General features: G+C 70.6%; 56 protein-coding genes, 1 tRNA gene and 2 pseudogenes (1 of these 59 cut by a window edge). 19 read left to right on the top strand and 40 right to left on the bottom strand.

All coding sequences use genetic code 11. The features are described 5' to 3' along the window. Positions 1-2: 2 nt before the first annotated feature. The 6 genes from folE to dacB form a co-directional block, all read right to left on the bottom strand. The gene (gene folE, locus QMK30_RS08430) at positions 3-608 is read right to left on the bottom strand and encodes a GTP cyclohydrolase I FolE (RefSeq protein ID WP_283516581.1); all 606 of its coding nucleotides are present in this window, start codon (positions 606-608) and stop codon (positions 3-5) included. 121 nt (positions 609-729) lie between these two features. Further along, positions 730-2,769 carry an ATP-dependent zinc metalloprotease FtsH gene (gene ftsH, locus QMK30_RS08425; protein WP_283516553.1) on the bottom strand — a complete coding sequence of 680 codons (2,040 nt, stop codon included), beginning with the start codon at positions 2,767-2,769 and terminating at the stop codon, positions 730-732. A 203-nt stretch (positions 2,770-2,972) separates the two neighbouring features. Then, positions 2,973-3,533, bottom strand: coding sequence for a hypoxanthine phosphoribosyltransferase (hpt, locus tag QMK30_RS08420; protein ID WP_283516552.1), 561 nt, complete (start codon positions 3,531-3,533; stop codon positions 2,973-2,975). Between the two features lie 20 nt (positions 3,534-3,553). Beyond that, positions 3,554-4,591, bottom strand: a complete 1,038-nt coding sequence (gene tilS / locus QMK30_RS08415; RefSeq protein ID WP_283516551.1) for a tRNA lysidine(34) synthetase TilS — start codon at positions 4,589-4,591, stop codon at positions 3,554-3,556. A gap of 176 nt (positions 4,592-4,767) precedes the next feature. Further along, positions 4,768-5,901 (bottom strand): Rv3626c family coenzyme F420 biosynthesis-associated protein, encoded by a 1,134-nt coding sequence (locus QMK30_RS08410; protein ID WP_283516550.1) that lies wholly within the window; start codon positions 5,899-5,901, stop codon positions 4,768-4,770. 76 nt (positions 5,902-5,977) lie between these two features. Continuing rightward, positions 5,978-7,375: a D-alanyl-D-alanine carboxypeptidase/D-alanyl-D-alanine endopeptidase gene (gene dacB, locus QMK30_RS08405; RefSeq protein WP_283516580.1), complete on the bottom strand. Its 1,398-nt coding sequence runs from the start codon at positions 7,373-7,375 to the stop codon at positions 5,978-5,980. A gap of 101 nt (positions 7,376-7,476) precedes the next feature. Here dacB and QMK30_RS08400 point away from each other — a divergent pair, with 101 nt between their 5' ends. Together QMK30_RS08400 and QMK30_RS08395 are read left to right on the top strand one after the other, a co-directional pair. Further along, entirely contained in the window at positions 7,477-7,971 is a 495-nt protein-coding gene (locus tag QMK30_RS08400; protein ID WP_283516579.1) for an inorganic diphosphatase, read from the top strand. Between the two features lie 230 nt (positions 7,972-8,201). Beyond that, positions 8,202-9,890 (top strand): threonine/serine exporter family protein, encoded by a 1,689-nt coding sequence (locus QMK30_RS08395; RefSeq protein ID WP_502963091.1) that lies wholly within the window; start codon positions 8,202-8,204, stop codon positions 9,888-9,890. Between the two features lie 12 nt (positions 9,891-9,902). Here QMK30_RS08395 and QMK30_RS08390 read toward each other — a convergent pair whose 3' ends face one another. Both QMK30_RS08390 and QMK30_RS08385 read right to left on the bottom strand, forming a co-directional pair. Then, the gene (locus QMK30_RS08390) at positions 9,903-10,598 is read right to left on the bottom strand and encodes a DedA family protein (RefSeq protein ID WP_283516548.1); all 696 of its coding nucleotides are present in this window, start codon (positions 10,596-10,598) and stop codon (positions 9,903-9,905) included. 183 nt (positions 10,599-10,781) lie between these two features. Then, positions 10,782-11,543, bottom strand: coding sequence for a MerR family transcriptional regulator (locus tag QMK30_RS08385; RefSeq protein ID WP_283516547.1), 762 nt, complete (start codon positions 11,541-11,543; stop codon positions 10,782-10,784). A 161-nt stretch (positions 11,544-11,704) separates the two neighbouring features. Here QMK30_RS08385 and gad point away from each other — a divergent pair, with 161 nt between their 5' ends. Next, positions 11,705-13,153 carry a glutamate decarboxylase gene (gene gad, locus QMK30_RS08380; RefSeq protein ID WP_283516546.1) on the top strand — a complete coding sequence of 483 codons (1,449 nt, stop codon included), beginning with the start codon at positions 11,705-11,707 and terminating at the stop codon, positions 13,151-13,153. Between the two features lie 416 nt (positions 13,154-13,569). Here the strand turns inward: gad and QMK30_RS08375 are convergent, their stop codons facing one another. The 6 genes from QMK30_RS08375 to QMK30_RS08350 all read right to left on the bottom strand — a co-directional run bounded on the left by QMK30_RS08375 (position 13,570) and on the right by QMK30_RS08350 (position 19,316). After that, entirely contained in the window at positions 13,570-14,352 is a 783-nt protein-coding gene (locus QMK30_RS08375) for an ABC transporter permease (protein ID WP_283516545.1), read from the bottom strand. After that, positions 14,349-15,332: an ATP-binding cassette domain-containing protein gene (locus QMK30_RS08370; RefSeq protein ID WP_283516544.1), complete on the bottom strand. Its 984-nt coding sequence runs from the start codon at positions 15,330-15,332 to the stop codon at positions 14,349-14,351. The genes QMK30_RS08375 and QMK30_RS08370 overlap by 4 nt, the downstream gene beginning before the upstream one ends. Positions 15,333-15,405: 73 nt before the next feature. Next, positions 15,406-16,047: a PadR family transcriptional regulator gene (locus QMK30_RS08365; protein ID WP_283516543.1), complete on the bottom strand. Its 642-nt coding sequence runs from the start codon at positions 16,045-16,047 to the stop codon at positions 15,406-15,408. A gap of 241 nt (positions 16,048-16,288) precedes the next feature. Beyond that, positions 16,289-16,843 carry a DinB family protein gene (locus QMK30_RS08360; RefSeq protein ID WP_283516578.1) on the bottom strand — a complete coding sequence of 185 codons (555 nt, stop codon included), beginning with the start codon at positions 16,841-16,843 and terminating at the stop codon, positions 16,289-16,291. A 97-nt stretch (positions 16,844-16,940) separates the two neighbouring features. After that, complete coding sequence (locus QMK30_RS08355) at positions 16,941-18,398, bottom strand: aldehyde dehydrogenase family protein (protein ID WP_283516542.1); 1,458 nt, start codon at positions 18,396-18,398, stop codon at positions 16,941-16,943. Between the two features lie 54 nt (positions 18,399-18,452). Next, complete coding sequence (locus QMK30_RS08350) at positions 18,453-19,316, bottom strand: Sco1979 family transcriptional regulator (RefSeq protein WP_283516541.1); 864 nt, start codon at positions 19,314-19,316, stop codon at positions 18,453-18,455. A gap of 296 nt (positions 19,317-19,612) precedes the next feature. Between QMK30_RS08350 and QMK30_RS08345 the strand changes: the two genes are divergently transcribed. Beyond that, on the top strand, positions 19,613-20,113 hold the full coding sequence (locus tag QMK30_RS08345) for an ATP-binding protein (RefSeq protein WP_283516540.1): 501 nt from the start codon (positions 19,613-19,615) through the stop codon (positions 20,111-20,113). Positions 20,114-20,237: 124 nt separating this feature from the next. Here QMK30_RS08345 and QMK30_RS08340 read toward each other — a convergent pair whose 3' ends face one another. The 4 genes from QMK30_RS08340 to rpmG all read right to left on the bottom strand — a co-directional run bounded on the left by QMK30_RS08340 (position 20,238) and on the right by rpmG (position 22,399). Continuing rightward, positions 20,238-20,480: a DUF397 domain-containing protein gene (locus tag QMK30_RS08340; protein ID WP_283516539.1), complete on the bottom strand. Its 243-nt coding sequence runs from the start codon at positions 20,478-20,480 to the stop codon at positions 20,238-20,240. A 255-nt stretch (positions 20,481-20,735) separates the two neighbouring features. After that, a complete protein-coding gene (locus QMK30_RS08335; RefSeq protein WP_283516538.1) occupies positions 20,736-21,887 on the bottom strand; it encodes a CobW family GTP-binding protein in 1,152 nt (383 codons plus the stop codon). After that, positions 21,887-22,135, bottom strand: a complete 249-nt coding sequence (locus tag QMK30_RS08330) for a type B 50S ribosomal protein L31 (protein ID WP_283516537.1) — start codon at positions 22,133-22,135, stop codon at positions 21,887-21,889. Before QMK30_RS08330 ends, QMK30_RS08335 begins: the two co-directional genes overlap by 1 nt. Before the next feature lie 99 nt (positions 22,136-22,234). Then, positions 22,235-22,399, bottom strand: coding sequence for a 50S ribosomal protein L33 (gene rpmG / locus QMK30_RS08325; protein WP_283516536.1), 165 nt, complete (start codon positions 22,397-22,399; stop codon positions 22,235-22,237). A gap of 49 nt (positions 22,400-22,448) precedes the next feature. On the opposite strand from rpmG, the gene rpmB reads away from it, so the two are divergent. The 5 genes from rpmB to QMK30_RS08300 all read left to right on the top strand — a co-directional run bounded on the left by rpmB (position 22,449) and on the right by QMK30_RS08300 (position 25,292). Further along, positions 22,449-22,685, top strand: a complete 237-nt coding sequence (gene rpmB, locus QMK30_RS08320) for a 50S ribosomal protein L28 (RefSeq protein ID WP_283516535.1) — start codon at positions 22,449-22,451, stop codon at positions 22,683-22,685. Continuing rightward, positions 22,685-22,990, top strand: coding sequence for a 30S ribosomal protein S14 (gene rpsN / locus QMK30_RS08315; protein ID WP_283516534.1), 306 nt, complete (start codon positions 22,685-22,687; stop codon positions 22,988-22,990). The genes rpmB and rpsN overlap by 1 nt, the downstream gene beginning before the upstream one ends. A gap of 39 nt (positions 22,991-23,029) precedes the next feature. Next, a complete protein-coding gene (locus tag QMK30_RS08310) occupies positions 23,030-23,530 on the top strand; it encodes a hypothetical protein (protein ID WP_283516533.1) in 501 nt (166 codons plus the stop codon). Positions 23,531-24,192: 662 nt separating this feature from the next. Beyond that, positions 24,193-24,266, top strand: a tRNA-Met gene (locus tag QMK30_RS08305). A gap of 123 nt (positions 24,267-24,389) precedes the next feature. Continuing rightward, positions 24,390-25,292, top strand: a complete 903-nt coding sequence (locus QMK30_RS08300; protein ID WP_283516532.1) for an NAD(P)-dependent oxidoreductase — start codon at positions 24,390-24,392, stop codon at positions 25,290-25,292. Positions 25,293-25,376: 84 nt separating this feature from the next. Here QMK30_RS08300 and QMK30_RS08295 read toward each other — a convergent pair whose 3' ends face one another. After that, a complete protein-coding gene (locus tag QMK30_RS08295) occupies positions 25,377-26,537 on the bottom strand; it encodes a DUF2786 domain-containing protein (RefSeq protein WP_283516531.1) in 1,161 nt (386 codons plus the stop codon). A gap of 267 nt (positions 26,538-26,804) precedes the next feature. Here QMK30_RS08295 and QMK30_RS08290 point away from each other — a divergent pair, with 267 nt between their 5' ends. The 3 genes and pseudogenes from QMK30_RS08290 to QMK30_RS08280 all read left to right on the top strand — a co-directional run bounded on the left by QMK30_RS08290 (position 26,805) and on the right by QMK30_RS08280 (position 30,310). Beyond that, positions 26,805-27,530 carry an ABC transporter ATP-binding protein gene (locus QMK30_RS08290; RefSeq protein WP_283516530.1) on the top strand — a complete coding sequence of 242 codons (726 nt, stop codon included), beginning with the start codon at positions 26,805-26,807 and terminating at the stop codon, positions 27,528-27,530. Then, a pseudogene (locus QMK30_RS08285) lies at positions 27,524-28,228 on the top strand (FtsX-like permease family protein); the annotation flags it as partial. The gene QMK30_RS08290 and the pseudogene QMK30_RS08285, both read left to right, overlap by 7 nt. A gap of 375 nt (positions 28,229-28,603) precedes the next feature. Then, the gene (locus QMK30_RS08280; protein ID WP_283516529.1) at positions 28,604-30,310 is read left to right on the top strand and encodes a bifunctional 3'-5' exonuclease/DNA polymerase; all 1,707 of its coding nucleotides are present in this window, start codon (positions 28,604-28,606) and stop codon (positions 30,308-30,310) included. Between the two features lie 88 nt (positions 30,311-30,398). Here the strand turns inward: QMK30_RS08280 and QMK30_RS08275 are convergent, their stop codons facing one another. The 4 genes and pseudogenes from QMK30_RS08275 to QMK30_RS08255 all read right to left on the bottom strand — a co-directional run bounded on the left by QMK30_RS08275 (position 30,399) and on the right by QMK30_RS08255 (position 32,217). Continuing rightward, positions 30,399-30,674: a DUF397 domain-containing protein gene (locus QMK30_RS08275; protein WP_283516528.1), complete on the bottom strand. Its 276-nt coding sequence runs from the start codon at positions 30,672-30,674 to the stop codon at positions 30,399-30,401. Then, positions 30,667-30,855 (bottom strand): DUF397 domain-containing protein, encoded by a 189-nt coding sequence (locus QMK30_RS08270; protein ID WP_283516577.1) that lies wholly within the window; start codon positions 30,853-30,855, stop codon positions 30,667-30,669. The genes QMK30_RS08275 and QMK30_RS08270 overlap by 8 nt, the downstream gene beginning before the upstream one ends. A 300-nt stretch (positions 30,856-31,155) precedes the next feature. Continuing rightward, a pseudogene (locus QMK30_RS08260) lies at positions 31,156-31,275 on the bottom strand (SigE family RNA polymerase sigma factor); the annotation flags it as partial. Positions 31,276-31,401: 126 nt separating this feature from the next. Then, entirely contained in the window at positions 31,402-32,217 is an 816-nt protein-coding gene (locus tag QMK30_RS08255; protein ID WP_283516527.1) for an alpha/beta fold hydrolase, read from the bottom strand. 201 nt (positions 32,218-32,418) lie between these two features. Between QMK30_RS08255 and QMK30_RS08250 the strand changes: the two genes are divergently transcribed. After that, a complete protein-coding gene (locus QMK30_RS08250) occupies positions 32,419-33,105 on the top strand; it encodes a DsbA family protein (RefSeq protein ID WP_283516526.1) in 687 nt (228 codons plus the stop codon). Positions 33,106-33,174: 69 nt separating this feature from the next. After that, positions 33,175-33,744, top strand: a complete 570-nt coding sequence (locus QMK30_RS08245; protein WP_283516525.1) for a GNAT family N-acetyltransferase — start codon at positions 33,175-33,177, stop codon at positions 33,742-33,744. Positions 33,745-33,851: 107 nt separating this feature from the next. Here the strand turns inward: QMK30_RS08245 and QMK30_RS08240 are convergent, their stop codons facing one another. Continuing rightward, positions 33,852-34,016 (bottom strand): hypothetical protein, encoded by a 165-nt coding sequence (locus QMK30_RS08240; RefSeq protein WP_502963090.1) that lies wholly within the window; start codon positions 34,014-34,016, stop codon positions 33,852-33,854. A gap of 45 nt (positions 34,017-34,061) precedes the next feature. Here QMK30_RS08240 and QMK30_RS08235 point away from each other — a divergent pair, with 45 nt between their 5' ends. Next, positions 34,062-34,265, top strand: a complete 204-nt coding sequence (locus QMK30_RS08235) for an L-rhamnose mutarotase (RefSeq protein WP_502963089.1) — start codon at positions 34,062-34,064, stop codon at positions 34,263-34,265. Between the two features lie 99 nt (positions 34,266-34,364). On the opposite strand, the gene QMK30_RS08230 is transcribed toward QMK30_RS08235, so the two are convergent. Beyond that, on the bottom strand, positions 34,365-34,682 hold the full coding sequence (locus tag QMK30_RS08230; protein WP_283516524.1) for a 4a-hydroxytetrahydrobiopterin dehydratase: 318 nt from the start codon (positions 34,680-34,682) through the stop codon (positions 34,365-34,367). A 231-nt stretch (positions 34,683-34,913) separates the two neighbouring features. Between QMK30_RS08230 and pdxR (QMK30_RS08225) the strand changes: the two genes are divergently transcribed. Beyond that, on the top strand, positions 34,914-36,431 hold the full coding sequence (gene pdxR / locus QMK30_RS08225) for a MocR-like pyridoxine biosynthesis transcription factor PdxR (protein WP_283516523.1): 1,518 nt from the start codon (positions 34,914-34,916) through the stop codon (positions 36,429-36,431). A 15-nt stretch (positions 36,432-36,446) separates the two neighbouring features. Here the strand turns inward: pdxR (QMK30_RS08225) and QMK30_RS08220 are convergent, their stop codons facing one another. The 15 genes from QMK30_RS08220 to QMK30_RS08150 all read right to left on the bottom strand — a co-directional run bounded on the left by QMK30_RS08220 (position 36,447) and on the right by QMK30_RS08150 (position 52,481). After that, positions 36,447-37,895 carry a UbiD family decarboxylase gene (locus tag QMK30_RS08220; RefSeq protein WP_283516522.1) on the bottom strand — a complete coding sequence of 483 codons (1,449 nt, stop codon included), beginning with the start codon at positions 37,893-37,895 and terminating at the stop codon, positions 36,447-36,449. Next, complete coding sequence (locus tag QMK30_RS08215; protein ID WP_283516521.1) at positions 37,892-38,365, bottom strand: chorismate mutase; 474 nt, start codon at positions 38,363-38,365, stop codon at positions 37,892-37,894. The genes QMK30_RS08220 and QMK30_RS08215 overlap by 4 nt, the downstream gene beginning before the upstream one ends. After that, on the bottom strand, positions 38,362-38,709 hold the full coding sequence (locus tag QMK30_RS08210; RefSeq protein WP_283516520.1) for a cupin domain-containing protein: 348 nt from the start codon (positions 38,707-38,709) through the stop codon (positions 38,362-38,364). The genes QMK30_RS08215 and QMK30_RS08210 overlap by 4 nt, the downstream gene beginning before the upstream one ends. Positions 38,710-38,823: 114 nt before the next feature. After that, complete coding sequence (locus tag QMK30_RS08205) at positions 38,824-39,495, bottom strand: flavodoxin family protein (RefSeq protein WP_283516519.1); 672 nt, start codon at positions 39,493-39,495, stop codon at positions 38,824-38,826. Positions 39,496-39,562: 67 nt separating this feature from the next. Next, on the bottom strand, positions 39,563-40,867 hold the full coding sequence (locus QMK30_RS08200; RefSeq protein ID WP_283516518.1) for a TrpB-like pyridoxal phosphate-dependent enzyme: 1,305 nt from the start codon (positions 40,865-40,867) through the stop codon (positions 39,563-39,565). A 76-nt stretch (positions 40,868-40,943) separates the two neighbouring features. Further along, the gene (locus tag QMK30_RS08195; RefSeq protein WP_283516517.1) at positions 40,944-42,182 is read right to left on the bottom strand and encodes an MFS transporter; all 1,239 of its coding nucleotides are present in this window, start codon (positions 42,180-42,182) and stop codon (positions 40,944-40,946) included. Positions 42,183-42,208: 26 nt separating this feature from the next. Beyond that, positions 42,209-43,429, bottom strand: coding sequence for an ATP-grasp domain-containing protein (locus QMK30_RS08190; RefSeq protein ID WP_283516516.1), 1,221 nt, complete (start codon positions 43,427-43,429; stop codon positions 42,209-42,211). Between the two features lie 32 nt (positions 43,430-43,461). Then, positions 43,462-44,232: a B3/B4 domain-containing protein gene (locus QMK30_RS08185; RefSeq protein WP_283516515.1), complete on the bottom strand. Its 771-nt coding sequence runs from the start codon at positions 44,230-44,232 to the stop codon at positions 43,462-43,464. A 361-nt stretch (positions 44,233-44,593) separates the two neighbouring features. Further along, the gene (locus QMK30_RS08180; protein ID WP_283516514.1) at positions 44,594-45,853 is read right to left on the bottom strand and encodes an MFS transporter; all 1,260 of its coding nucleotides are present in this window, start codon (positions 45,851-45,853) and stop codon (positions 44,594-44,596) included. Then, the gene (locus QMK30_RS08175; protein WP_283516513.1) at positions 45,853-47,142 is read right to left on the bottom strand and encodes an amidohydrolase family protein; all 1,290 of its coding nucleotides are present in this window, start codon (positions 47,140-47,142) and stop codon (positions 45,853-45,855) included. The genes QMK30_RS08180 and QMK30_RS08175 overlap by 1 nt, the downstream gene beginning before the upstream one ends. Before the next feature lie 66 nt (positions 47,143-47,208). Further along, positions 47,209-47,883, bottom strand: a complete 675-nt coding sequence (locus QMK30_RS08170) for a hypothetical protein (protein ID WP_283516512.1) — start codon at positions 47,881-47,883, stop codon at positions 47,209-47,211. Then, positions 47,873-49,294, bottom strand: coding sequence for a phenylacetate--CoA ligase family protein (locus tag QMK30_RS08165; protein WP_283516511.1), 1,422 nt, complete (start codon positions 49,292-49,294; stop codon positions 47,873-47,875). Before QMK30_RS08165 ends, QMK30_RS08170 begins: the two co-directional genes overlap by 11 nt. A gap of 252 nt (positions 49,295-49,546) precedes the next feature. Continuing rightward, positions 49,547-50,257 (bottom strand): SDR family NAD(P)-dependent oxidoreductase, encoded by a 711-nt coding sequence (locus tag QMK30_RS08160; RefSeq protein WP_283516510.1) that lies wholly within the window; start codon positions 50,255-50,257, stop codon positions 49,547-49,549. Positions 50,258-50,325: 68 nt separating this feature from the next. Further along, positions 50,326-50,931, bottom strand: coding sequence for an anthranilate synthase component II (locus tag QMK30_RS08155; protein WP_283516509.1), 606 nt, complete (start codon positions 50,929-50,931; stop codon positions 50,326-50,328). Next, the gene (locus QMK30_RS08150) at positions 50,928-52,481 is read right to left on the bottom strand and encodes an anthranilate synthase component I family protein (protein WP_283516508.1); all 1,554 of its coding nucleotides are present in this window, start codon (positions 52,479-52,481) and stop codon (positions 50,928-50,930) included. The genes QMK30_RS08155 and QMK30_RS08150 overlap by 4 nt, the downstream gene beginning before the upstream one ends. Before the next feature lie 264 nt (positions 52,482-52,745). Here QMK30_RS08150 and pdxR (QMK30_RS08145) point away from each other — a divergent pair, with 264 nt between their 5' ends. From pdxR (QMK30_RS08145) to QMK30_RS08135, 3 genes are all read left to right on the top strand, one after another. Continuing rightward, positions 52,746-54,146, top strand: a complete 1,401-nt coding sequence (gene pdxR / locus QMK30_RS08145; RefSeq protein WP_283516507.1) for a MocR-like pyridoxine biosynthesis transcription factor PdxR — start codon at positions 52,746-52,748, stop codon at positions 54,144-54,146. Between the two features lie 219 nt (positions 54,147-54,365). Continuing rightward, positions 54,366-54,533, top strand: coding sequence for a hypothetical protein (locus QMK30_RS38745; protein ID WP_502963088.1), 168 nt, complete (start codon positions 54,366-54,368; stop codon positions 54,531-54,533). Beyond that, positions 54,530-54,588, top strand: partial view of a PIN domain-containing protein gene (locus tag QMK30_RS08135; protein ID WP_283516506.1) — the start only. It continues 334 nt past the right edge of the window; 59 of the gene's 393 nt are visible here — the first part of the coding sequence; its start codon is at positions 54,530-54,532; the stop codon falls past the right edge of the window. Before QMK30_RS38745 ends, QMK30_RS08135 begins: the two co-directional genes overlap by 4 nt.

Here is a 54,588-nt window from a genome sequence, read left to right as displayed (position 1 = left end):
CACTAGCGCGCCATGATCAGGCTCATGGCCTCGTTGCGGGTCGCCGCGTCCCGCAGCTGACCCCGGACCGCCGACGTGATCGTCTTGGCCCCCGGCTTGCGGATACCGCGCATCGACATGCACATGTGCTCGCACTGGATGACGACGATCACGCCGCGCGGCTCCAGGATTTCCATCAGCGAGTCGGCTATCTGGGTGGTGAGTCGTTCCTGCACCTGCGGGCGGCGGGCATAGACGTCGACGAGCCGGGCCAGCTTGGAAAGCCCCGTGATCTTGCCGCTGGTCGCCGGGATGTATCCGACGTGCGCCACCCCGCGGAAGGGGACCAGGTGGTGTTCGCAGGTCGAGAAGACCTCGATGTCCTTCACCAGGACCATCTCGTCGTGGCCCAGGTCGAACGTGGTCGTCAGGACCTCCTCGGGGGTCTGCCGCAGACCGCCGAAGATCTCCTTGTACGCCCTCGCCACGCGCCCCGGTGTCTCCCGCAGGCCCTCCCGGTCCGGGTCCTCCCCGACGGCGATGAGCAGCTCACGTACGGCGTTCTCGGCCCGCTTCTCGTCGAACTCGCCTATGGAGCCCTCGCCGTCCAGCGTCACCGGGTCGGTCATCTGTGCCTCGTTCCTGTGCTTTCGCATGCCCACACGAGCGGGCACAAAAGAATGCCGCGCCCCCCAAGGCTAAAACCTGGGGGACGCGGCATCCATTCCGGGCCCGGTGGGACCCGAGGGGTCAGCTCTCGGGACGCTCCTCGGGGACCGCCTCGGTCGCCGGAGCGGCCGTGGTGTCCGGGCCTGCCGTCACTGCGGGAACCGCACCGTTGGTGAGGGCTCCGTTGGTGAGGGACAGTTCCTTCGGGGAGAGCACCGGCGGCCGGGTGGACGGCGTACGGCGGGAGGATCCGGTCCACGCGGGGCGGGCCGGGCGCTTCACGATCGGAGTGAAGATCTCGGCGATCTGCTCCTTGTTCAGCGTTTCCTTCTCCAGCAGCGCGAGGACCAGGTTGTCGAGAACGTCGCGGTTCTCGACGAGAATCTCCCATGCCTCGTTGTGCGCGGTCTCGATGAGCTTCTTGACCTCTTCGTCGACCAGCGCCGCAACTTCTTCCGAGTAGTCCCGCTGGTGACCCATGTCGCGGCCGAGGAACGGCTCGGAGCCGTCCTGACCGAACTTGATCGCGCCGAGACGCTCGGTCATGCCGTACTGCGTCACCATCGCGCGGGCCGTGGTGGTGGCCTTCTCGATGTCGTTCGAAGCGCCCGTGGTCGGGTCGTGGAACACCAGTTCCTCGGCCGCACGGCCGCCCATCATGTAGGCGAGCTGGTCCAGCATCTCGTTGCGCGTGGTCGAGTACTTGTCCTCGTCCGGGAGCACCATCGTGTAACCGAGGGCACGCCCGCGGGCCAGGATGGTGACCTTGTGCACCGGGTCGCTGTTCGGAGAGGCCGCCGCGACCAGGGCGTGGCCGCCCTCGTGGTACGCGGTGATCTTCTTTTCCTTCTCGCTCATGATCCGGGTCCGCTTCTGCGGTCCGGCCACGACACGGTCGATCGCCTCGTCCAAGGAGTGGTTGTCCACCAGCTTCTTGTCCATACGGGCGGTCAGCAGCGCGGCTTCGTTCAGCACGTTCGCCAGGTCGGCGCCGGTGAAGCCGGGCGTACGACGGGCGACGGCCCGAAGGTCGACCTCCGGCGTGACCGGCTTGCCCTTGGCGTGCACCTTGAGGATCTCGAGACGGCCCAGCAGGTCCGGACGGTCGACCGCGATCTGCCGGTCGAAACGGCCGGGACGCAGCAGCGCCGGGTCGAGGATGTCCGGCCGGTTCGTGGCGGCGATGAGGATGACGCCACCCTTCACGTCGAAGCCGTCCATCTCGACGAGCAGCTGGTTGAGCGTCTGCTCGCGCTCGTCGTGACCGCCGCCCATGCCGGCACCGCGGTGCCGGCCCACGGCGTCGATCTCGTCGACGAAGACGATCGCCGGAGCGTTCGCCTTGGCCTGCTCGAAGAGGTCGCGGACACGCGAGGCACCGACACCGACGAACATCTCGACGAAGTCGGAACCGGAGATGGAGTAGAACGGCACGCCGGCCTCGCCTGCGACGGCGCGCGCGAGCAGCGTCTTTCCCGTACCGGGCGGGCCGTACAGCAGCACACCCTTGGGGATCTTGGCGCCGACGGCCTGGAACTTCGCCGGCTCCTGCAGGAACTCCTTGATCTCGTGGAGCTCCTCCACCGCCTCGTCGGCGCCCGCCACGTCGGCGAACGTCGTCTTGGGGGTGTCCTTGGTGATCAGCTTGGCCTTGGACTTCCCGAACTGCATGACACGGGAGCCACCGCCCTGCATCTGGTTCATCAGGAACAGGAAGACGACCACGATGAGAACGAAGGGGAGCAGGGAAAGCAGGATCCCGACGAACGGGTTCTGCTTGGAGGGGGAGACCGTGTAGCCCTTTTCGATGTCCCCGTTGTCGAACTTCGACTGCAGCTTGTTGGCAAGCGCGACGCCCTGGTCGCCGATGTAGCTCGCCTGAATCTTGCTGCTGTCCTTGACCTTCTGGCCAGACTTGAGCTCGACCTTGATGACTGCTTCGTCACCGGTCGTCAGTTTGGCCTGCTTGACCTGGTTCTTGTCGATCGACTGGACGACCTCGGCAGTGTCCACCGTCTTATAGCCGCCGGACGAGCCGACAACCTGCATCAGCACGACCACGGCGAGGACGGCCAGTACGATCCACATGACCGGCCCACGGAAGTATCGCTTCACGTCCATCCATACGGGGCGGTACTCGCCCCGTCCCTCCTGCCTAGGTAAATGCTGCTGTTTAAAAGACTGTTCTTCGGACGGTACCCCAGCATTGTCACCCGCGACCGCAGGGGACGGCTGACGAATCCGTCTTCCCATGCTTCAACGGCGGGAAGCGGATAAGGGTTCCCGCCGGATCATCATCGGATCCTCGTCCGATACGGGACGACTCAGCCGCCGTACACGTGCGGGGCGAGCGTGCCGACAAACGGGAGATTCCGGTACTTCTCGGCGTAATCCAGCCCATAGCCGATGACAAACTCATTGGGAATGTCGAAGCCGACCCATTTGACGTCGAGAGTGACCTTGGCCGCTTCGGGCTTGCGCAGGAGCGTGCATACATTCAGGGACGCCGGCTCACGCGAACCGAGGTTCGACAGCAGCCACGAGAGCGTCAGGCCCGAGTCGATGATGTCCTCGACGATCAGGACGTGCTTGCCCTTGATGTCGGTGTCGAGGTCCTTGAGGATCCGGACCACGCCGGAGGACTGGGTGCCCGCGCCGTACGACGACACCGCCATCCAGTCCATCGTGACGGGGGTGGACAGAGCGCGTGCCAGGTCCGCCATCACCATCACAGCGCCCTTGAGGACGCCGACGATGAGCAGGTCCTTGCCCTCGTACTCCGCATCGATCTTGGCTGCCAGCTCGGCCAGCTTCGCGTCGATTTCTTCCTTGGTGATGAGCACCGACTTGAGGTCGGTGCCCATGTCGTTCGAGTCCACCCGCATCACTTTCGTAGTACTTCGGCTCAGCCCTGCCGAATGACCAGTCTGCCACCCTGGCGTCGCGCCTCCACCCGGCCGGGCAGGTTGATGCCTCCCTGCCCGCGCCAGCCGGTGATCAGCCGGTCGACCTCTTCGACGTGCCGCGCGAAGAGGGACCCGGCCGGAGCGCCCGCCGCGAGGACCGCGCGGCGCAGCACCCGGCGGCGCACGGCCGACGGCAGGACATGGAGCTTGGCGCACTCCAGCTGGCCGATCTCGTCCCGTACGGAGGCGTCCGCCTGGGCGGCCCAGGCGTCCAGGGCGTCGGCGTCGTCCCGGGACAGCTGCGCCGTGCGGGCCAGCGCCTCCACGACGCCCTTGCCGAGCGCCTTCTCCAGCGCCGGCAGCCCGTCGTGGCGCAGCCGCGAGCGGGTGTACGCGGGATCGGTGTTGTGCGGGTCGTCCCAGACGGGGAGCGACTGGACCAGGCAGGCCTTGCGGGCGGTCTGCCGGTCGATCTGGAGGAAGGGCCTCCGGTAACGGCCGGCCGCCCCCGAGACGGCCGCCATTCCGGAGAGCGAGCGGATGCCGGAGCCGCGGGCGAGGCCGAGCAGGACCGTCTCGGCCTGATCGTCGCGGGTATGGCCGAGGAGGACCGCGGCGGCGCCGTGTCGCTCGGCGGCGGCGTCCAGCGCGGTGTAGCGCGCGTCGCGGGCCGCGGCTTCGGGTCCGCCGTTGTGGCCGACGGTCACGGCGACGGCTTCGACGGGGTCGAGCCCCAGCGCGTCGAGCCGGCCGACGACCTCGGCGGCCCGTAGGTCCGAGCCGCCCTGCAGGCCATGGTCGACGGTGATGCCGCCGGCCCGGACATCGAGCTTGGGCGCCTCGAAGGCGAGGGCGGAGGCGAGCGCCATGGAGTCGGCGCCGCCGGAGCAGGCGACCAGCACGAGCGGCGTCGGCGGCGGCTCGTGCGCGCCGCCGGGCGAGGCGGCCAACGCGTGTGCGGGGATGTCTTTCAGTACGTCGTGAAGTACGCGGCGGACCGCCAGGCGTATCGCTGCGACCGCAGGATGGGGACCCATATCCGGTGCCCTTCGGTGAAGTGGGAGGGTGCCTCGGGAGGAGAAGCCAGTCACTCAGAGTGCGTTGATGGTGACAGAGCCGAGCCAATACCCGAGCATTGCACGCCTACCAGGCCCTCACGGTCCCTCGGATGGGTGATTCAAGGGGCGTTCTCCTGCCGTCGGCCGCATCGGATTTACGACTCTGCCTTACGGTGCACCCGCGCGACCCAGTCCGCCGGTTTGGCGATCTCCGACTTGATGGGAAGGGTGTTCGGCGAGGTCCAGATCCGGTTGAAACCATCCATTCCGACCTCTTCGACCACGGCTCGAACAAAGCGCTCGCCGTCGCGGTACTGGCGCAGCTTGGCGTCCAGGCCGAGCAGCTTGCGCAGCGCCTGGTCGAGGCGGCCCGCACCCTTGGCCCTGCGCTGCTGGAACTTCTCGCGGATCTCGGCGACGGACGGCACCACATCGGGGCCGACGCCGTCCATCACGAAGTCGGCGTGACCTTCGAGCAGCGACATGACGGCGGTCAGCCGGCCCAGGATCTCGCGCTGCGCCGGGGTCTGGACGATCTCGACGAGGCTGCGGCCCTCGTCCTCGCCCTCCTCGCCCTCGGGACGGCCGCCGGCCAGCGACTGGGCCGCTTCGCGCAGCCGCTCCAGAACGGTCATCGGGTCGACCTCGGTCTCGGCGAGGAACGCCTGGATCTCGCCCTCCAGGTGGTCGCGCAGCCAGGGCACGGCCGTGAACTGGGTGCGGTGGGTCTCCTCGTGCAGGCAGACCCAGAGCCTGAAGTCGTGCGGGTCCACCTCGAGCTCGCGCTCGACGTGCACGATGTTGGGGGCGACGAGCAGCAGTCGGCCGCCGCCGTTGGCCCCGGCCGGGAACTCACGGCTGGCGGGGGCGAAGGTCTCGTACTGGCCGAGGACGCGCGAGGCGAGGAACGACAGCAGCATGCCGACCTCGACGCCGGCCACCTTGCCGCCGACCGCGCCGAGCACGGCTCCGCCGGGGCCGCCGCTCCTGCGTTCCTGCATCTTGTCGAGGAGGGGCTTCAGGAGCTCCCTGAACCCGGCGACGTTCGCCTTGATCCAGCCGGCCCGGTCGACGACCAGGACCGGGGTGTCCTCCGGTTCGTGTCCCTCGGGGATCATGCGCGTGAAGGCGCGCACATGCTCCTCCGCGGCCTTGGCATGCCGACGCAGCTCCGCGACGACGGCCCGTGCCTCGTCACGACTCACGTCGGGGCCGGGCCTAACCAGCCGGGTCGCGGTCGCCACCGCGAGATTCCAGTCGACCATCTCCGCACCACCGATGCTCGTCATGCGTCAACCGTACGTGGTCGAACGCACCGGCGGTGAGGGGTTGCCCACCACCCGCGACCCTGAACTTCCTCGGGGTTCACTTGCGGCCCGGCCGTCCCTCGGAGGGGGCGCAGCCGCAGTTGGCGACGGTGGAGGCCAGTCGGTCCAGGGCGGACTGGGCCGCGTCGGGCGTTGTGGCGCCCGAGGAGAGGAAGGCGAAGGAGAGGAGCCGGCCGTCCGCGTCGACGACGGTGCCGGCCAGGGTGTTGACGCCGGTGAGGGTGCCGGTCTTGGCGCGGACCATGCCCGTACCCGGCGATTCCTTGCGGTAGCGGCCCTTGAGGGTGCCGCTGAATCCGGCCACCGGAAGGCCCGTCAGGACGGGTCGCAGGCCCGGGCGGGCCGGGTCGGCCGCGCGGGTGAGCAGCTGGGCCAGGAGCGCCGCGGAGACGCGGCCGGCCCGGTCGAGGCCGCTGCCGTCCGCGAAGCGGGCTCCGGACAGCGGCAGTTCCAGCTTCTTCAGCCGGGACCTGACCGCCTTGCCCGCTCCTTCGAAGCTCGCGGGCTGTCCGGACGAGAGGGCCGTCTGACGGGCCAGGGCCTCGGCGATGTCGTTGTCACTGTGGGTCAGGGAGCGCTCCACCAGGGCGGAGAGGGGCTCGGAGAGGGTCTTGGCGACCGGCTCGGCGCCCTTCGGAGTCTTCCCCCTGGCCGGGTCACCCTTGGCCTTGATGCCGCGCTCGCGCAGCAGCTCGGCGAAGGCACGGGCGGCGTCGCCCGCGGGGTCGCCGGTGCGCGGGGCGGGGCCGCTGCGGGAGCCGTCGAGCCGGCCCTCGTCGAGCATGAGCGCGCTGACGGGGCTGATGTTCTCGTTGGGACCGATGGGGTGAAGCTCGGGTCCCGAGTAGAGCGTCGTGTCGTACGAGATCTCCGCCTCGCCGACGCCACGGTCCTTCAGCACCCGGGCCGTGTCGTCGGCGAGGGCGCGCAGTCCGGCCCGGCCGAGCGTCGGGTCGCCGCCGCCGACCAGCGTGACCCGTTTGCCGTCGGGGACGGCGGTGACGGTGGTGGCGATGCGGTGGTCGGGGCCGAGCGCGGAGAGCGCGGCGAGCGTCGTGGCGATCTTGACGGTGGAGGCGGGGGTCATCGGGTCCCTGGCCCCTCTCCCGTACACCTGGGTGCCCGTCGCGGTGTCGATCACCGAGGCGGTGCGGACCGTGCCCAGCGTGGGGTCGTCGCGCAGCAGCGGCCCGAGCGCGTCGGCGAGGCCGCTCCTGGCGGGCGGCGGTACGGGGGCGCCCAGCGCGGCGAGTACGCCGGCGGCGCTGGGGGCGGGCGCGGGGGTGTCGTGATGTGCGCCACCCATATGGTCCTGGGCGGCAGCCCACTCCCGCTCGGCCTTACGCTGACCGGAGTCCCAGGGGCCTGCCGCGGCCACCGTCCCGGCAGACAGGGCGAGACCGACCACGGCGGCGCCCGTCGCGAGCTGCCACATTTTCCACTCCGGCACCGCGGACCAGCCCCTTTCGCAACCACACACCTGCGTGAGGGACACTTAACCACCCGAAGTATGTGCTGATCATGGAGGAGCCACCCGTGGAGTTCGACGTCACCATCGAGATCCCGAAGGGTTCGCGGAACAAGTACGAGGTGGACCACGAAACCGGTCGGATCCGCCTTGACCGTCGACTCTTCACCTCGACCAGTTACCCGGCGGACTACGGCTTCGTCGAGAACACCCTCGGCGAGGACGGCGACCCGCTGGACGCCCTGGTCATCCTGGAGGAGCCGACCTTCCCGGGCTGTGTCATCAAGTGCCGCGCGATCGGCATGTTCCGGATGACGGACGAGGCCGGTGGCGACGACAAGCTGCTCTGTGTCCCGGCATCGGACCCGCGCGTCGAGCACCTGCGCGACATTCACCATGTCTCGGAGTTCGACCGCCTGGAAATCCAGCACTTCTTCGAGGTCTACAAGGACCTGGAGCCCGGCAAGTCGGTGGAAGGCGCCGACTGGGTCGGGCGCACCGAGGCCGAGGCCGAGGTCGAAGCCTCGTACAAGCGCCTGCAGGCGCAGGGCGGCCAGCACTGACAGGGTTCGAACCGACGAGCCCAGGCTCGTCCGGCTGCGCGGCGGGCGGTGCACCCCAACGGGGGTGCGCCGCCCGCCGCGTGTTGGGTCCTGCGTGACCTGAAGGCCCGCGTCCGCATACTGGGCCTGCGGGCGAGCGAGACGATCACGGCGTACGCGCACGAACGCGCGGCGCACGAGCACCGACACAAGCACGACGGCAAGAACGAGCAGGGCAAGGAGCGGGGCAAGTGGTGGCTGAGCCGAAGCGCGGCGGTCATGGGACCGATGACAACGGGCCCGAGGACCGCAAGCCGCAGTCGGACGAGGCGCGCAGCGCCTTCACGCCGCCGTCGGGCGGACGGCAGCCCGAGCCGGCCGAGGAGGAACACCCGACCTCCGAGTTCGCGCTGCCGCAGGGGCTCACCACCGAACTGCCCGCCCCTCCCGAGGCGTCGGCGTTCGACACGCCGAGCACGTACAGCGCCCGCAACGCGCCCGCCTTCACTCCGGCCCACGGCATCCCCATGATCCGGCCGACCAAGGAGGCGCCCTGGCAGGACCGGATGCGGACCCTGCTGCGCATGCCGGTCGGCGACCGGCCCGTGACGGAGCCGGTGCAGCGGCACGACGACGCCGGGCCCGCCGTGCCGCGCGTGCTCGACCTGACGCTGCGTATCGGTGAGCTGCTGCTCGCGGGCGGCGAGGGCGCCGAGGACGTCGAGGCCGCGATGTTCGGGGTCAGCCGGGCGTACGGGCTCGACCGCTGCGAGCCGAACGTCACCTTCACCCTGCTGTCGATCTCCTACCAGCCGTCGCTGGTCGACGACCCGGTGACGGCGAGCAGGACCGTGCGCAGGCGGGGCACCGACTACACGCGGCTGGCGGCCGTCTACCACCTCATCGACGACATCACGTCGCCGGACACCGACGTCACGCTGGAAGAGGCGTACCGCACGCTGGCGGAGATCCGCCGTAACCGTCACCCGTACCCGGGCTGGGCCCTGACGGGGGCCAGCGGGCTGCTGGCCGGCGCGGCCTCCGTGCTGGTAGGCGGTGGTCCGGTGGTCTTCCTGGCGGCGATGGTCGGCGCGATGCTCGGCGACCGCCTCGCGTGGGTGCTCGCGGGGCGCGGGATCCCGGAGTTCTACCAGTTCGTGGTCGCCGCGATGCCGCCAGCCGCGATAGGGGTCGCGCTCACGCTGGCGCCTTCGACCTCCCTGTTCGACACCCAGCCGTCCGCCGTCATCACCGGTGGGCTCTTCGCGCTGCTGCCGGGGCGGGCCCTGGTGGCGGGCGTGCAGGACGGTCTGACCGGCTACTACATCACCGCGTCCGCGCGACTGCTGGAAGTCATGTACTTCTTCATCGCGATTGTCATGGGCGTGCTGATCGTGCTCTATCTCGGCCTGCAGCTGCACGCCGAGCTGCACCCGGCCACGGCCCTGCAGGGCACCGAGCGTCCGGTGACCCAGATCCTCGCGTCGATGTTGCTGTCGTTCGCCTTCGCGATCCTGCTCCAGCAGGAGCGCAACACCGTGCTGATGGTGACCCTGAACGGTGGGGTGGCCTGGCTCATCTACGGTGCGATGAACAACGTCGGCGGGATCTCACCGGTCGCCGCGACCGCTGTCGCCGCCGGTCTGGTGGGCCTCTTCGGCCAGCTGTTCTCGCGCTACCAGTACGCCTCCGCACTGCCGTACGTCACAGCGGCGATCGGTCCGCTGCTGCCGGGCTCCGCGACGTACTTCGGTCTGCTCGGCATCGCACAGAACGACCTGAACGCCGGGATGGCCTCGCTGTCGAAGGCGGCCGCGCTGGCGCTGGCGATCGCGATCGGGGTGAATCTGGGCGGCGAGATCTCCCGGCTGTTCCTCAAGACTCCGGGGGCCGGCCGGGGGGCCAGCCGCCGCGCGGCCAAGCGGACGCGCGGCTTCTGATCTCCTACCGGCTCAGCGCTTGGCGTGGCGGCCGCGCGAGGTCGGCGGCAGCCCGTCCTGGCCGTCGGCCGCGGCTGCCGCCGCCTTCTTGTTCTTGCCGCGGGCGCGAAGGAACTCGATGGCGATCGGCAGCACCGAGATCAGCACGATGCCGATCAGGATCGCCTCGATGTTCTCGTGGACGAACTTCACATTGCCCAGGGCGGCGCCGAGCAGCGTCACGCCGGCGCCCCAGAGCACACCGCCGATGATGTTGAACGTGATGAACGAGCGGTAGTTCATCTTGCTGACGCCGGCGATGATCGGCGTGAACGTACGCACGACGGGCACGAAGCGGGCCAGGATCAGGGACTTGGGGCCGTACTTCTCGAAGAACTCGTGCGCCTTCTGGACGTTCTCCTGCTTGAAGAGCTTGGAGTCGGGCCGGTTGAAGAGCGACGGGCCGACCTTGCGGCCGAAGAGATAGCCGACCTGGTCACCGATGACCGCCGACAGGACGACCAGCACACAGACCAGCCACAGCGGGGTGTCGAGCACGCCCGTGGTCACCAGGATGCCGGTGGTGAACAGAAGCGAGTCGCCCGGCAGGAAGAAGCCGATGAGCAGCCCGGACTCGGCGAAGACGATGAGCAGCAGACCGGCCAACCCGAACTGCTCAAGGAGGTAGTTCGGCTCAAGCCAGCTCGGTCCGAGCGACAGCGTATTCACGGGTACCGGGCTCCAGGGGGGGGGGATCGTCAGCGGCGGGCTTGCTGCCAAAGCTACAACGTGGCCGGGTCCCGCCTGGTTCCAGTGTTCCCCAGGCAATCCCCGGGCCCCGGCCCGGGGCGGAGCGCCCTACGGGCCCGCGTACCTGCCGCCCCCAAGTCTCCTCAGCTGTCACCTCACCTGTCACCTCACATGGCGGATGGCGTTCGCCAGCATCGCCTCCCGCTGGAAGGCCGCCAGACCTGGCTTGATCCGGTCGATGTTCCGCGTGAAACGTTCGTCGGCCATGTACATCTCTGCCAGCCCGACGTGCATCTCGTAGCTGCACGCGTAGTGATTTCCGCTGATCCAGCCGCGGTGCGCCTCGGCGACGTCCATCGCCGCCGGGGACTCGGGCTCGGCGCCGGATTCCATCAGGGCGACAAAACGGCGGGTGATGTCGTCGGCCTCGGCCTGTATCCGCTGCCAGTCCTCCTTGGTGTACGAAGCGGTACGCCGCCGGGACTCGCGGTACGCGTCGGAGCCGCCCCAGCGCTCCTCGACCTCCTGCGCGTACGCGTCCGGGTCGTGGTCCCCGAAGACCTCGAACTTCTCCTCGGGCGTGAGATTGATGCCCATCTTCCTTGCCTCCATGGCTGTTTCGACGGCGACGGCCATCTCCTGCAACTTGGTGATCCGGGCGGACAGCAGCGTGTGCTGACGCCGCAGGTGGTCCCGCGGATCCGCGGCGGGGTCGTCCAGGAGGACCGCCACCTCGTCGAGCGGAAAGCCGAGCTCCCGGTAGAACAGGATCTGCTGCAGCCGGTCGAGGTCGGCGTCGTCATAACGCCGGTGGCCCGCGTGGCTGCGGCCGCCCGGGGAGAACAGTGCGATCTCGTCATAGTGGTGCAGGGTGCGCACCGTCACTCCGGCGAACCCTGCGACCTGCCCCACGGAGTAGCTCACGTCTCCCGCTCCTTCGTCTCGCGTGTACGTGTTTCGTGTGTGCGTGCGTCTCGCGTGGACGTGCCGCGCTTCACACACCTCAGCCTGGGTCCTCACGTCACGTGAGGCGCAAGCCCTCACGCCGCACGATTATGCGGCTTATGTCCCGTTATGGTGAACGCATGGCACTTCACCAGGGCGGTCCGGAGCACCCGAACGGCAAGGCAGAGGGCGCCGAGGAAACCAGCGAGGAGTACCGCAGGCTTTCCCTCAACCCCTTCTACGGCGCGGCCGACCCGATCGGCGCCATGGAGTCCGCGCCACCCACGCACCGCCTCCCCGACGGCCCCATGGCGCCCTCGACCGCGTACCAACTCGTCCACGACGAGCTGATGCTCGACGGCAACTCCCGGCTCAACCTCGCCACCTTCGTCACCACCTGGATGGAACCCCAGGCGGACGTCCTGATGAGCGAGTGCCGGGACAAGAACATGATCGACAAGGACGAGTACCCGCGTACCGCGGCGCTGGAGCAGCGCTGCGTCGCCATGCTCGCCGACCTGTGGAACGCACCGGACCCGGCGACCGCCGTCGGCTGCTCGACGACCGGGTCGAGCGAGGCCTGCATGCTCGCCGGGATGGCGCTCAAGCGGCGCTGGGCCAACCGGAACGCGGACCGCTATCCGGGCAGCGCCAGGCCGAATCTGGTGATGGGCGTCAACGTCCAGGTCTGCTGGGAGAAGTTCTGCAACTTCTGGGAGGTCGAGGCGCGGCAAGTCCCCATGGAGGGCGACCGCTTCCACCTCGACCCGCAGGCCGCGGCCGACCTCTGCGACGAGAACACGATCGGCGTGGTGGCCGTGCTCGGCTCCACCTTCGACGGCAGTTACGAACCGGTCGCCGAGATCTGCGCCACGCTCGACGCGCTTCAGGAGCGCACGGGGCTCGATGTGCCGGTGCATGTCGACGGGGCGTCGGGCGCGATGGTCGCGCCGTTCGTCGACGAGGACCTGGTGTGGGACTTCCGGCTGCCGAGGGTGGCGTCCATCAACACCTCGGGGCACAAGTACGGCCTGGTCTACCCCGGGGTCGGCTGGGCGCTGTGGCGCTCCCCCGCCGAGCTGCCCGAGGAACTGGTCTTCAGGGTCAACTACCTCGGCGGCGACATGCCGACCTTCGCCCTCAACTTCTCCCGTCCCGGCGCGCAGGTGGTCGCGCAGTACTACACGTTCCTGCGGCTCGGCCGGGACGGCTTCCGGGCCGTGCAGCAGACGACGCGGGACGTGGCCAGGGGGCTCGCGGAACGGATCGAGGCGCTGGGCGACTTCCGGCTGCTCACGCGGGGCGACGAGCTGCCCGTGTTCGCGTTCACCACGGCGCCGGAGGTACGTAATTACGACGTCTTCGACGTGTCGCGGCGGCTGCGGGAGCGGGGGTGGCTGGTGCCGGCGTACACCTTCCCGGCGAACCGGCAGGACCTGTCCGTCCTGCGGATCGTGTGCCGCAACGGCTTCTCGGCGGACCTCGCGGAGCTGCTGCTCGAAGCGCTCCGGGACGCGCTGCCGGAGCTGCGGGGGCGGGCGGAGCCGGTGGGGGCGGTGGGGGGCGCGAAGTCTTCGTTCCATCACTGAGGTGGGGTGGGTGGAGTGGAGTGGGGGTCGATGCGGGCCGCGCGGGCGTGCGGGTGCGAGTGTGGGGCCGTGCGGGTGCGGGTGCCTGCGGGGTCGGCTGAGTGCGGCGCATTCCCCTACCCGCCCTTCCCGTAACTGGGGCTCCGCCCCAGACCCCGGCCCTCAAACGCCGGACGGCTGAAATGGGCGGGGTGGGGGACGGCACAGGGCCGCAAGGCTGAAGGTCCGCTGCTCGCCGTAAGCACAGCCGCAGGAAATCCAGCCCGTCCGGCGTTTGAGGGCGCGCCCGCAGGGCGTCCGGGGTCCGGCCTGCCCCCGCCACGCGGCGGTAGCGGCGAAAAGTCACAGCGGGAAGGGGCGAGGGGGGACAAGCCCCGCGCAGCGGCCCGCCCGCACGCACCCCACCCCCGGCCCCCTCAGTGGCTCAGGCGCCCAAACCTTCGTACCGCCAGCGGGAAGAACACGGCCAGCAGCAGCACCGGCCACCCCACCGCCAGCAGCCCCGCGTGCTCCGCCGCCCAGGACTCGCCCGCGCTCCCCGGGTATCCGAACAGATCACGCGTCGCCGTTGCCGTCGCCGACATCGGGTTCCACTCGACTACCGCGCCCAGCCAGCCCGGCATCGACCCGGGCGTCGCGAACGCGTTGGAGAGGAAACCGATGGGCCAGATCAAGATCTGGACCGCCTGCACCAGCTCCGGCTTCCCCGCCACCATTGCCAAGTAGATCCCGATCCACAGCATCGCGAACCGCAGTAGAAGCAACAGCCCCAGCGCCCCCAGCGCGGCCGTCGCCCCGTCGTGCCAACGCCACCCGATCGCGTAGCCGACCCCCACCAGGACCAGCAGTCCGAGCGCCGACTGGAGCATGTCCGCTACGCTCCGGCCCACCAGCACCGCCGACGTCGACATCGGCATGGCCCTGAACCGGTCGATGACGCCCTTGCCGAGGTCCTGGGTGACGGCGATCATCGTCGCCTCCAGGCCGAAGGCCATGGTCAGGGCGAACATGCCCGGCACCAGGTAGTCGATGTAGTCGCCCTCGACGCCCCTGCCGCCGCCCATCAGATAGCCGAACATCATCAGCAACATCACCGGAAAGATCAGCCCGACGACGATCTGCACCGGCTGCCGTGCCCAGTGGGCGAGTTCGCGCCTGGTCATGGTCCAGGAATCGGTGACCACCCATGCGGCGCTCATACGGCCACCTCCTTGCTCTCGGCCTGGTTCTCGGCCTTCTCGGCACCCCTGCCGGTGAGTTGGAGGAAGACCTCGTCGAGTGTCGGCCTGCGCAGCGCGATGTCCTCCGCCTCGATGCCGGCCGCCTCCAGCTCCCGTACGACCCTGGCGAGCGCCTTCATCCGGTCCGCCACCGGCGCACTGACCTGCCGCCGGTACTCGTCCGTCTCGGCCCCCGGCCCCATCAGCACGGCCACCGCTCCCAGTTGGCGCACATCGTGCGGCACCACGTCGATGCGGTCCCCGCCGACCTTCGCCTTGAGCTGGTCCGGTGTGCCGTCCGCGATGTTCCTGCCCTGATCGATCACCGAGATCCGGTCGGCCAACTGGTCGGCCTCCTCCAGGTACTGGGTCGTGAGCAGGACCGTCGTCCCCCCGCCGACCAGCGAGCGCACCGCGCCCCAGACCTCCGTACGACCGCGCGGGTCGAGCCCGGTCGTCGGCTCGTCCAGGAACAGCACCTGCGGCTCGGTGATCAGCGAGGCCGCGAGATCGAGCCGCCGCCGCATGCCGCCGCTGTACTGCTTGACCGCCTTGCGTCCGGTGTCCTCAAGCCCGAACCGCTCCAGCAGTTCGTCGGCCCGCGCACCCGCCCTGCGCGCACCCAGGTGGTAAAGCCGTCCGAACATCTCCAGGTTCTGCCTGCCGCCGAGCTCCTCGTCGAGCGCCGCGTGCTGCCCCAGCAGCCCGATCCGCCGCCGGATCTCGGCCGCCTGCGACCGTACGTCGTACCCGGCCACCTCCGCCCGGCCCTCGTCGTGCCGCAGCAACGTGGCCAGGATGCGCACGATGGTGGTCTTGCCTGCACCGTTGGGCCCGAGCACGCCGTGCACCGTGCCGCGCTCCACCACCAGGTCGAGCCCGCCCAGGGCTCGCTTCTCCCCGTACCGCTTGTGTACTCCCTCGACGGCGATCACCGCGTCGGTGTGACTCAATGCCATCTCCTCCAGAGAACATAGTCAAACTTGACTACTCCTCCACGATAAACCCGCGACCGACATTCGTCAAACTTGATTAGCGAAGATCTCCCTCATGGGGCACGCCCGTCGCGTACGGGTTCTCCTCACCCTCCATGAGCACACCCAGCACCGACTCCCCCTCCCCCGCGAAGGTGTACGCCCCGCCCTCGATCCGCTCGATCAGGCCGCGCGTCCACTCCGCCCCCGCCTCCGCCGAGTGCACCCACATGTGCGTGATCTCGCCGATGTGACCGAGCGATTCGGGGCCGTCGTCGGGTGTGTAGTAGCCCGTCACCGAGGACCGCCACTCCTCAAGACCGCGCACCCGCCGCTTGAGCAGTTCGATCACCTCGGCCCGCCCCAGGTCGACGATGAATCCCACGCCGGCCGACAGCACGTCCATTTTCTGGTCGTACGCCGTCAGAGCCTCGCGGAGCAGCGCGAAGAACTCCTCGGTGCCCTTGTCCGTGAGCTCGTACTCGGTGCGCGGCGGACCGCCGACCGCGCTCGGGGCGATCTCGTGGGCGTGCAGCATCTCCTGCTTCGCCAGTTGCTTCAGGGCGTGATAGATCGACCCGGGTTTGGCGTTGGACCACTCGTGGGCGCCCCAGAACTCCAGGTCGTTGCGTACCTGGTAGCCGTGCGCCCGCCCGTGCTGACGGACGGCGCCGAGGACCAGCAGGCGGATCGCTGACATCGCCGCACCTCCTCGTTCTCTGCTCCACGCCCTCTTGGGCTACTCAATTTTGACTAGCCTATCGGTAATGTTGGCTGCGGGCGGGCGCCTGCCTCGGGCTGTCCCCCCACCCGCCCCTTCCCGCTGTGACATTGTGCGGCTACCGCCGCGTGGCGGGGCAAGCCCCCAGGCGGACGCCCTTCGGGCGTGCCCTCAAACGCCGGACGGGCTGACAGTGGCAGCATCCGGACCCGCGCAGCGGCTACCCCCAGCCGTCGCCGCCGCCCTGCTCCTCCGCCACCAGTTCGAACGCGCCCTTGCCGTCCAGCGATTCGCGGACGATGTCCGCGTGGCCCGCGTGGCGGCCCGTCTCCTCCACCATGTGCAGCAGCAGCCAGCGCATCGAGACCTCCGCGCCCTTGGGGAACCAGGGCGCCTCGGGCAGCGGGAAGGTGTCGTTCAGGCTCGGGACCTCGTGGATGAAGCGCTCCGTCTCCGCCGCCACCCCGGCCCAGAACTCCAGCAGGCCGGCCACCGTCTCGTCGCCGACCAGGCGGAAGCTGTCGCCCCAGGTCGCCTCCGTGCGCTCCACCTCGCTCGGGCGCCGCTGCGCCATCCGCAGCCAGTTGAGTTCCGTCTCGGCGACGTGCTTGAGCAGCCCGGAGAGCGAGAGCTCACTCGCGCTGGGGCGGGTCGCCGCCTGCTCGTCGGTGAGACCGAGCACGGAGCGGCGAACCGCCCCGCGCTGCGCCTCGACGAAGGACAGGAGCGCGCCGCGCTCGTCACCGGGTGCCTCTGCGGGAACGTGAGTGACCATGGTGTCCGCCTTGTTCGTGTGGAGTGATGCCTCCACGCTACGAAACCTTGCGGTCAGGTTCTGTCCGCAATCGGCGCGCTCGGCGTACTCAACGCGCTCAGAACGGGAACCTCGACCGGCCGTGCTGCACCGAGATCCACTTCTGAGTGGTGAACGCCTCGACCATCGACTCACCGTTCAGCCGGCCGGACCCCGAGTGCTTCTCGCCGCCGAACGGGACGATCGGCTCGTCGTGGACCGTGCCGTCATTGATGTGGATCATGCCGGTGTTGATGCGCTTGGCCAGCTGCACACCACGCTCGACGTTCCCGGTGTGCACCGCGCCACTCAGGCCGTACGGGGTGTCGTTGGCGATCCGGACCGCCTCTTCCTCACCGTCGAACGGGACGATGAGCGCGACCGGACCGAAGATCTCCTGCGACAGGACCGGCGAACCGGGCGCGATGTCCGTCAGCACGGACGGCGCCACGAGGTTGCCCACGGTCTGCCCCTGCAGCAGCGCCGTCGCGCCCGCCTCGACCGTCTGGACGACCAGCGCCGAAACTGCCTCGGCCTGCGAGGAGTTGATGAGCGGGCCGATGTGGGTCCGCGGGTCCGCGGGGTCGCCGACCTTGAGCGTGCCGACCTTGGCGACGAACTTCTCGGTGAACTCCTTCTCCACCTTGCGGTCCACCAGGATGCGGTTGGCGGCCATGCAGACTTGTCCCTGGTGCACGAACCGGCTGAAGACCGCCGCGTCCACGGCGTAATCAACATCGGCGTCGTCCAGCACGATGAGCGCGCTGTTCCCGCCGAGTTCGAGGATGGCCCGCTTGAAGTTCGCCGCGCACACGGTGGCGACGTGCTTGCCGACCTTGTCCGAGCCGGTGAAGGAGATGACGGACGGCACCGGGTGCTCGATCAGCGCGTCGCCGATCTCCGCTATGTCGGTGATCACGACATTCAGCAGCCCGGCGGGCAGGCCCGCCTCCTCGAAGACCTTGGCGACCAGGGAGCCGCCGCAGATCGGCGTGTTCTGGTGCGGCTTGAGCACCACGGCGTTGCCCAGTGCCAGAGCCGGCGCGACGGACTTGATCGACAGGAGGAAGGGGAAGTTGAAGGGGCTGATGACACCCACGACGCCGACCGGGAGGCGGTAGACCCGGTTCTCCTTGCCGTCGGTCGGCGACGGCAGGATGCGGCCCTCGGGGCGCAGCGCCAGCTGGACCGCCTCGCGCAGGAACTCCTTGGCGAGGTGCAGCTCGAAGGCCGCCTTGAGCCGGGTGCCGCCGAGCTCCTCGACGATGGCCTCGGCTATCTCTTCCTCGCGGTCCTCGACGACCCGCAGGGCGCGCTCGAAGACCAGCCGCCTGCTGTACGGGTTGGTGTCGCCCCAGGCCACTTGCGCGCGCTCGGCAGCGCGGTAGGCCTGGTCCACCTCGACGGCTGTCGCCACGGCTATGGAGGCCAGCTTCTCCCCGTTGTACGGGTTGAAGTCGATGATGTCCCAGGAGCCGCTGCCCGCCCTCCACTCACCGTCGATGTACTGACTGGCCAGCTCGGTGAAGAAGGACATGACACCCCTTGGTCGCAGGACTCACGCATGACGTGGCGTCATCGTACGTGTGTTTCAAAGGAGTTGGAGTAGACCACGGAGGACGTCACGGCTCTCCGCGGGACCCGGACTGTCGGCTTTCAGCCGCCCCATCACCCGTTCGTACTGGGCGACCTCTTCATGCTTGTCCAGATACAGCGCACTGGTCAGCTGCTCCAGGTAGACGAGGTCGGAGAGATCGGACTCCGGGAAGCGCAGCATCGTGAAGGCGCCGCTCTCGCCCGCGTGCCCACCGAAGCTGAACGGCATGATCTGGAGCGTGACGTTCGGGTGCTCCGAGACCTCGATCAGGTGCCTCAACTGCCCCTGCATCACCGAGCGGTCCCCGTAGGGCCTGCGCAGCGCCGCCTCGTCCAGAATGGCGTGAAAGCGCGGCTGCCGCTCGGAGACGAGCACCTTCTGGCGCTCCAGTCTCAGTGCGACCCGCCGGTCGATCTCGGCGCGCGGCGCGTCGGGGATCCCCCGAGTGACGACCGCGTGTGCGTACGGCTCCGTCTGCAAGAGGCCGTGCACGAACTGGACTTCGTAGATCCGGATCTTCGAGGCGGCGGCCTCCAGGCCGACATACGTCTGGAACCAGCCGGGCAGCACATCGCCGTAACTGTGCCACCAGCCCGCCACGTTGGCCTCGCGGGCGAGGCCGAGCAGTGATTCGCGCTCCGTGCCGTCGCTCACGCCGTAGAGGGTGAGCAGATCCTCGACATCCCTGGCCTTGAAGCTCACCCGTCCCAACTCCATGCGACTGATCTTGGATTCGGACGCACGGATCGAGTAGCCGGCCGCCTCGCGCGTGATGCCGCGCGACTCGCGCAGCCGCCTCAGCTGAGACCCCAGCAGGATGCGCCGCACCACGGAGCCGCTCGACTCTCCTGCGGTCACTTCTCCAACCCTCCACAGTCCGACGGTTCAAAAACGGAGCACCACCCCCCGGTGCCCCGAGTGCCGCAGTCTGCCATCAAAACCCTTCAGCCTGTACTCATTCGGTTACGGAAATGGCAAGCGGTCCGCAAGACAACGAAAGAGATCGTAGGGAGAAATGAGCAAGAACCGGCACGGGGGTGGACAGGTCCGGCGCCTGCACGTGCATCTGCCCTTGCATCTGCCCTACTCATTCGGAACCATGGTCCGCGCGCACCTGCATGCTCTTTCGTACGCGAATCCTGGGAGTGCCTCGCATGGGGACGAATGGATCGACCATGCTCGAGCCGTTGAGGCAGGGGCTTCCCCCCATCGACCCCGCAGCCGTGTCCAGCTCGGCATCGTGTGCACTGCCCGCGAGATACGAAGCGGTGCGGGGGGCCAGACAGTTCACCAAGTCGACGCTCTGCCAGTGGAACCTCGCCGAGCGCTTCGACGATGTCGCCCTGGTCGTCTCCGAGCTCGTCACCAACGCCCTGCGACACGCCGTGCCCGCCGACACCCCGCGTGAGCGCGAGCAGGAGCCGCCCGTACGGCTGCACCTGATGCACTGGACCTCGCGTCTGGTGTGCGCCGTGCGCGACCCCAGCCAGGAGAGCCCGGTCACGCGCGAGAGCGACGACTTCTCGGCCGAATCGGGCCGCGGTCTGTTCCTGGTGGATTCCTTCAGCGACAGCTGGGGCTGGCACCCGCTCGCCGGGACACTGCACGGCAAGGTCGTCTGGGCACTGTTCCGGCTGCCGGGCGGACAGGTGTAGGCAACCGGCTGCCGGGCGGACAGCCGCAAGGAACCGGCCGCCGGTAGCGGGGTGCGGCCAGAAAGCGCCTTCCGCCAGGACGGTCAGAGAGACCGGTGCGGCCGGTGCGGCCGAATATCGACGGTCAGCCGCCGACTATCAGATGGTCGAACTCGCCGGCTTTGGCGCCGATCAGCATCGCCTCAATTTCGGCAGGCGTGTAGACCAGGGCGGGTCCGTCCGGATGGCGCGAATTGCGCATCGCGACATTCCCGCCCGGCAGTTTCGCGAACTCCACGCACGAGCCCTGCGAGTTGCTGTGCCTGCTCTTCTGCCAGACGGCCCCGTGAAGCTCTGTGGCCGCCATGCCGTTGTACGCGTGGTGCACAGGTCGCTCCCGGAAGCGCAGATGTCAACTGCCCCGGATCATAGCTTCGTTCACTTGCCGATGCATGGGCAGATGCACGTGCACGCGCGGTGTCCCCCCGATTACAGAAATCCGGTCGGCCGGGGCAAGCACGGCAGCGGGGCCGTCTTTCGCTCATTCACGATCGCACGGGAGCGCTGAAAGTGCCGTCGTACGGAGACCCTTGTCACACAACAGGAACGGATCTTTCCGCGATACGAAATGCGATACCGGCCGTCACACCTCCAGCAGGGAATCAAAAGCGGGCGGCAAGCGCTTCCACGCCTCGCGCCCTCCGGCGTACTCCGCGTCCGTCAGCAGGCAGGACTCCAGCAGCCCTTCGAGCCCGTCGCGGTCCAGGCCGGGCGAGGTGAAGACCAGGTGCTGGCAGCAGTCCCCGTGCTCGGGATGCCAGTCCATCGCCGCCGCCGCCCTGCGCACCGGCGGCACCATCTCCCAGGCGGCGTCCGGCAGTGCGGCCAGCCACGGTCCCGCGCTCTCCACGCACAGCGCACCGCCCGCCGCGTCCCACGCCAGCAGCGTGTCGGGCCGGTCGGCGAGCCAGAAACGGCCGCGGCTTCGGGCCGCCGCACACGTCAGGCCCTCCAGGGCCTCGTACAGCCGCCCGGGATGGAAGGGCCTGAGCCGGTGCCACACCAGCGTCCCGACTCCGGACTCGTCCGCCTCCTGCGGCAGCAGCGCACAGGCCGGGTGCTGGCGATCGGCGGCGGCCCGCACGTCGAAGCCCGCGAAGGCCGCCGCCGCCAGCTCGCCCGAGGCGGCCTTCACCCGGTGGGCCGTCGGGTGCAGTTGGGCGAGCAGCGCCTCGTCCGTGTCGTCGACCTCCTCGCTCTCCACCACGGCCAGCACCGGCGCGTACTCCAGCTGACGCGCCCAGGTGTCCGCGACCGTGCGCTGGTCCGAGGCCGCGGCGGCGAGCCCGGCGTCGGCCAGGTCGTCGCCGCAGCCGAGATAGGGCAGCAGCAGCGCGGGGTCGACGGCCGTCATCACGCCGGTCAGATCGAGCACGTCCCCGCCGTGCTCGACGACGACCTCGGCCATCCCCTTGGGCTCCACGGAGTCCCACAGCTCGACGATCGCGAGCCGGGTGCGTCCGTCGCCGGCCAGCACCTCCAGCTCGGGCACCAGGTCCTCGCGCAGCGCGCAGCAGGCGCAGTCGTTGACCAGCGGCGCCTCCCCGGAGGTGCGCTCGCCGAGGCTGTCGCGGACGCTGCGGCGCACCGTCCCCTCGGCCGCGGTGGAGAGGTCGTGGTGCAGTGCGACGCTGCCGGGCACGGTGCGCAGCAGCCGCTCCACGACGTCCTTGCGCGCGTCGGAGTGCAGCCCGCCGACGATCACGACGGGCAGCTTCGCCCCCTTCCCCTTCATCACCTGCTCATCCCGAAGCGGCGCTCGAAGCGCTCGACGCGTCCTGCGGTGTCCAGCACGCGCGCGGTCCCCGTATAGAAAGGATGGCTCTGCGAGGAGATCTCGACGTCGACGACCGGGTACGTACGGCCGTCCTCCCACTCCACCGTCCTGTCACTGACGGCGGTGGAACGGGTGAGGAAGGCGAAGCCGCCGGCCTTGTCGCGGAAGACGACGGGGCCGTAGGGCGGGTGGATGCCGTTCTGCATGGCGTGTGCCTCTTTCTTGTGCGCCGGCTCTCTTGCACGTCGGCTCTCTTGTGGGTCGGCCGGGCCGGGGTCCGGTTCCGGGTCGATCCCGGCCTGGGGTCAGCGCTCTTCGCGGTAGTCGACGTGTCGGCGGACGACGGGGTCGAACTTGCGGAGCGTCATGCGGTCGGGGTCGTTCCGGCGGTTCTTGCGAGTGACGTACGTGTGGCCGGTCCCCGCGGTGGACCTGAGTTTGATGATCGGGCGGACTTCGGTGCGTGCCATGTGGTTAGTATATGGAAATGGTTACCATTATCAAGAGGAGCGATTCGCCTTGTCCGCGCACTGCCAGCTGACCGGCGCCAAGCCGGGCTTCGGCCACCACATCTCCCACTCCCATCGGCGCACTCCGCGGCGCTTCGACCCGAACATCCAGCGCAAGCGCTACTGGCTGGCGAGCGAGGGCCGCCATGTCCGCCTCACCCTCAGCGCCAGGGCGATCAAGGCCATCGACTCGATCGGCATCGAGGCCGCCGTCGCCCGGATCCGCGCGCGAGGGATGAAGGTCTGATGGCCAAGAAAAGCAAGATCGCGCAGAACGAGAAGCGCAAGGCGATCGTCGAGCGCCACGCGGTACGCCGGGCCCAGCTCAAGGAGCTGCTCCGAAGCCCGGCCACGGGCGAGGCCGAACGAGTGGCGGCGCTGCGCGAACTGCGGCGTCAGCCGCGCGACGCGAGTGCCACACGGGTGCGCAACCGCGACAGCGTGGACGGCCGACCCCGGGGACACCTGCGGAAGTTCGGACTTTCCAGGGTCCGGACGCGCGAACAGGCACACGCCGGGTTCCTCCCCGGAGTGCGCAAATCCTCCTGGTAGCTTGGCGCGTTCGGATCTGACGAAACTGGGGAGACCGGAGTGCGCAAGCACGTACGTACCACTGCCGCCACCGTGGCCCTCGTGGCCGCCCTCGCACTGACCGGCTGCAGCAGCGACAGCAAGGGCGGTTCGGACGCCGACGCGAAGGACAAGGGCAAGGGCGGGAGCACCGGGCAGAGCAGCCCGCCGCCCGCCGGTGGTGCCGGCGCGGGCGCCAAGGACGTGGCCGGGACCTGGACCGCGATGTCCGACGGCAAGGTCCTCGGCCTGGTCATCCAGGGCAAGGACGCCGCCGTCGCGGGCGCCGAACGGGTCTGCTCGGGCACCGTGGCTGAGGACGGCGGCGTATCGCTGTCGCTCAAGTGCCCCGACGGCAACACCGACCGCGCCAAGGGGGCGGTCACGCCGTCCGCCGACGGCAGGACGCTCACGGTGAAGTGGGAGGGCAGCGGGATCACGGACTCCTTCAAGAAGTCCACCGCGGGCGACAAGCTGCCCGAAGGTGTCCCCACGGACATGCCGAAGCTGCCGGGTTCCTGACCCAAGCGCTCCCTACGGAGTGCTCCCTACCGAGTGCTCCCTAGGTACGGGCCGCGGCCCCCTCACCGGGTCGTGGCCCGTCGTCGTCAAGGGCCCCGGTCAGGTCCTCCAGAGTGTCGAGGAGCAGGCCCGCGCCGCACAGGACGCGGTCGGGCACGCCCTCGCCGTCCCAGGCGGCCAGTGCCGCGCGGACCGCGTCCCACGTCGGGGGCGACGCTCACGGATCGCCTTCGCGCCCTCCCACGTGGCGTCGCGCAGCGCCTGGGCGAGGGCGTTCGCCGCCGGGCCGCCGGACGGGCTGGAGGGTGCCGCGAGGGGGCTCCGTCCCGGACCCCGGTCTTCAAGCGCCGGACGGCTGAAATGGAGCGGGGTGCGTCAGGACGGGGCCGGGGTACGCCGGATCGGCCGAACACGCCGGACGAGCCCGGAACAGCCAGGAGGCAGACACCGCCCTCCCGGCCCCACCGGGGGCGGGCATGCGCCGTGACGGCCAGAGGAGCGTATGCGCCGGGCCGACCCGGCCATCGGGGCCGAGGGTGCGTCCTCCCGGCCCCGGCGGCCGCCAGTAGTGGGCCCCAGCGGGGCAGAAGCTTCCGGAACGGTGCTCGAAATGGGGGCGATTTCCCGTTGAGGTCCAAGTGGCGTAGAGTTGGGTTTAACGACGCGGGGTGGAGCAGTTCGGTAGCTCGCTGGGCTCATAATCCAGAGGTCGCAGGTTCAAATCCTGTCCCCGCTACTGTGAAAACAGGTCCGATGCTCAGGCATCGGGCCTGTTTTTGTTTGCCGTGACGGCCCCCCATGAGCCATCGAGCCCCGAGCCCTTGACCTCAAGTGCGGTTGAGTTTCTAACGTGCTGCTCATGACAGATGAAGCCGCACCTACTGGAAACACCGACACCCTCTCGGCCGTGACCGTGCTCGGCCTCGGAGAGATGGGCACCGCGCTCGCCGACGCCTTTCTGGACGGCGGGCATCCGACCACCGTGTGGAACCGTACGCCGGAGAAGGCCGACGCCCTGGTCGCCAAGGGGGCGCAGCGGGCCGCGAGTGTTCGGGACGCCGTCGCCGCGGGCTCACTCGTGGTCGTCAGCGTCAAGGGCAACGAGAACGCCCGCACGCTGCTGGAATCGGCAGGCGACGCGTTGGACGGTCGCGCCGTGGTCAATCTGACCGACGGAACGTCCGCCGAGGCGAAGGCAGTTGCCGAGTGGGCCGGGGGCCGGGGCGTGGCGTATCTGCACGGGCAGATCATGACGATCGCGCCCGGCGTCGGAAGCCCGGAAACGGTGGTCTTCTACGGCGGCGACAGCGCGGTGTACGACCGGAACCGCTCGGCGCTCGGTCTCCTCGGCGGACGTGGAAGTCTGATCGGGTCCGACGCGGGCGTACCGGCCCTGTACGGAATGGCCGTGCACGGGACCATGTGGGGCGCGCTCAACGGCTTCCTGCACGCCGCGGCCCTGCTGTCGAGCGAGGGCATCGAGGTCGAGCAGTTCCTGGAGCAGGCCGGCGCGTCCGTCTCCGCGCTCCTCGGGTACCTCCCGGTGATCGCCGACGAGGTCGACCGCGGTGAGTACGCGACGCCGTACGGGGCACTCCAGCATCACCTGCCGTCGGCCGAGGACCTGGTCCGGGAGAGCCGGGCGCGCGGCATCAACGCGGAATTCCCCGCTTACACCGTGGGCCTGGTGAGCAGGGCGCTTGAGGAGGGGCACGGCGAGGACAGCTACGCGCGGCTGATCGAGCACTTCAGGAGGCCGTGAGACCCCGGCCCCCGACCAGCCCCGGCGCGGATCGGCCGGTGCGCCCCCGCTCAGTCCCGGGACGGATCGGCCGGTAGGCCCCGCTCAGTCACGGATCGGCCGGTGCGTTTCCGGGCGGTGCGACTTCGGTAGGTGGGCGCGGTCGGCCGCGGCCGTGCCGTGCTCCCAGCCCTCGTAGTCGGTGACGCCGCGCACGCGGGTCGCCGTCGTTTCCGGGAACATCCGGTCCGTGCGGTCCTCGACCGCCACGTCCCGCGCCGCGAGCACCGGCAGCAGCGAGCCGCCGGCCTCCTCGGTGACATGCTCGGTCGCCTCGTGCAGCCTGTCCCCCACCCGGCTCGCGTACGCCGTCAGGAACGACTGCCTGAACGCCTTGGTGCGCTTGCGGCCACCCGCCCGCTGGGCCGCCTCCGCGCGGGTCATCGCCGCGGTGCCCTGCACCAGCAGCGACGTATGCAGCAACTCGACGGATTCCAGGTCGGTTTCGAAGCCGACGACCGTGGAGAAGCCGAGGTCGCCGTTCCACACGGCGCGGCAACGGTTCGCGTCGGCGACGGCGTTGAGCAGGATCGCCTTGGCCGTCTCGTAGGGGGCGTCGACGCCGATCCGGCAGGCGGCGGGCGTATCGCCGGCGTGTCCCTGGGCGGCCAGCAGCGCCTCGTCGATGCTGTGGCGCGCCATCAGCTCCTGCGCCTTGCCGGTGAGCGCCTCCGCCTCCTGGGGAAAGTCGGTGGCCTCGGCCTTGGCGAGCAGGGCGCGGACGCGGGTGAGCATGCGGGGCTCGCTGCCGTGCCGCGGCGGTACGTGGACGGGCGCGCCCGGCGCCGCCCCCACCGGCTCGATCGCGGGCAGGCGCAGCAGCACGCGCAGCAGTTCCAGCACGGCGGTCGCGTACGAGAACCGGTCCGCCCGCCACTCCCGCACATCCAGCTCGGCGAGCTGTGCGTCCCAGCGCGGCGGCAGCTGCCCGTACCCACGGACCTCGCCCGCGATCAGCTCGCCCACGAGCCGCACATGGTGTTCCGCCAGATCCCGCCGGACGATCCGCTCGACGTCGGCCGGCTGCCAGCCGCGCTGCCAGGCCCGCGTGACGAACTCCTCGCCGCGACGGCGTAGTTCGGCATCGACGTTCCGGTCGGCGGCCAGCAGCGAAGCCCCGATGTCGAGACCCGTGTCGCCGTCCGTGTAGAGCGCGGCGGCGAACGCCTTGTCGACGGCTTCGATCGATCCCTCAGGCACGGACATCCCGCTGCTGCACTTCCTTGAGCACTTCGCCCACCGCGGCGAAGTCGTTGTCGGCATGGAGTTTGTCGGCGTGGAGTTTGTCGGCACGACGCCCGGTGTACTTCTCCGCGAGCTGATCGCGGCGGGACGGGCCGGTGGCCGAGTACGGGAATCAGAATACGTCGCCGCCCACCTGCACTCCTCGCCGAGCGAGGTAGGGCCAGGCATACCCCCAAGACTCCGTCCAGCGGTCGTGATCGGCGGGGCCGCGGGCGGAAGTCTGCGAACATGACCACAACCGCCGTACGACTCACCGCGCTCCGCAAGACATACCGCGAGGTCAGCGCCCTCGACGCGGTCGATCTCGACTTCGGCTCCGGTACCTTCACCGCCGTCATGGGGCCTTCCGGATCCGGCAAGTCCACGCTGCTCCAGTGCGCCGCCGGGCTCGACCGGCCGACCTCGGGGGCGGTGGCCGTCGGCGGTACCGAGCTGGGCGGGCTGAGCGAGCGGCAGCTGACGCTGCTGCGGCGGGACCGGATCGGCTTCGTCTTCCAGGCGTTCAATCTGCTGCCCTCGCTGACCGCCGCACAGAACGTCTCGCTGCCGCTGCGGCTGGCGGGGCGCCGGCCCTCCCGCGCCGAGGTGGCGGCGGCGCTCGGGCGAGTGGGGCTCGGCGGGCGGGCCCGGCACCGGCCCGGCGAGATGTCGGGCGGACAACAGCAGCGGGTGGCGATCGCGCGGGCGCTGATCACCCGTCCCGCGGTGCTCTTCGCGGACGAGCCGACCGGGGCACTGGACATCACAACCAGCCGCGAAGTGCTGCTGATGCTCCGGGAGTTGGTGGATCTGGAGGGGCAGACGATCGTGATGGTCACCCACGATCCGGTGGCCGCCGCGCACGCGGACCGCGTCGTCTTCCTGGTCGACGGGCGCGTCGCGGACGAGCTGGCCTCCCCCACCGCCGAGCGGATCGCCGCCCACATGACCGGCCTGGAGCGTGTGGCGTGCTGACCGTCGCGCTGAGCGCGCTGCGAACCCGCTGGGCCACCTTCGTCGGCAGCTTCGTGGCGCTGGCGATCGGGGTCGGGCTGATGACGACCATGACCCTCGGCATCGCCGCGAGCCTCGACCCGCCGACGCGCACCCCGCAGCGGTTCGCTTCGTCGCCGGTCGTGGTGAGGGGTACGGACACGCTGACCGTGGAGATGCGGCGGGGGCCGAACACCGCTCGGGTGTCGAAGAAACTCGCTCATCCACACCCTGTGGACGCGGATCTGCTGCGCGACCTGCGCGCACTGGGCCGGGTCGAGCGCAACGGCAACAGGAGCGACGCCGTTGGCGTGGACACTCCCGTCAGCGCCGTTGGCGTGGACGCTCCCGTCGGCGCCGTACGGAGAGCCGTCGGCGACCGGGCCCAAGTGCTCACCGGTGACGACCGGGCACTCGCCGATCCCGGGGCGGAGGAGGACGCCGAGGCCCTGGTGACCGTGAACGCCGTGCTCGGCACCGCCGGTGGCGTCACCACCTTCGTCTCGGTCTTCGTCGTCGCTTCGACTTTCGCCTTCGCGGTGGCAGTGCGCAGGCGCGAGTTCGGGCTGCTGCGGACGGCCGGGGCGACGCCGGGACAGATACGACGGCTGCTGCTGAGCGAGGCCGCTGCGGTGGGTGTCCTCGCTTCGGCGGTGGGCTGCCTGGCCGGGCAGCGGGGCCCGGGTGCGGCTCGTCGGTCTCCGTGGACCGCAGGACCTCGGGTCCACCGAACTCGTTGAAAACGATCGCTCGCATCTGAGTCTCCTCCTCGGTGGGCACCGGCTGTCCTTCCTGATGGACACCGGCTCTCCTGCCTCCCCAACGTCGATCCTGCCGCGCCCCGCACCGGCCCGCCTTTCGGCCCGCCCCACCTGGCCGAAAGACCGGCGGCCCGGCCCGGCCGCAGTCGTAAGCCGCATGTCATGGAGCCCACGAACCGCGCCCTCGGCGGAGCCACCGCGCACGCACTGGCCGCCGATGTGGCGCACGCCACTGTCACTGCCGCGTGACGCGTCCCCCGGCGACTGTCAGTGCCGGGTGCCAGACTCGCACCCATGAACGATCGGTGGGCCGTCGCCGCGACGGACGCGGGTGGGGCGCTGCTCGTGCCGCTGGGGCGGGACGGGCGGCCCGCCGGTGATGTGCGCGAGGAGCCGGACCTCGCGCAGGCGATCCGGTCCAGGCCCGAGGTCGGGCGCTGGGTGTGGCGCTCGACCGTCGAGATCTACCCACGGCTGCTCGCCGCCGGGGTGCGGGTCGAGCGGTGTTACGACGTCGAGGACGCGGAGGCGCTGCTCCTCGGGCACGAGGGGCGGCACGGCGAGCCGCACTCGGCGGCGGCGGCCTGGGCCCGGCTGCACGACCGGGCCGTGCCGCCGGATCCGCCGCAGCGCGCCGCCGAGCCAGGCTCGCAGTCCTCGCTCTTCGAGCCGCAGCCGGTGCGGGTGCCGTTCGACGACCTCCTTGAGGTGTACGCCGACCAGTGCCGCAGACACGCGGCGGCCGAGCACCCCCACCGAATGCGGCTGCTGACCGCCGCCGAGTCGGCGGGGATGCTGGTGGCCGCCGAGATGAACGGGGCCGGGCTGCCGTGGCGGGCCGATGTGCACCGGGAGTTGCTCGACGAGCTGCTGGGCGAGCGGTACGCGGGCGGCGGGGAGCCGCGCCGGCTCGCGGAGTTGACGGACAAGGTGTCGGCGGCGTTCGGGCGGCGGGTGCGGCCGGAGCTGCCCGCGGACGTGATCAAGGCGTTCGGGCAGGCCGGAATCAAGATCAAGTCGACGCGGCGATGGGAGATCGAGGGCCTCGGCCACCCGGCGGTGGAGCCGCTCATCACGCACAAGAAGCTGTACCGGATCTATACGGCGCACGGCTGGGGCTGGCTCCAGGACTGGGTGCGCGACGGCCGCTTCAGACCCCAGTACCTGCCGGGCGGGACGATCACGGGCCGATGGGTGACCAACGGCGGCGGCGCCCTCCAGATCCCCAAGGTGATCCGCCGGGCGGTGATCGCGGATCCCGGATGGCGTCTGGTGGTCGCCGACGCCGACCAGATGGAGCCGCGCGTGCTGGCGGCGATCTCGCGCGACCCGGGGCTGATGGAGGTGGCGGGCCAGCCCGGCGACCTGTACAAGGCGGTGTCGGACCGGGCGTTCGCCGGTGACCGCGACATGGCGAAGCTCGCTGTGCTGGGCGCGGTGTACGGGCAGACGTCGGGCGACGGCCTGAAGAACCTGGCAGCGCTGCGAAGACGCTTCCCGCGCGCCGTCGCGTATGTGGACGACGCGGCGCGCGCGGGTGAGGAGCAGCGGCTCGTACGGACCTGGCTGGGCCGGACCTGTCCGCCCGCGGCGGGGTCGGGGGACGGCGAGGAGGCGGGCATCCCGCAGGAGGCGGCGACCCAGGAGCCGGGCCGAGACCCCGCCGCGGGCGGGGAGTTCACCCCGGGATACGCGTCGACGAACGCCCGCGCGCGGGGCCGCTTCACCCGGAACTTCGTGGTGCAGGGCAGTGCGGCGGACTGGGCGCTGCTGATGATGGCGGCGCTGCGCCAGTCACTGACGACGGCGGGGCTCCGCGCCGAGCTGGTCTTCTTCCAGCACGACGAGGTGATCGTGCACTGCCCGGCCGACGAGGCGGACACGGTCGCGGGAGCGATCCGCGCGGCCGGGGATCTGGCCGGACGAGTCGCCTTCGGCGAGACACCGGTGCGGTTCCCCTTCACAACGGCGATCGTGGAGTGCTACGCCGACGCGAAGTGACGGGCTGGGGCGGGCCGCACGCCACGGCCGGGCAACGCGGGCGCGGCCGGGACGCACGCCACCGGCCGCACCCAGCGCGCTCGACGCCTCAGCCGCGGGGGGCAGGGTTTCCTGGACCGTGGACCGGAACTTCCACGGCAGCGAAGTCCCGGTCCGCGAAGTGGTCGAACTCGCCTGCCTGGACGCCGAGTACGAATGCGTCCCACTTCTGCTGGGTTGTCGTGACGACGTTGTCGGGGTCGCTGGTCTCGCGGAGGTAGACCAGGTCCTCCGGGCCGAAGGCGACCTCGATCCAGGGGCCGGGGCCCTCCTCGCCTTCGGGGGCGGCGCGGATCCAGTTGAGGTCGGTGGGGATGTCAGGCATGAGGTGCGTCCTGCTTGACCGTGCGGAGGAAGGCGGCCCAGGTGGCGGGCGTGGCTTGGAGTATCGCCCCGGTGGCATCGCTGCTTTCGGTGAGTTTGACCGTGTCACCTGATGCGGCCACGTGTACGCAGGAGTCGCCCTGGGCGCGGTACGAGGACTTCTGCCAGTCGTGCGTGCGCATGTGAGTTCCCTTCACAGGTTCCGGCTGATGCTGTGGATGACGTCCCGGCTCTCCGTCGGCGAGTGCGCCACGACTTCGATTCTGCCGAAAAGGGTCCGTTACTTGGCCAGTTGGGCCTCCGCGTCGAGGAACGCCAGGCCGTGGGACTGGTCCAGGTGCACGGTGTCCAGCCGCGGGACCGGGCCGTGCGCGTAGGCTCACCGACACCGCCGGGCTGCTGGCCGGCGAGCTGGTCACCAACGCGCACCTGTACTCCGAGGGCCCATACACACTCCGCATCCTCGCGGCCGGGCCGCGGGGCACCAAATCCTCGGCCAGGTGTGTGTCCCCGCTGGTCAGCAGGCACGCCGACCGGAGGAGATGAGTCGTGCGGCCTGCCGCGAACTCCCGGAACGCCGTGTCCGTGCGCACCTGTCCCATGTGCCCCCCGTCCGTCCGGGTACGTTCCCGGGCCGCTCCCTACCCCCATCGACGCGATGGCACGGGAGGAATTTTTCATCCGACGGTTCGCGTCGTACGCGCCCGATCACCCCGGGCGAGATCCCGTCAGCCGCCGTGCCGGGCGAGGAACGGCAGCACCGCCGCCAGGAACGCCGCCGGGTTCGCCGCGAACGCCACGCGCCCCGCGTCCAGCAGCACCAGCCGCGCTCCCGGCACCGCCCGCGCCGCCCGCCACGCGTCCCGGGCGCCGGCGATCCTGTCCCGGCGCCCCCAGGCGAGCAGCGTCGGCGCCCGGATCGCGGCGGCCCGCTCGCGCAGATCGGTGTCCGGACGGGCGAGGCTGCGCCGGACGGCGGACTGGACGGCGACCGCGGCCGGGTCGGTGAGCGCGGCGGCGTACCGGCCGAGCAGGTCGGTCACGTACGCGTTGGGCCGTGGATTGCCGAACCGCGCCGTCGGCAGGGACAGCAGCCGGGTCGCGGTCGGTGTGCCGTGCAGTCGGCCCAGGGTCCTGGTCGCCGCGTTGGCCCGTCCGAAGCCCGCACTGTTGACCAGGACCAGGGCGCTCACCCGCGTCGGCGCCTCGATGGCCAGGCACGCCGCGGCGTACCCGCCGACCGCGTTCCCGATGTAGGAGGCCCGGTCGAGCCCCAGCACGTCGACGAGGTCACGCAGCGCCCCCGCGAGGTCGGGGGCCGTCGTCCGGCGCGGCTCTTCGGGGGCGGGTGAGGCGCCGTACGCGGGCCAGTCGACGGCGATCACCCGGTGGTGAGCGGCCAGCCGCGGCAGGACCGCCTCGTAGTCGCGGTGATCACCCGGACTGCCGTGCAGCAGCACGACGGGCGCCCCGGCGCCGCTCACATGGACGGCGACGCGGCCGTGGCGGGTGTCGATCTGCCGCATCCCCTCGATATCGGCCATACGGAATTGACGGTCCTGGGGCGGCCCCACGTCAACAGACAGTGATGCACGAGCGCCTACGAATGCCGACGGATGACGTAGGAGCGAGGGCGCGGGCTGCGCGGGTGCGTCGCGAGGGGCCGACCGGGGGGCCAAATGATGCGTCGCGCGGGGCGCTGTGCGTAGCTGGACAGGATCTGACGGCACCGAAGGAGCCAGCGCATGAGCCAGCCAGACCACCCGGACGCCACGCCCCCGCACGCCCCCGGCGGGGCCGCCGCCCCGGCGACGCCCGCGCACACGACGGGCGAGTCGGGTCTCGTGGTCCCGTACGGCCCGGCGGACGACGGTGTACCGGCCCTGGCGCTGTACGAGGACCTGCGCTGCCCGTACTGCGCGGCGATGGAGCGCTCGTCGGGCGCCACGATTCGGGCCTTCGCGGACGCCGGCCGGCTACGCCTGGAGTACCACTTCGCGACCTTCCTCGACGGGATGCTGGGCGGCCGGGGCTCCAGGACGGCGCTGGGCGCGCTGGGGGCCGCGGTCAACGAGGGGCAGGCCGAGTTCAAGGCTCTGCACGAGGCGCTCTACGCGAACCAGCCCGAGGAGCGCGACGACGCTTACGGCGACCCGGCCGGCCTGCTGGCCGTCGCCCGGTCGGTCCACACCGGTACCGGCGCGGGCGGCCTCGGCTCGGACGCCTTCCGGCAGGCCGTCCAGGACGGCGGCTACCTCCCGTGGGCGGGCGCCGTGGCGGAGGCCTTCGAGCGCAGCGGCATCCGCGGCACCCCCGCCCTGCGCCTGGGCGAGCAGGACGTGCACGCGTTCAGCCGGGACGGGAAGCCGCTGTCCGGCCAGGAGGTCGCCCCGCAGATCGAGGCGGCCCTCTCCGCCCACGCCTCGGGGTGAGTGGCCCCCGGCACCCGATACGCACCGCGCGCCGTTCCCCCAACAGCACCGCACTGCCACGATGTCCGCATGACAGAGGTGTTCTTACGTCGACTGAGCCGTTGGCAGGCCGATCAACAACGGGAGGCCATCGCGGACCTGTACGTCGCGGCGTACCGCGGCGCGTCGGGCGAGGAGTTCCACGACCGGCGGGTCTTCCTGAAACGATTCGCCGCCGATGTGCAGCGCCCCGGCTTCGACATGCTCGTCGCCAGCGAGACCAGCCTCGCCGGCTGCGTCTACGGCTATCCGCCGCACCGCTCGGGCGGCTGGTGGCAGGGGCTGCGCGGCGGCGTGCCGCAGGAGATCGAGGAACTCACCGCTTCCGGGAACGTCTTCGCCGTCGCCGAGCTGATGGTGCACCCGTCCCACCGCCGCCACCACATCGCCAGCCACCTCCAGGAGCGCCTGCTCGCCCGGGTCGAGGCCGAGCTCGTCACGACGTTCGTCGACGCGACGAACACGGCGGCCACCGCCGCTTACCGGTCCTGGGGCTGGTCGATGACCGGCCGCATCACCGCCACCGAGGACCGGCCCGAACTGGAGGTGTGGAGCCGCGAGCCACTGCGGGGGACGGGGGCGGGACCGGGAAGGGGCTGAGGCGGCACAGTCGAAGCGCAACGCCCGGGTGACACGTCCGTAGGCGCAAACCCCGAAGGGCAGTCGCGTCCTGCGACTGCCCTTGCCGGGTGGGGCATCCACCGCCGTCAAAGGGAGGGCGCCACGATCGCGGTGGTCGCGCCCGCCGTCATGTCGGTCAGCATCCACCACAGGTCCCGCCAGGTCGCCGGGTCCTTCAGCATCAACGCGCACCGCTCGACCTGGCCGGTGACCCCGGACCGCAGGTCGGCGGGAAAGGAGCGGTACGGCACCTGGACGCGTATCCCGGCCCGCTGCGCACAGGGGTCTGGCCGGAGATGCGCGCGGCGCTCGGCGCGGTCGGCTGGCACAACTGCTCGCTCCATGTGTGCCAGGACGGCCTGCTCGTCGGCTACGTGGAAACCGACGACTTCGCGGGGGCGCAGGCCGCGATGGCGGCCACCGGGGTCAACGCCCGCTGGCAGGCGGAGGTGGCGGAGTACTGCGAGGATCTGGACGGGCGGGGGCCGACGAGGCGATGACACCGCTCACGAGATCTTCCAGCTGGCGTGACGGTTCGGCTCGCCCCGCCCATTCCCGCACCGCGGGTCCGAGCGGGGCTTCGGTGCCCGGGGTCGGTCTCAGTCGAGCGGGACCGACTGGTGGGCCTGGACGATCGCGTCGATGCGGGCCGCCAGGGCGAAGTCCGCCGCCGTCAGCTCGTCGCCGGCCTCGTGGGTCGTGATGCCGAAACGGACATGGTCGATCCGCAGGTCGATGTCCGCGTGGTGGCAGACCCGACGCTCATGGTCCGCCACCTGCACGATCAGCCCGACAGCCGCGTGATAGTCGAGGCCGTAGGTGCGGGTGATCTCGTGCCCCAGCTGCTCCCAGCCCGGTAGACCCTCCAACTGCTCGGCGATCTCCTGGTCGGTCAGCGGTACTGGTCCCTGTGCCACGTCATCCCCTCTCGGTCCCATCGCCGGCACCCGTCGCGGACCCGGCCCTCGCGTCGTCGGCACCCCGGCCAGGTCCGGCCGGTCGCGTCGCGTCATCCTTCCACGGCCGCATCGCGCGCTCCAGCGCCCCAACTCCCGCCGCACACCGCCTGAGCACGCCTCGGCTGCGGTGGTCGGCGGGGGTCATGCGAGACTCGGCAGTGGTTTGTGGGGGGAGTAAGGGGGACAAACGTGGGGTCGTCGGAGCTGCTCATCGCCCTGGACCGGGACAGTGCCACGCCCTTGCAGCAGCAAGTGTGCGACCAGGTCACCCTGTTGGTGCGGTCGGGGCAGCTGCGGCCCGGTGACGCCGTGCCCGCCTCCCGTGAACTCGCCCTCCAGCTCGACGTCTCCCGGACCGTCATCACCCGGGCCTACGAACTGCTGCGCGCCCACGGCATCCTCACCGCCCGACGCGGCTCCGGCACCCGGGTCGCCGGACTCGCCGGCGGCGTACCGTCCGGCGCCCGCCGGTCGGCGCCCGCGGCCCTCGCCCCGCAGCCGCCCAGATCCACCGACGACGGCAACTCCCTCTGGCAGCCCTGGGAGCCGGCGCCCACCCATCACCCCGGCACCGGGCTCGACTTCCGGCACGGCACGCCCGCGCTCGCCAACTTCCCGGTGGCACGCTGGTTGCAGTCCCTCCAGGAGGCGTACGGCCGGGCCGATGCCGCCGCGCTCGGATACGGGCCGGCCGAGGGCTCCCCCACGCTGCGCACGGAGATCGCCACGCTGGTGCGGCAGAGTCGCGCCCTGGACGCGTCCGCCGACCGGATCATGGTTACCGGTGGCGCCACCCAGGCCATGGACATCCTGGTCCGGCTGCTGGTGCGGCCGGGGGACGTGGTGGTCATCGAGGACCCCAGCCACACCGTGCTGCGCCAGGTCTTCGGCTGCTCCGAGGCGACCGTGGTGCCCGTACCGGTGGACGAGGAAGGGCTGCGGGTCGGCGACATCGACGCCTGCGTGCGGGCGCAGGGGCACGATCCGGCGCGGGTCAAGCTGGTGTACGTGACCCCCTCGCACCAGTTCCCGACGGGTTTCATCATGTCCGAGGGCCGGCGGCTCGCCCTGCTGGACTGGGCGTACAAGCGCGGCGCGACCGTCCTGGAGGACGACTACCACAACGAGTTCACCTTCACCGCGGAGCGCCTGCCCGCCCTGGCCGCCGCCCGGCACCGGGACACCGTCGTCTACGTCGGCAGCTTCAGCAAGACGCTCTTCCCGGCCCTGCGGATCGGTTACGCGATCCTCCCGCCGCATCTCGTGCAGCCCTTCCTCGGCATCAAGTGGATCACCGACCGGCTGACGCCCACCGTCGACCAGGAAGCGCTCGCCCACTTCATCGCGACCGGCGCGTACACCCGTCACATCAGCCGGATGATCCGCCTGTACCGGCAGCGCAGAAGCCGCCTCATCGAGGCCCTGCTTGAACACTTCGGCTCCGAGGTGCGCATCTCCGGCGAAGCGGCAGGCCTGCACGTCCTGGTCACGCTCACCGGGACACGCGGCGCCACGGAGGCCGGGATCGCCCGGCTGGCGGCCGACCGCGGGGTGCGGATCTACCCCGCGTCCGGCTACTTCGTACAGGACCTGCCGACCGAACCGACCTTCCTGATGGGGTACGCGGCCCTGACCACGGCCCGTATCACCGAGGGCATCGCGCTGCTGGCCGCCGTCGTGCGTGAGGTCAAGTCCTGTCCGGAGTAGAAGGCGTGCGCGAGGTCACGTCCCGTCCGGAGTAAAAGGATTGACCGGGGTGAAGCGCGGCCGGTGGAAGCGGGACAGCTGCGCGTACGGCACGGTGCAGTCGAAGACCACCTTGGCCGTGCGGCCGTCCGCCGACAGGCTCGCCGAGTAGCCGGTGGACTGCGTCGGGTCCAGCGGGAACCCCTCCCTGTCCGGCAGCACCACCACATCGCGGTCCGCCTGCATCCGGGTGGTCATCGCCCACCACAGGTCCTCGTCGGACTCCAGGTCCACGTCCTCGTCCACCGAGACGACCATCTTCGCCATCCGGAATTCCTCAAGCACCGACTCCGAAGCCTTGCGCACCAGTTCGTCGTCGGCCGCCGAGCGCTTGGCGAGCCACTGGAGCACCACCATGAGCTGACCGCCGCCCGCCGTGTGGCAGAGCACCGACTTGACCGGGGCATCCCACTCCCGCAGTCGGCCGAGCACCGCGGCCTCCATCCCGAAACCCAGCAGCACCGACTGTTCATGGCCGGGGCCCGAAACGGCCTGCAGGATCGCGCCTTCGCGTGCGGTGATCCCGGTGATCCGGACGGTCGGCAACGAAGGATGCGCCCGGCCCTGGTAGCCGAGGAACTCCGGTGTGGCCGCAGGCCCTTGTGCGTTCTCCGGCGCCAGATCGGGCAGCAGCTCACCCTCAAGCACGTACTCGGCGTCCGCTATGCACTCCGCGTCCACCGTGCGACACGGCGCCAGCTCCACCGGCGCCCCGCCCAGCGCACCCGCCACCGCGAGTTCGTCGAGCCCCGTGGGAACGAGGGAGGTCGGACAGCAGGAGGAGAGCAGTACGGCGGGCCCGAGCCCCAGATGGATCGCGACGGGCAGCGGGCGGCCCGCGCGCAGCGCCGAACGGTACGCGGCCTCCAGGTCCCGGCCCGGCACCATCCAGATGGACAGCAGATCAGGGCCCTGCACGCACATCCGGTGGATGGAGAGGTTCCGTACACCGGTCTCCGGATCGGTGGCCAGGACCGCCCCGAGCGTGAGATACGGGCCCGCGTCCTCGTCGGTGAGGACCGGCACCGGCAGCGCGGTCAGGTCCGGCGCGAGCGTTACCCGGGCCGGCGCCCCGCCCTCCCTGACCCGCACCGGCGGCACGGGCGCGGCGACCGCGTCGAGCAGCCGGTGCGGCAACAGAGCCGGGGTCGTACCCAGCAGGGCGGCGGCCCGGCGCCGGGTGCCGTACAGCCCCATGAGCACGGCCCGTGCCTCGGCGGTCGCGCTGCTGGGCGTGACCCGCTCGAAGAGGACCGCGGGGCCGGGGCCCGTCGGCGGCGGGGCCGGGGTGCCTGCCCACTTCGCGTAGTGCGACGAGACCCCGAACCGGGCCGGGACCTCCTCCCGTACCCGGACCAGCTCGCCGGGCATCAGGTCGAGGCCGGCCAGCGCGGTGCGCAGATCGGCAAGGCGGCGGCGCGTCATACCTCGGCCTCCCCGGCTACGGGTGCGGGTGCGGACGCGGACGCGGACGCGGGTGCGGGTGCGGACGCGGGTGCGGGTGCGGACGCGGGTGCGGACGCGGGTGCGGACGCGGGTGCGGACGCGGGTGCGGACGCGGGTGCGGACGCCGCGGCCACCCGCCGCTCGGCGAGCCGACGCATCTGGAGATCCGTCAGCTCGGCGATGAGCGTGCGGTAGGTGGCCTCGGCGATGGCCGGGGGCATGCCCTCCTCCTCGGCGAGGCGGCGCACCTTGCTGATGACCTGCTCCACCCGGCCGGGCGAGCGCACGGTCTCCTCGTCACGCTTGAACTCGGTCAACTCCCGTACGACTGCCGTGCGTTCCGCGAGCAGCCGGACAATCTGCCGGTCGAGTACGTCGATGGACCCGCGCAGCTCGTCGATCCGCGCGGGACCGCCATCGAACCGCGCCGTGCCGGTTGCCCCCGTCATGCCTCGGGCACCTGGTCGACGACGTACACGATGGTCGGCTCGCTATCGGATCCCTGCGAGCGGTGCCGCTCGTCACCGGGGATCACAAAGCCCATCCCAGGACGGCAGGGCACCGAGCGGTTGTCGAAGTGGATGGTGAACTCGCCCTGGAGCACATAGCCCTGGTGGCCGCGCTCGCACCAGTGCTCCTCGTTGAAGCCCGCGGGCAGCTCCATCAGCCGTACGCGCAGACCACCGGTGTACGCGATCTTCACCCGCCCGTCGGCACCGGGCTTGTGCCACTTCTCCCAGGGGATGGCGTCGAAGTCGATTCCGACGAGGGCGGGGGTCGTGGTGGCGGTCATGAGCAGAGCTCTCCTTTGACGGATGTCAGTGATAGATGTCGGATCTGACTGGACCGGTCCGGGCTGGTCCGGTCCGGTCCGGGCTGGTCAGCTAGGTCTCAAGTCAGGTAGCTCTCAAGTCATCGAATGGGCCCGTGCGACCCGCTCGTTGCGGTCGTCCGGCAGCAGCACCGGCTCCCCGGTCGCCGCCTGGTGCCTGCGCAGCAGCAGTGTCATGTCGATCATCCGATGCGTCATCCGCTCCAGGGCGTCCAGGCCCTCGACGTCGGTCAGGCCCGGCTCCTTGGCGGAGTTGCGCAGCAGGGCGGGAAATCCGCTGCCGACCAGGATCATCCGGTTGAGCAACAGGTTGTCGACGAGCTGGTTGTGCACGGAGGCGTCGCTGTAGCGTCGGCTGGTGACGATGATCCCGCCGACCTTATTGGCCAGCGGACGGTCGAAGCGCAGAAAGCCCACGCCCGCCCGCTCGATGAAGATCTGCATGAGGTGGGCCAGGCCGAAGCCGTGCACCGGCACGGCGTAGATGATGCCGTCGGCGCGCTTCATCTCCTCGACGATGGCGGGCATGTCGTCCTTCAGCTCGCACGGACTGGTCCGCGCGTTGCAGTCGCCGCACGGGCTGCACGGCGAGATGCGGTGGTCGCGCAGATGGATCGTGCGGAACACGGCCCCCCGCTCCCGCACCAGGTCGCCCGCGTGGTCCAGTGCGAGATCCGTGTTGCCGCCGGCTCTCTCCGACCCCGATATGCCGAGGATGACCGGCCGTACTCCTTGCGTGTCCTGCATGAACTTCCCCCAAAGTCAATATCGTTCAGGGGCGGGCCCCCACGGCCCGCCCCTCCCCCCGTACCGCTCAGTCCTTGAGCTTCCCTGCGAAGTAGTCGATGTACGCCTGCATGTCGAAGTGGCCGTGCCCGGAGAGCGAGAACACGATGCTCTTCGCCTCGCCGGACTCCTTGCAGGCCAGCGCCTCGTCGATGGCGACGCGCACCGCGTGCGTCGACTCCGGCGCCGGCACGATGCCCTCGTGGCGGGCGAAGGTCACTCCGGCCTCGAAGCACGCGGTCTGCGGTACGGCGCGGGCCTCCAGGTAGTCGAGGTCCTTCAGCGCGCTGATGATCGGCGACATGCCGTGGTAACGCAGCCCGCCCGCGTGGATGCTCGGCGGTACGAAGTCGTGGCCGAGGGTGTGCATCTTGGTGAGCGGGGTCAGGCCCGCGGTGTCACCGAAGTCATACTCGAACTTGCCCTCGGTCAGCGTCGGGCAGGACGCGGGCTCGACGGCGATGGCACGGACCTTGCGTCCGCCGCGCAGCTGCTCGCCCAGGAAGGGCAGGGCGAGCCCGCCGAAGTTGGAGCCGCCACCGGCGGCGCCGATCAGGATGTCCGGGTAGTCCTCGGCCAACTCCATTTGGAGCTGGGCCTCCTGGCCAATGATGGTCTGGTGCATCAGCACATGGTTGAGGACCGAGCCGAGCGCGTACTTGGCGGTGCCGTTGCTGCTCACCGCCGCCTCCACCGCCTCGGAGATGGCCAGGCCCAGGCTGCCGGGCGAGTTCGGGTCGGCGGCGAGCGCGGCCCGGCCGGCGGCGGTGAGTTCGCTGGGGCTGGCGGTGACGCTCGCCCCGAAGGTCTCCATGAGGCCCCGGCGGTAGGGCTTTTGCTGGTAGCTCACCTTGACCATGTAGACCTCGCAGACGAGGCCGAAGTACTGGCAGGCCAGCGCGAGGGAGCTGCCCCACTGGCCCGCGCCGGTCTCGGTGGTGAGCCGCTCCACACCAGCCTGCTTGTTGTAATACGCCTGCGGGATGGCCGTGTTGGGCTTGTGGCTGCCGGCCGGGCTGACGCCCTCATTCTTGAAGTAGATACGGGCCGGAGTGTCCAGGGCCTTCTCCAGGCGGCGGGCCCGGACCAGCGGGCTCGGGCGCCACTGCTTGTACACGTCGAGTACGGCGCCGGGAATGTCCACGGTCGCGGCGGTGGAGAACTCCTGGGCTATCAGCTCCGGCGGGAACAGCGGCTCCAGGTCCGCCGGGGTGATCGGGTCGCGGGTGCCGGGGTGCAGCATCGGCTCCAGCGGCTTGGGCAGGTCCGCGACCACGTTGTACCAGGTGGTGGGGAGGCGGTCTTCGGACAGCAGGAACTTCGTCTGGGACATGAGCGCTCTCTGTGGTGGGTGCGGTGCGGTGAACGTGCGGACAGAAGTGGCCAGTTGGTTGTGAGGGCGGAAGTGGCTAGTTGGTCTGGCGGACGGCATCGGCCGCCGGGACGGTGACGTCCGGGGGCTCCGCTGCGGGTGTGGCGGCCGACGGCTTGATGCGCAGCAGCGCGAACGCGGCCATGCCGACCAGCGGAGCGGCGAGAAGCGTGAGGAAGACGGGCTCGTGGCCGTGGGCCGTCCAGATGACGCCGAGCCCGACGGGCACGACGAGCCGGGCGAGGCCGAGGACAAAGCCGTTGAGTGCCATGAAGCTGCCGACGCGGCGCTCGTCGACATGGTCGGCGATGTACGTGGGCACGACGACGGACACGATGATCTCGCCGAGCGTCCATACGACGGTGGACAGCAGGATGGCGGGCAGCGAGAAGGCGAAGGCGATCACGGCCAGGCCCAGCGCCCACAGCAGACCGGCGACCAGCAGCAGCATCTTGGTCCCGTACGCCCTGATGTGCTTCTCCAGGAGCAGTCCCAGGCTGACCACGACGATGCTGTTGATCGTGTAGACGGCGCCGACCAGGCCCGCGGACTCGCCGAGCACCGTCGTGACCGCCAGCGGCAGCGCGTACTCAAGGCCGATCAGCGGGGCGACGTAGAAGAAGGAGACCAGGACGATCAGCAGCACATGACCGTGGCCCAGGGATCCCGTGCGGCCCTTGTCCTTGCGCCCGCCCGCGCCGCCGCGCCGGTCGCGCGGCACCCAGATCACGATCATCGCCGCGCAGGCCAGCCCAGCGAGGATGTTCCCCGCGAACATGACCTGGTACGAGTACGCCGCCGCGACGCCGCCGAGCAGCGGGCCGACGCCCATGCCCAGGTTGTTGCCGACGTAGCTGATCGTGTACGCGAAGGGGCGCTGTTCGGGGGTGGTCAGGTCGGCGACCAGGGTGTTGGACGCGGGGCTGAACATGCCCATGCCGACCAGCGCGATGAACAGCAGTCCCGCGTACGTCCACGGCGGCCCGTCGAAGACCGCGAGTCCCAGATAGCCCGCGGCGTTCAGCAGGAGCGCCGTCAGCAGCGCGGTGCGTCGGCCGCGCAGGTCGCAGAGCGGGCCGCTGAGCAGGCTGCCGACGAGCAGGCCCGTACTGCCGACGGAGATCAGCAGTCCGGCCTCACCTGGCGTGAGGCCCTCGCCGCGCACCAAGTACACGGCGAGCAGCGGGAAGACGAACATGCCCGCACGGTTGACGAACGACGCGAGGAAGAGCACGCGCAGCGCAAGCGGCAGTTCTTTGAACCGGGTCAGCCACATGGCTCGGCCCCCTCTCTGAGAGATCGTCAGACCTGTTCGGTCTCGACACGGAACGCGTCCCGTACGGTCTTGAAGCGGGCCCGGACATCCTCGAAGTCGGTGCCCTCGCACACGTACCAGCCGAGGACGTCGTTGGACGCGGTCGGCGGGGCCAGCACATCGCCCACGCCCTTCCACACATCGGCGTCCAGCACCGTGTCGAGGGCGGTCAGCTCCTCGGGCGTGGTGATGGCGGTGATGCGCCCGTACTTCGCTGAGCTCAGGTACTCGGTGCCGATCTCCGGACCGAGCCTGGCGTCCGGCCGGTGGTCCTGGTCGAGTTCGAGGCGGCACCACTCGCCCGCGAGGTTGATGCCGCGCCCCGCCTCGACCGCCGGGACGATCGAACCGCCGCCCGCCCGCGCGCCCGCCTCGCCGAAGACGACGTCGCCGCCGTCCTCGGGCAGGAAGAACTCCGCGTGGACCACACCGGTGCTCAGCCCGAACCCGCGCAGAACCAAGGCGTTCAGGTCGAGGATCCGCTGCTCGCGGGGGGTCAGGTTGTGCTTGCGGGAGATGGTGCCACCCGGCTCGTCGAGGTATTCCAGGACGGAGTACGTGTACTGGGACAGCTGCTCGAAGACGACCTCGCCGTTCTGGAACAGCGAGTCGACATGGAACTCGGTGCCGCGGATGAACTCCTCGACCCGGTACTCGTGCCGGTCGTCGCCCATCGCTCCCCAGACCCGGTTCAGGTCCTCGCGACTGTCCACCCGGTAGGTGTCGCCGCAGGCCCAGCCCGCGTACGGCTTGATCACGACCGGGTACCCGGCCTCCTCGGCGAACTCCGCGACCGCGGTCACCGTGTCGGGCCGGCAGGATCGGGCCACCCGCACGCCCAGCTCCTCGGCCCTGCGGTGCATCACGTTCTTGTCGCGGAAGTTGAGCGCCTGGTCCGGGGTGAGACCCGGGATCCCGTGGTCCCTGCGGCTGCGGCTGGCCGGCAGGACGTCGCCCTCGAAGAGCGGGAAGATCCGCTCGATGCGGTGCTCGGCGCAGATGCCGTCGACAGCGGCCCGTACGGCCGCCGTGTCGTCCAGATCGGCGTGGTAGAGCGGCAGCCCCTCGGCCTCGGGCGCCTCCCAGCCGGTGGGCAGCAGCACCACGGGCCGGACACCGAGACCGGTGGCGGCCTCGACGACACTGCGGAACTGCGCCGTGTAGCGGCCGGCGGCGGGCCGGTACACCACCAGGATCGAACGGTTCATGCGGGTCTCCTCGTGCGAGTGGGGGTGCGGGCTCAGCGGACCGTCGCGGACGACGGGGCGCCGAACAGCTCCCCGGACGGCGTGGACCGGTCGAGCACCAGCGGTCGCCCGAACTCGCCGGTGAGACCGGCGAGCGCGTCCGCGACCCGGCCGAGCGCCTCGTCGACGTCGTCCCTGCCGCCCTCGTGCGCCGCCTCGACGGTGATCAGGAGCCTGCGGCGGCCGAGGTCGGTCTTGACCACGTCGCCCTGCCGCCAGTTCCAGCGCCGCGAGTGCGCCCGGCCTCGGCCGTCGGCGTACACGACCTCGCCCGGCTCGGGGTGCTCCGGTGCGTCGGGTGCGCCGAGCGGCAGGTAGGTCTCGCTGCCGTCGGCGAGCCGTACGGACAGCTCCCCCTCAATGGCGCCCACATCGCAGGAGGCGACCGGCAGCCGGCTGCCGAGCGACACCGCGTTGCACAGGTCCACCAGGGAGTTGATCCGCGGCAGCCTGTCCCCCTTGGCCACCCGGCGCAGCACCGATTCGGCGGCGCAGGGAAAGCGGTTGGGGTTAACGTCGACAGCCCGGTAGGCGTCCCGCCAGGCGGCGATCGTGGGCAGCGCGGAGACGTCCGCCTTGCTGAGCCGCCTGCTGTGCAGCGCGTCCTCGGCAGCCGTGAGCAGTGCGCCCACGGCCGCCGCGACCCGGACGACCTCGATGTCCGGTACGGCGATCAGGCCGAGCACATAGCCGGGAACGCGCTCCGACAACCGCTCGTCGACCGTGACCGTCAGGGCGCCTGCGCCGGGGGTGGTGCTGTCCATGGAGGGGGTCCTTCTTGTCCGTGGGTCCGTGGGTCCGTGGGTCCGTGGGTCCGTGGGTCGGTGGGTCCGTGATCTGCGATCCGGGATCCGCGGCCCTGATCCGAGGACCGTGATCCGAGGCCCCTGACCCCTGGGACCGTGATCCGAAGGCCGCGATCCGAGCACCGCTGATGACGTGTCTGACAGTAGGGAGACGGCGGGTCCCCGGCTGTGGCCAATTCCCGGCAATTCCGGGAGGCCACTTGGCGTGTGCCGGGTGGCCGATCCCGCCCGTACCCGACCGCTGTCCGGTCAGCCCGCCTACCCGTGCAGCCCCGCCCGCCCGTCCGGCCGGCCCCGCCCGGTCGGACTCACCGCCCGGTCAGCCCCGCTTGCCCGCCGGTTCGGCGGACGCTCCACCCGGCCCGGGCGCCGGTCCAGCCGCCGATCCGGCGTCGGCTTCGATCCCCCGGTCGCGTGGTTTCACCCGTACGCCGATGAGCGCCGTCACCAGGGCCAGGGCCGCGAGGCCCGCGCCCAGTGGGCCCAGCAGGTCGACTTCGCCCGCGCCGCCGTCGCCGATCACCCGGCCGCCGATGAAGCCGCCGAGCGAGATCCCGGCGAAGGTGGCCGAGGAGTTCAGCGAGAGGAGCAGCGGCCCCGAGGTGGGTGCGATCGCGAACAGACGGTACTGCTGCGGGGTTTGGGTCGCCATCGCGGTGATGCCCCAGGCCGCCATCGCCACGGCCGCGGTCAGCGTCCGGTCGCGGGTCAGCGGCAGCGTCACGAGGACGGCGGCGAGCCCCGCGACCGACGCGAGCAGGACGGGCGTCGCGCCCCAGCGGTCGGTGGCCCTGCCTCCGAGGAGCGTGCCGGCGACGGCCAGCACGCCGAATACCAGGAGCAGCAGGGCCAGTTCGCTGCCGTCGCCGCCGGTCACCGGGGCGAGGACCGCGCCGATGTAGGTGAGGGCGAGGTAGCCGCCCGTCATGAACAGCAGCGTGGTGAGCACGGTGAACAGGACCCGCAGGTCCCGCACCGGAGCCAGCCTCGCGGCCAGTCCGGGCGCGGCCGGCAGCCGTACCTGGGGCAGCCCCCCGGCCACGGCGGCGACGCACAGCACACCGAGCCCGGTGAGCAGCCAGAAGGTGGCCCGCCAGCCCAGGTCCGCGGCCATCCAGGTACCGAACGGCACTCCCACGACCGTCGCGGCGGAGAGCCCGCCGAGGACCACGGCCATGGCCCGGCCGCGCCGTTCGGGCGCCGACAGGGCGGCGGCGGACGCGGAGGCCGCGGGGATGTAGAGGGCGGCGCCCGCCGCGGTCGCGACCCGGGCGGCGAGCAGCTCGCCGAGGCCGGGGGCGAGGGCGGACGCGGCGTTGCCCAGGGCGAAGACCAGCAGGGAGATCACCAGGACGGTTCGGCGCTCCAGACGTCCGGTGAGCGCGCCGAGCACGGGAGCGAGGACGGCGTAGGTGAGCGCGAAGAGGGTGCTCACCCAGCCGACGTCGGCGAGGCTCGCCGACAGGTCGCCGGCCACCTCGGGCAGCACCCCGGCCACCACGAAGGTGTCGGTGCCGATGGCGAAGGCGCCGATCGCGAGGACCGGAAGGACGGGCAGGGCGGGTTTCGTACGGGTCATCACGCGGCTCCTGCCGTGACACGGGGAAGGTAGGGCCCGGTGCTGCCCGCGACGGTCGCGCCGCCGAGCAGCACCAGTTCGATGGCGCCGGGGCGGCTGAGCACCGAGATGTCCTCGGCGGGGTCGCCGTCGGTCACCACGAGGTCGGCGAGCCGCCCCGGCTGTACGGTCCCGGCCTCGTCCCCGCGCCCCGCGAGCCGCGCGCCGTTGGCGGTGGCCCAGGTCAGGACGGTCGGGGCGGGGATTCCCGCCATGGTCACGTAGAGCTCAAGCTCCTTGGCGTACGTGCCGTGCGGGGTCCAGGCGAAGCCGAAGTCGTCCCCGGCCACGACCGGGATGCCCAGCTCCACCATGAGCGGCAGGATCCGCAGCGTGTTCGCGACCTCCGCCTCGAACTCCAGCGTCTCCAGGTACTCCGGGGTCTTGCCGTGCTCGCCGCCGGTGGTCAGCAGCATGTGCGGTTGGTAGAGGCTCGGTACGACGAAGATCCCGCGTTCGGCGATGGCGTCGAGCGCCGCGTCGTCGGCGTAGGTGGCGTGGTCGATGACGTCGACTCCTGCGGCGATGGCGTTGCGGATCCCGGCGAGGCCGCGCGAGTGGGCCCGTACCCGGGCGCCGTGCTCGTGCGCCGTCCGGGTGGCGATCACCAACTCCTTTGCGGTGAAGAGCAGTTCGTGGGAGCGGCCGTTGGGGAAGGTGTCGTCGCCGGAGGAGAAGACCTTGACGATCTCCGCGCCCTGGGCGATCTCCCCGGCGACGTACGCGGCCATCTCCTCGGGGGTGTCGGCCAGCCGCATCAGGTCCGTGGGGATGCGCTTCTTGACCTCCGGGTTACGCCGCTCGGGCGGCCCGGACACCATCAGGTCCCGGCTGCACGGGGTGATCCGGGGGCCGAGCAGCCGTCCGGAGTCGACGGCGCGGCGCAGGGCCATGTCGATGCCCGCGACCGAGCCCGCGCCGACGAAGCCGGTGTAGCCGAGGCCGAGGAGGTTGGTGGTGTTCTCGGCGGCGGCGAGCGTCACCTCCGGGATGGAGTACTTGAACAGCATTTCCCGGCCGTCGAGGACGTTGAGGTAGGCGATGTGGGTGTGCCCGAGCGTCATGCCGGGCATGACGGTGCGGCCCGCCAGGTCGAGGACGTCGACATCGGGCGCGTGCACCGGGGCCAGGTCGTCGGGCATGACCGCCTCGACGCGGTCGCCGTCGATCAGCACGCTGTGGCGCGGCAGGGACGCCTTGCCCAGGCCCTCCTGGACCGTGGCGCGGTGGAGCAGGGTTCTGCGGGACACGTCGGAAATCTCCAGTGCTGGACGGCCGGATGCGGACGTTGGACGGCCGGATACGGGCGGGAGTGGTCAGGCAGGGATGGGCAGTTCGGCGGCCTCCGCGTGCCCGAACAGGGTCCAGAGGATCTCCGCGCCCGGCCGGGTGGCCACCCAGCGCAGACCGTGGAGCCGTACCCCGGGGGCATTGGTGACCGCGAGTTCGGCGCCGCCCGCGGCCACGATCTCGGCGGCGTGCTGCGTGGATGCCGCGTCGACCCACCGCACCTCGCGGTCGCGCAGTGCGGCGGGCACCACCTCGGCGTAGATCCTGCGGACCTCCCACATGGCAGCGACCGTGACCGGCCCATTGCTCGCCGACCCATCGCCCGTTCCCGCTTCGGCTGCCGCTGCGGCCGGGGCGGCGATCCCGTACTCCGGGGTGGCCTGCGGGAAGAATGCCCGGAGCCGCAGGTCGCGGTGCCAGTGGAAGCGGGTCAGCCCCTGGTAGGCACTCGGCACCAGCGCGAAGTCGACTTTCCGGCCCACAAGTTGGGCCAACACTTCATCGAAGGTGTCGAAAAGCTCGACGGACAGACCGTGTTGCCGTGCGAGAAAGCGGGCGGCCAGCTGGCTGGATGTGCCGTCCGGCCCGAGTGTGCCCAGGGTGGTGCCTGGCTGCTCGGCCCAGCGCCCGGTCAGATCGCTCCAGCGCGCGGTGTACTCCTCGGCGAGCGGCCCCGGCAGGGCAGCGATGTCAGCGCTCATAGCCACGGTTCGCCGCCATCTTCCGGGCCACTTCGGTCTCGTGGTCGGGTGTGCCGCGCCGGTCCACGATGCGAGCCGCCTTCCAGCTGACGAAGGCGCCGGTGCTGACGATGGGGTCGAGCCCGTCACTGAGCTCGACGGCGACGGACACCCCGAGCGCATCGGCGGCCCTCGCCCGTACGGCATCGGCGAGTGCGGCGGAGTCCTCGACCAGCCCCTTGAGCAGTTCGAGGCGGACGGTGAGGCGGTCCTGCCCCGCGTCGTCGTGCTCGATCACCACCTGGTACCCGGCGGATCCCGTGACCCCGGTCATGACGGCGGTCTCGATCTGCCCGGCGGTGAACCGCTGCCCGCCGAGTTCCAGCCGGTCCAGGGTGCGCCCGACGATCCGTACGAGATCACCCGGCATCTCGCAGTCGCAGTCCGACGCCTCGATCACCACGGCGTCGCCGGTGCGGTAGCGGATCAGCGGCTTCACACCGTCGACCAGCATGGTCACGGTCAACTCGCCGCTGCCGCGCGGTCCGTGGGACTCGCCGGTCTCCGGGTCCACCACCTCGATGAGGTAGTTGGTCTGCGACAGGTGCATGCGCTTGTTGCGGCAGGCCGTCGCCACGACGAAGGCCTCCTGCGATCCGTACAGGATGTTGTAGACGTCCGCGCCCCAGACCGTCTCCAGGTTGTGCGCCAGCGCCGGGGTGCACATCTCGCCGGTGACCAGCAGTAGCTTGACGGAGAAGTCACGGCGCAGGTCGTACCCGTGGTGTTCGGCGGCCTTGGCGAGAGTGAGAGCAACGCCAGGGGTGCAGCAGATCACCTCCAGCTCCAACTCCTTCATCAGCTGCAGGGCCTTGCCGAAGCCGATGACCGGGGAGTAGGGCCAGATCTTGGCGTTGAGCGACCCGACGTTGCGGGCGATGTCCCCGAGCGTGTCGCCGAACGAGTGCACCTCCGTGGGGCCCATCAGGCCGATGCGCGGGGCGTGTTCGCCGAAGTGGTGGCGGAAGATGGACGACCAGGACTCGGTGATGTGGGCGTTGCTCGCGACGATCTCGCGTCCGTCGCGGGGGCACGGCGTCGCCGCGCCGGTGGTGCCGGTGGTCTCGTAGAAGAACAGCGCATCGGTGAGCGGCCGGCTGAGGACGTCGAGCATTTCCTCGCGCAGCTGGGCCTTGGTGGTGAAGGGCAGCGCCTCAAGGCCGTCCGGGGTCACCGCGCCCAGGTCAACGTCCTTCAAGTGCCGGGCGTAGAAGGGCGAACCGGTTCGGACCTGGTCGAGCACGGTACGCAGCTGACTGGCTCGCCAGTCGTCCAGCGCCTGCTCGGTCAGCGTGCGGTCGTAGAAGGCCTGGTGCAGTTCGAGATACCGCGCGGCGAAGTCGGCCGCGGGGCCGTGCGTGGGCAGCCACATGGGCGAAAGGTCCTCTCGGGGTGGAAAGCGCGCAGGGCGGGACGGCACGAGGGCGCTCCGGGCAGGGGAAGTCGTTGGGTGGTGGATGGCTGATCGGGCCGGTATGCCGGTCGGCTGTACGTCGTCGCACCGTGACGCCGTGACGCCCGTTACGCGGTGATGCTCGACCCCGTGCCGAGACGCCTGTGTCAGCACAGGCGGCCGTCCGGTCACGCCTGGGTCAGCACAGGCGGCCGTCCGGTCACGCCTGGGTCAGTGCAGGCCGCCGTTGACGTCGAGCACGCTCGCGGTGACATAGCTCGCGCCGGGTCCCGCGAGGTAGCACACGGCGGAGGCCACCTCGGCGGCCTCGCCGAACCGTGCCTGCGGGATCTGTTCGCGGTAGTCGGCCGCCCGGTCGGCGGGGATACGTGCGGCCATCGGGGTGTCGATCAGGCCGGGAGCGACGGCGTTGACCCGGATCCGGTGCGGTGCGAGGGACCGCCCCAGGGATCGGGTCAGCGCGATCACGGCGCCCTTGGACGCCCCGTACGCGGCGTCCGGACTGCCGCTCTGGCCGCTGATGGAGGCGATGTTGACGACGCTGCCGGGCCGCCCGGCGGCGATGAGACGGCGGGCCAGCGTCTGCGTACAGAAGAAGGCGGCCCCTGCGTTGATGTCGAAGACCCGGCGGTAGCTCTCCGCGTCGTAGTCCAGGAAGTCCCTGGCCTCGTAGATCCCGGCGTTGTTGACCAGGACCGACGGCAGCCCGTACCGCTCCTCGATCAGCTGGAACAGCTCATCGGCGGCGGCCGGTACCCCGAGGTCGGCGGTGAGCGCGGCGTGCGCGGCCGGGTCGGCGTCGTCCTTGACGTCGACGGCCAGTACGCGGTGTCCGGCGTGGGCGAGCTCCGCCGTGACGGCGCGGCCGATGCCGCCGGCGGCGCCGGTCACCACAGCCAACGGCATCTCGTTTTCCTGCATTTGATCCCCCCGAATCCATACCTGACCTGCGTCCCCTTACCCGTACCGTCCGCGTCCCCCGCGGCCGCTCAGTGAGCGGGCACGGGCGCTCCCACCGTGGGGCGCGCATCGCGAACCCCCGCCAGGAAGTTCCCGAAGAGCCGCAGCCCGTCGTCGGTGGTCACACTCTCCGGATGGAACTGCACCCCCTCGACGGCGAGCGTCCGGTGCCGCAGCCCCATCACATAGCCGTCGTCGAGCGAGGTCGCCGTCACCGCGAGCCCCGTCGGCGCCCCGGTGACGATCAGCGAGTGGTAGCGGGTGACGGTCAGCGGCGTCGCGGCGCCCACGAACACCCCCTGCCCGTCGTGCTCGACCGGACTCGTCTTGCCGTGCATCAGATGCTTGGCGACGGCGACCTCCGCCCCGTACGCGAGGCCGATCGCCTGATGCCCGAGGCAGACTCCGAGCAGCGGCACCCGCCCGGCGAAGGCGTGCACCAGCTCGACGTGCCCCGAGTCGGCCGGGTGTCCGGGGCCGGGGCCCAGGACCACGGCGTCGGGCGCCGAGTCCACCAGCTGCTCCACCGTGCGGGTGCGCGAGCGCACCACCTCGGTCTCGGCACCCAGGGTGAGCAGGTACTGGTCGATGATGTGGCTGAAGCTGTCGTACGCGTCGACGAGCAGGACCTTCACTTCAACAGCTCCTCGCCGGTCAGTGCCCAGTACGTGGCGCTCATCTTGGCCAGCGTCTCGCGCCACTCGTCGGCGGGCACCGAGTCGGCGACCACCCCTGCCGATGCCTGCGTGCTGTACCGCTGCCCGTCGTGGACGGCGGTACGGATGCACAGGGCGAGCACGGTGAACCCGCGTACGTCGATCAGTCCCAGCGCCCCGGCGTAGATGCCCCGGGGGCTGTCCTCGATCTCGCTGATGATCTCCATCGCGCGCAGCTTCGGCGCGCCGGTCATGGTCCCGGCGGGGAAGGTCGCACAGATCGACGCCCAGACGTCCGTACCGTCCCTGACCCGGCCCGACACGGTCGAGACGAGGTGGTGGACGTAGGCGAAGGGTTCGACCTCCATCATCGAGTCGACGCTCAGGGTGCCGGGTACGCAGACCCGCCCGATGTCGTTGCGGCACAGGTCGACGAGCATCACGTGCTCGGCCTGCTCCTTGGCGCTCTCCCGCAGCCCGGCCACCAGGCGGGCGTCGTCGGCCGGATCGGCGGCGCGCGGCGCGGTGCCCGCGATGGGCCGCATGGAGATATTGCCGTCCTGGATCCGCACGAACAGCTCGGGGCTGGCGCCGATCACCGTCCGGCCGGCCCACGGGACCAGATACATATAGGGTGACGGGTTGCGGTGGCGCAGCCGCTGGTAGACCTGGAGCGGTGTCAACTCCGTCTCGACGTCGATCCGGTGGCCGATCTGAATCTGGTAGCTGTCGCCCACTCCGATATGTCCCAGGCACCGCTCGGCGCGGGCGACGAACGTCTCCCGGTCCACGTTGTCCCGCACGGACAGTGGCACGGGCGCCTCGGGCACCACCGCGGCCGCGTCCGCCTGCCCCCGGCCCTTCATCTCGTCCAGGATCTCCCACAAGGGCTGCCCGCTCTCCGGGGGCAACTGGTCGCCGTGCGCCGAGAGATGCTGAACTCCGCCCTCGCGTACGTCGTACCAAACGGTGTCCCGGAACAGGGTCAGCGTGCAGCGCGGCTGCTCCGACTCCACGTGCTGCTCGGGGAGTTCCTCCATGATCCAGGCTGCTTCGTAGGACAACGTGGTGAGGAACCCGAAGGCGAAGGTGGACGTGGGCACTTCGGTGTCCAGCACGAAGGCGGCCTGCGTCGCGCGCAGCATGCGCCAGACGCCCCCGGAATCGCGGGCGGCCCACTGGCGTACGTCCCCCCGCTCACTGCGCGCGGCGCCGACGGCCGCCGAGAGCGCCGCGGTCAGCGACACACCCAGTTCCCCGGCCGCCACCAGCTCGACCCGGTCGGCGAAGACGCGCAGCTCGGCCAGCCGCCCATATCCCACGGCGGCGTAGTGCCGGTCCTGATCGGGCCCGTCCAGGCTCTCGAAGAGATAGACATCGTCCTGCTCCCGCGTACGGACCAGGGCTTCGTACAGCTGGAGCGGATCGGTGGGCGGCAGCTCGGTGGAGACCACCCGGACCCGTATGCCCCCCGCCGGCGCGACTTCCCCGACCTGCCGCTCCGGACCCGGCACGCCGGATCCGGGCATGGTCAATTCTGACAACAAAGACACAGCAAGAGCCTTTCTGGTCCAACAGACCATTGGGGCTCGGAGGATTGGACGAACACGTCCGCGGCGAGCCATGGGCTCGACATCGCATGTCACGCATGACCGGCTTTCACCGGCCCCTTCCCCCCGTGCCACCCCCGGCCACCCCAGTTCCCCCCGGGGCGGCAAATGTGTGTGCGAAACGACTTCATCAGATGTCAGAATGCCTGGCCATACCACTTCGACAGTCAGAGAGAAGACCACTTGTCGTGGCAGCTCGCCCTCACCGTGGACCGCGACTCAAGGCTCCCGCTGGCTGTACAAGTACGTAACTCGCTGCGCCGATTGGTCGAGAACGGCTCCCTGCGTCCGGGCACCCGCATCCCCTCCACCCGTCAACTGGCACACGACCTCGGGGTGTCCCGCAGCGTCGTCGTCGAGGCGTACGAACAGCTCGCCGCCGAGGGGTACTTACTCACGAAGCACGGCTCGGGCACCACGATCTCGGAGCCGCCCACCTCGCAGGCGGTCCCCACCCTGGTGTCCCCGGACCGCGACCGCGAGTCCACCGAGGCGATGTGGGACCTGCGTACCGGCACCTCGGACATCGCGGCCTTCCCCCGCCAGGAATGGATCCGCTGCGTCACCGCCGTGGTCAATGACGCGGGCCGCCAGGAGCTGAGCTACGCCCCGCCCTCCGGCGTCCCCCTGGCCCGGCACGTACTGACCGGATACCTCGGGCGGGTCCGTGGCGTACGGACCCGCCCCGAGGACCTCATGCTCACCGCCGGCTTCGCCCAGGGCCTGGCCCTGATCTGCAAGGTCCTCAGCGACCGGGGCCACCGGTCCCTGGCCGTGGAGGACCCGGGCCACCCGGGCGAACGCGAGTTCATCACCAGCTCGGGTCTGCACCCGGTGGGCGTACCGGTCGACCAGGACGGGCTGCGCGTGGACGTCCTGGAGCGCAGCGGCGTACGCGCCGTACTCATGACCCCCGGCAACCACTTCCCGACCGGCTCCCGCCTCAGCCGGGCCCGCCGCGAGCGCCTCATCGCCTGGGCACGCACGGTGGACGGCTATGTCCTGGAGGACGACTTCGACAGCGCCTTCCTGCACCGCTCCGACCGCGTACCCGCCCTCCAGAGCCTGGCCCCCGACCGGGTGGTCTACGCCGGCAGCGCGAGCAAGATCCTCGCCCCCGCCCTGCGCCTGGGCTGGCTGGCCGCGCCCTCGGAGCTGATGGCATCGATCGAGCATGTGCGGGCGGGCTGGGACATCGGCTGCTCGGGCATCGAACAGCTGGCCCTGGCCCGCTTCATAGACACCGGCGCCCTCGACCGCCACCAGCGCAAGATGCGCACGGAATTCCACAAACGCCGAGGAGTGATCCGCCGCCAGTCCGCCAACCACCTCCCCGGCACCCGCCTCCTGGGCCGCGACAGCGGCCTCCAGGCCTACCTCCAACTCCCGCCCCACATGGACGAACAGGCCCTGGTCCGCGCGGCCCGCACCCGCTCGGTACTGGTCCGAGGCGGCCGCTTCTACACCCTGGCGGACACGACCCGCCCCCCGGCCCTGGTGGTCAGCTACGCAGCGGTGAACTGCACAGATTTGGGCCGCAGCCTGGAGGCGCTGGGGGAAGCTTTTCGGGAGGTGGGGGGATGAGGGGCGGGGGCGAGAGACTTACGGGGCGGCCGGCGACGAAAGCACGAACCCAAGCCGCTAAGTAACAATAGTTTTGTTGAACGACGGCCATGGCCACCCCTCCGTCTCCCGCCGCTGTCCCCTCTCCCCCCTCCCGGCGAAGGCCCGGTCCGGCCGGTATCCGTCTCGCTCCACGAGGGCACCATCGCGGCTCTCAAGGCGCGCACCGGCAAGCGAGGCATGTCCGCCTATGTCGAAGCCCTCATCCAGCGCCAACTGGAGCGGGATCGGCTGCGCGAACTCATCGAGGACGCGGAAGCCAAAAACGGCCGCGTCGACCAGGCAGCGGTCGACGCCAAGCGAGCGATCCTTCGCGGCAACGCGGCCGACTCGGCGAACGCCGCGTGAGTGGCACGCTCGTCCTGGACTGCGAGGGATTGTCGCAACTCGTCAGGCGCAGGCC

The organism is Streptomyces sp. H27-C3, from assembly GCF_030063415.1.
Taxonomy (GTDB): Bacteria; Actinomycetota; Actinomycetes; order Streptomycetales; family Streptomycetaceae; genus Streptomyces.
The sequence above is the reverse complement of the archived record's forward strand: the minus strand, read 5'-3'. Positions and strand labels throughout refer to the sequence as shown.

What these genes read in the sequence shown, in the direction of transcription:
- QMK30_RS08280 (WP_283516529.1), top strand. Translation starts at nt 28,604, where the DNA reads ATGAACGATCGGTGGGCCGTCGCCGCGACGGACGCGGGTGGGGCGCTG.
- QMK30_RS08370 (WP_283516544.1), bottom strand. Translation starts at nt 15,332, where the DNA reads ATGGCATTGAGTCACACCGACGCGGTGATCGCCGTCGAGGGAGTACAC.
- QMK30_RS08255 (WP_283516527.1), bottom strand. Translation starts at nt 32,217, where the DNA reads ATGGCCGATATCGAGGGGATGCGGCAGATCGACACCCGCCACGGCCGC.
- QMK30_RS08360 (WP_283516578.1), bottom strand. Translation starts at nt 16,843, where the DNA reads ATGGTCACTCACGTTCCCGCAGAGGCACCCGGTGACGAGCGCGGCGCG.
- QMK30_RS08410 (WP_283516550.1), bottom strand. Translation starts at nt 5,901, where the DNA reads ATGACGAGCATCGGTGGTGCGGAGATGGTCGACTGGAATCTCGCGGTG.
- rpsN (WP_283516534.1), top strand. Translation starts at nt 22,685, where the DNA reads ATGGCCAAGAAAAGCAAGATCGCGCAGAACGAGAAGCGCAAGGCGATC.
- QMK30_RS38745 (WP_502963088.1), top strand. Translation starts at nt 54,366, where the DNA reads ATGTCCGCCTATGTCGAAGCCCTCATCCAGCGCCAACTGGAGCGGGAT.
- folE (WP_283516581.1), bottom strand. Translation starts at nt 608, where the DNA reads ATGACCGACCCGGTGACGCTGGACGGCGAGGGCTCCATAGGCGAGTTC.
- QMK30_RS08170 (WP_283516512.1), bottom strand. Translation starts at nt 47,883, where the DNA reads ATGAGCGCTGACATCGCTGCCCTGCCGGGGCCGCTCGCCGAGGAGTAC.
- hpt (WP_283516552.1), bottom strand. Translation starts at nt 3,533, where the DNA reads ATGCGGGTGGACTCGAACGACATGGGCACCGACCTCAAGTCGGTGCTC.
- QMK30_RS08330 (WP_283516537.1), bottom strand. Translation starts at nt 22,135, where the DNA reads ATGCAGAACGGCATCCACCCGCCCTACGGCCCCGTCGTCTTCCGCGAC.
- QMK30_RS08355 (WP_283516542.1), bottom strand. Translation starts at nt 18,398, where the DNA reads ATGTCCTTCTTCACCGAGCTGGCCAGTCAGTACATCGACGGTGAGTGG.
- rpmG (WP_283516536.1), bottom strand. Translation starts at nt 22,399, where the DNA reads ATGGCACGCACCGAAGTCCGCCCGATCATCAAACTCAGGTCCACCGCG.
- tilS (WP_283516551.1), bottom strand. Translation starts at nt 4,591, where the DNA reads ATGGGTCCCCATCCTGCGGTCGCAGCGATACGCCTGGCGGTCCGCCGC.
- dacB (WP_283516580.1), bottom strand. Translation starts at nt 7,375, where the DNA reads ATGTGGCAGCTCGCGACGGGCGCCGCCGTGGTCGGTCTCGCCCTGTCT.
- QMK30_RS08160 (WP_283516510.1), bottom strand. Translation starts at nt 50,257, where the DNA reads ATGCAGGAAAACGAGATGCCGTTGGCTGTGGTGACCGGCGCCGCCGGC.
- QMK30_RS08250 (WP_283516526.1), top strand. Translation starts at nt 32,419, where the DNA reads ATGAGCCAGCCAGACCACCCGGACGCCACGCCCCCGCACGCCCCCGGC.
- QMK30_RS08345 (WP_283516540.1), top strand. Translation starts at nt 19,613, where the DNA reads ATGGGGACGAATGGATCGACCATGCTCGAGCCGTTGAGGCAGGGGCTT.
- QMK30_RS08365 (WP_283516543.1), bottom strand. Translation starts at nt 16,047, where the DNA reads ATGTCAGCGATCCGCCTGCTGGTCCTCGGCGCCGTCCGTCAGCACGGG.
- QMK30_RS08205 (WP_283516519.1), bottom strand. Translation starts at nt 39,495, where the DNA reads ATGCAGGACACGCAAGGAGTACGGCCGGTCATCCTCGGCATATCGGGG.
- QMK30_RS08335 (WP_283516538.1), bottom strand. Translation starts at nt 21,887, where the DNA reads ATGAAGGGGAAGGGGGCGAAGCTGCCCGTCGTGATCGTCGGCGGGCTG.
- ftsH (WP_283516553.1), bottom strand. Translation starts at nt 2,769, where the DNA reads ATGGACGTGAAGCGATACTTCCGTGGGCCGGTCATGTGGATCGTACTG.
- QMK30_RS08270 (WP_283516577.1), bottom strand. Translation starts at nt 30,855, where the DNA reads ATGCGCACGCACGACTGGCAGAAGTCCTCGTACCGCGCCCAGGGCGAC.
- QMK30_RS08295 (WP_283516531.1), bottom strand. Translation starts at nt 26,537, where the DNA reads ATGTCCGTGCCTGAGGGATCGATCGAAGCCGTCGACAAGGCGTTCGCC.
- QMK30_RS08185 (WP_283516515.1), bottom strand. Translation starts at nt 44,232, where the DNA reads ATGGACAGCACCACCCCCGGCGCAGGCGCCCTGACGGTCACGGTCGAC.
- QMK30_RS08195 (WP_283516517.1), bottom strand. Translation starts at nt 42,182, where the DNA reads ATGTGGCTGACCCGGTTCAAAGAACTGCCGCTTGCGCTGCGCGTGCTC.
- QMK30_RS08290 (WP_283516530.1), top strand. Translation starts at nt 26,805, where the DNA reads ATGACCACAACCGCCGTACGACTCACCGCGCTCCGCAAGACATACCGC.
- QMK30_RS08375 (WP_283516545.1), bottom strand. Translation starts at nt 14,352, where the DNA reads ATGAGCGCCGCATGGGTGGTCACCGATTCCTGGACCATGACCAGGCGC.
- QMK30_RS08245 (WP_283516525.1), top strand. Translation starts at nt 33,175, where the DNA reads ATGACAGAGGTGTTCTTACGTCGACTGAGCCGTTGGCAGGCCGATCAA.
- QMK30_RS08190 (WP_283516516.1), bottom strand. Translation starts at nt 43,429, where the DNA reads ATGAACCGTTCGATCCTGGTGGTGTACCGGCCCGCCGCCGGCCGCTAC.
- QMK30_RS08165 (WP_283516511.1), bottom strand. Translation starts at nt 49,294, where the DNA reads ATGTGGCTGCCCACGCACGGCCCCGCGGCCGACTTCGCCGCGCGGTAT.
- QMK30_RS08210 (WP_283516520.1), bottom strand. Translation starts at nt 38,709, where the DNA reads ATGACCGCCACCACGACCCCCGCCCTCGTCGGAATCGACTTCGACGCC.
- QMK30_RS08180 (WP_283516514.1), bottom strand. Translation starts at nt 45,853, where the DNA reads ATGACCCGTACGAAACCCGCCCTGCCCGTCCTTCCGGTCCTCGCGATC.
- QMK30_RS08275 (WP_283516528.1), bottom strand. Translation starts at nt 30,674, where the DNA reads ATGCCTGACATCCCCACCGACCTCAACTGGATCCGCGCCGCCCCCGAA.
- QMK30_RS08300 (WP_283516532.1), top strand. Translation starts at nt 24,390, where the DNA reads ATGACAGATGAAGCCGCACCTACTGGAAACACCGACACCCTCTCGGCC.
- QMK30_RS08220 (WP_283516522.1), bottom strand. Translation starts at nt 37,895, where the DNA reads ATGACGCGCCGCCGCCTTGCCGATCTGCGCACCGCGCTGGCCGGCCTC.
- QMK30_RS08200 (WP_283516518.1), bottom strand. Translation starts at nt 40,867, where the DNA reads ATGTCCCAGACGAAGTTCCTGCTGTCCGAAGACCGCCTCCCCACCACC.
- gad (WP_283516546.1), top strand. Translation starts at nt 11,705, where the DNA reads ATGGCACTTCACCAGGGCGGTCCGGAGCACCCGAACGGCAAGGCAGAG.
- QMK30_RS08235 (WP_502963089.1), top strand. Translation starts at nt 34,062, where the DNA reads ATGCGCGCGGCGCTCGGCGCGGTCGGCTGGCACAACTGCTCGCTCCAT.
- QMK30_RS08215 (WP_283516521.1), bottom strand. Translation starts at nt 38,365, where the DNA reads ATGACGGGGGCAACCGGCACGGCGCGGTTCGATGGCGGTCCCGCGCGG.
- QMK30_RS08150 (WP_283516508.1), bottom strand. Translation starts at nt 52,481, where the DNA reads ATGCCCGGATCCGGCGTGCCGGGTCCGGAGCGGCAGGTCGGGGAAGTC.